At 62.6% G+C, this 54822-nt stretch carries 45 protein-coding genes and 1 other RNA gene (1 of these 46 running past the window's edge); 21 read left to right on the forward strand and 25 right to left on the reverse strand.

Features of this window, described 5'->3' with window-relative positions:
- From ACH2CW_RS15810 to glp, 8 genes are all read left to right on the forward strand, one after another.
- Positions 1-176 carry the 3' portion of a peroxiredoxin gene (locus ACH2CW_RS15810; protein ID WP_395059935.1) on the forward strand. The gene continues 376 nt to the left of window position 1, outside the view, so 176 of the gene's 552 nt are visible here — the last part of the coding sequence; its start codon lies beyond the left edge, outside the window; it ends in the stop codon at positions 174-176.
- 311 nt (positions 177-487) lie between these two features.
- Positions 488-1771, forward strand: a complete 1284-nt coding sequence (locus tag ACH2CW_RS15815) for a serine hydrolase domain-containing protein (protein ID WP_395059856.1) — start codon at positions 488-490, stop codon at positions 1769-1771.
- Positions 1772-1827: 56 nt separating this feature from the next.
- Positions 1828-3261, forward strand: coding sequence for an aldehyde dehydrogenase family protein (locus ACH2CW_RS15820; RefSeq protein WP_395059858.1), 1434 nt, complete (start codon positions 1828-1830; stop codon positions 3259-3261).
- Positions 3262-3356: 95 nt separating this feature from the next.
- Positions 3357-4130: an SDR family oxidoreductase gene (locus ACH2CW_RS15825; protein ID WP_395059860.1), complete on the forward strand. Its 774-nt coding sequence runs from the start codon at positions 3357-3359 to the stop codon at positions 4128-4130.
- Positions 4131-4205: 75 nt separating this feature from the next.
- Positions 4206-4625 carry a BLUF domain-containing protein gene (locus ACH2CW_RS15830; RefSeq protein ID WP_395059862.1) on the forward strand — a complete coding sequence of 140 codons (420 nt, stop codon included), beginning with the start codon at positions 4206-4208 and terminating at the stop codon, positions 4623-4625.
- Between the two features lie 95 nt (positions 4626-4720).
- A complete protein-coding gene (gene moaA / locus ACH2CW_RS15835; protein ID WP_395059864.1) occupies positions 4721-5851 on the forward strand; it encodes a GTP 3',8-cyclase MoaA in 1131 nt (376 codons plus the stop codon).
- A 4-nt stretch (positions 5852-5855) separates the two neighbouring features.
- Positions 5856-6488, forward strand: a complete 633-nt coding sequence (gene mobA, locus ACH2CW_RS15840; RefSeq protein WP_395059866.1) for a molybdenum cofactor guanylyltransferase MobA — start codon at positions 5856-5858, stop codon at positions 6486-6488.
- An 11-nt stretch (positions 6489-6499) separates the two neighbouring features.
- Positions 6500-7834: a gephyrin-like molybdotransferase Glp gene (gene glp / locus ACH2CW_RS15845; protein WP_395059937.1), complete on the forward strand. Its 1335-nt coding sequence runs from the start codon at positions 6500-6502 to the stop codon at positions 7832-7834.
- Positions 7835-7888: 54 nt separating this feature from the next.
- Here the strand turns inward: glp and ACH2CW_RS15850 are convergent, their stop codons facing one another.
- From ACH2CW_RS15850 to ACH2CW_RS15875, 6 genes are all read right to left on the reverse strand, one after another.
- On the reverse strand, positions 7889-8836 hold the full coding sequence (locus tag ACH2CW_RS15850) for a HAMP domain-containing protein (protein WP_395059868.1): 948 nt from the start codon (positions 8834-8836) through the stop codon (positions 7889-7891).
- Positions 8837-8856: 20 nt separating this feature from the next.
- Positions 8857-9102, reverse strand: coding sequence for a hypothetical protein (locus tag ACH2CW_RS15855; protein ID WP_395059870.1), 246 nt, complete (start codon positions 9100-9102; stop codon positions 8857-8859).
- Between the two features lie 304 nt (positions 9103-9406).
- Complete coding sequence (locus tag ACH2CW_RS15860) at positions 9407-12571, reverse strand: efflux RND transporter permease subunit (protein WP_395059872.1); 3165 nt, start codon at positions 12569-12571, stop codon at positions 9407-9409.
- Between the two features lie 33 nt (positions 12572-12604).
- On the reverse strand, positions 12605-13927 hold the full coding sequence (locus ACH2CW_RS15865) for an efflux RND transporter periplasmic adaptor subunit (RefSeq protein WP_395059874.1): 1323 nt from the start codon (positions 13925-13927) through the stop codon (positions 12605-12607).
- A 206-nt stretch (positions 13928-14133) separates the two neighbouring features.
- Positions 14134-14607, reverse strand: coding sequence for a ribonuclease HI (rnhA, locus tag ACH2CW_RS15870; protein WP_395059876.1), 474 nt, complete (start codon positions 14605-14607; stop codon positions 14134-14136).
- Positions 14604-15473, reverse strand: coding sequence for a class I SAM-dependent methyltransferase (locus ACH2CW_RS15875; protein WP_395059878.1), 870 nt, complete (start codon positions 15471-15473; stop codon positions 14604-14606). The genes rnhA and ACH2CW_RS15875 overlap by 4 nt, the downstream gene beginning before the upstream one ends.
- Before the next feature lie 12 nt (positions 15474-15485).
- Here ACH2CW_RS15875 and gloB point away from each other — a divergent pair, with 12 nt between their 5' ends.
- The 3 genes from gloB (at position 15486) to ACH2CW_RS15890 (ending at position 18804) form a co-directional block, all read left to right on the forward strand.
- On the forward strand, positions 15486-16256 hold the full coding sequence (gene gloB / locus ACH2CW_RS15880) for a hydroxyacylglutathione hydrolase (protein WP_395059880.1): 771 nt from the start codon (positions 15486-15488) through the stop codon (positions 16254-16256).
- A 140-nt stretch (positions 16257-16396) separates the two neighbouring features.
- Positions 16397-17821 (forward strand): transglycosylase SLT domain-containing protein, encoded by a 1425-nt coding sequence (locus tag ACH2CW_RS15885; RefSeq protein ID WP_395059939.1) that lies wholly within the window; start codon positions 16397-16399, stop codon positions 17819-17821.
- 149 nt (positions 17822-17970) lie between these two features.
- The gene (locus ACH2CW_RS15890) at positions 17971-18804 is read left to right on the forward strand and encodes a restriction endonuclease (RefSeq protein ID WP_395059882.1); all 834 of its coding nucleotides are present in this window, start codon (positions 17971-17973) and stop codon (positions 18802-18804) included.
- 9 nt (positions 18805-18813) lie between these two features.
- Here the strand turns inward: ACH2CW_RS15890 and ACH2CW_RS15895 are convergent, their stop codons facing one another.
- The 9 genes from ACH2CW_RS15895 to dnaX form a co-directional block, all read right to left on the reverse strand.
- Entirely contained in the window at positions 18814-18966 is a 153-nt protein-coding gene (locus ACH2CW_RS15895) for a DUF3096 domain-containing protein (protein ID WP_305562387.1), read from the reverse strand.
- A 117-nt stretch (positions 18967-19083) separates the two neighbouring features.
- Positions 19084-19782 (reverse strand): glutathione S-transferase family protein, encoded by a 699-nt coding sequence (locus ACH2CW_RS15900; protein ID WP_395059884.1) that lies wholly within the window; start codon positions 19780-19782, stop codon positions 19084-19086.
- Positions 19779-20618: an ABC transporter permease gene (locus tag ACH2CW_RS15905; RefSeq protein ID WP_395059886.1), complete on the reverse strand. Its 840-nt coding sequence runs from the start codon at positions 20616-20618 to the stop codon at positions 19779-19781. The genes ACH2CW_RS15900 and ACH2CW_RS15905 overlap by 4 nt, the downstream gene beginning before the upstream one ends.
- Before the next feature lie 103 nt (positions 20619-20721).
- Positions 20722-21558, reverse strand: a complete 837-nt coding sequence (locus ACH2CW_RS15910; protein WP_395059888.1) for an ABC transporter ATP-binding protein — start codon at positions 21556-21558, stop codon at positions 20722-20724.
- 141 nt (positions 21559-21699) lie between these two features.
- Positions 21700-22749, reverse strand: a complete 1050-nt coding sequence (locus ACH2CW_RS15915; RefSeq protein ID WP_395059890.1) for an ABC transporter substrate-binding protein — start codon at positions 22747-22749, stop codon at positions 21700-21702.
- Between the two features lie 118 nt (positions 22750-22867).
- Complete coding sequence (locus ACH2CW_RS15920; RefSeq protein WP_395059891.1) at positions 22868-23281, reverse strand: MAPEG family protein; 414 nt, start codon at positions 23279-23281, stop codon at positions 22868-22870.
- Positions 23282-23355: 74 nt separating this feature from the next.
- The gene (gene recR / locus ACH2CW_RS15925; protein ID WP_395059893.1) at positions 23356-23982 is read right to left on the reverse strand and encodes a recombination mediator RecR; all 627 of its coding nucleotides are present in this window, start codon (positions 23980-23982) and stop codon (positions 23356-23358) included.
- A gap of 75 nt (positions 23983-24057) precedes the next feature.
- The gene (locus ACH2CW_RS15930; RefSeq protein ID WP_188708493.1) at positions 24058-24390 is read right to left on the reverse strand and encodes a YbaB/EbfC family nucleoid-associated protein; all 333 of its coding nucleotides are present in this window, start codon (positions 24388-24390) and stop codon (positions 24058-24060) included.
- A gap of 29 nt (positions 24391-24419) precedes the next feature.
- Entirely contained in the window at positions 24420-26294 is a 1875-nt protein-coding gene (dnaX, locus tag ACH2CW_RS15935) for a DNA polymerase III subunit gamma/tau (RefSeq protein WP_395059896.1), read from the reverse strand.
- 82 nt (positions 26295-26376) lie between these two features.
- Here dnaX and ffs point away from each other — a divergent pair.
- Both ffs and ACH2CW_RS15945 read left to right on the forward strand, forming a co-directional pair.
- Positions 26377-26473, forward strand: an RNA gene (gene ffs, locus ACH2CW_RS15940) — signal recognition particle sRNA small type.
- A gap of 170 nt (positions 26474-26643) precedes the next feature.
- A complete protein-coding gene (locus tag ACH2CW_RS15945; RefSeq protein ID WP_395059898.1) occupies positions 26644-26850 on the forward strand; it encodes a hypothetical protein in 207 nt (68 codons plus the stop codon).
- 160 nt (positions 26851-27010) lie between these two features.
- Here ACH2CW_RS15945 and ACH2CW_RS15950 read toward each other — a convergent pair whose 3' ends face one another.
- From ACH2CW_RS15950 to ACH2CW_RS15985, 8 genes are all read right to left on the reverse strand, one after another.
- Complete coding sequence (locus ACH2CW_RS15950) at positions 27011-27292, reverse strand: hypothetical protein (RefSeq protein WP_395059900.1); 282 nt, start codon at positions 27290-27292, stop codon at positions 27011-27013.
- Between the two features lie 21 nt (positions 27293-27313).
- The gene (locus ACH2CW_RS15955) at positions 27314-31834 is read right to left on the reverse strand and encodes a CHASE domain-containing protein (protein WP_395059902.1); all 4521 of its coding nucleotides are present in this window, start codon (positions 31832-31834) and stop codon (positions 27314-27316) included.
- A gap of 190 nt (positions 31835-32024) precedes the next feature.
- Positions 32025-32501, reverse strand: a complete 477-nt coding sequence (locus tag ACH2CW_RS15960) for a response regulator (protein WP_395059904.1) — start codon at positions 32499-32501, stop codon at positions 32025-32027.
- Positions 32498-34564 carry an ATP-binding protein gene (locus ACH2CW_RS15965; protein ID WP_395059941.1) on the reverse strand — a complete coding sequence of 689 codons (2067 nt, stop codon included), beginning with the start codon at positions 34562-34564 and terminating at the stop codon, positions 32498-32500. The genes ACH2CW_RS15960 and ACH2CW_RS15965 overlap by 4 nt, the downstream gene beginning before the upstream one ends.
- Before the next feature lie 238 nt (positions 34565-34802).
- Positions 34803-35990: a response regulator gene (locus tag ACH2CW_RS15970; RefSeq protein ID WP_395059906.1), complete on the reverse strand. Its 1188-nt coding sequence runs from the start codon at positions 35988-35990 to the stop codon at positions 34803-34805.
- Positions 35980-36450 (reverse strand): response regulator, encoded by a 471-nt coding sequence (locus ACH2CW_RS15975; protein WP_395059908.1) that lies wholly within the window; start codon positions 36448-36450, stop codon positions 35980-35982. The genes ACH2CW_RS15970 and ACH2CW_RS15975 overlap by 11 nt, the downstream gene beginning before the upstream one ends.
- Entirely contained in the window at positions 36440-38599 is a 2160-nt protein-coding gene (locus tag ACH2CW_RS15980; RefSeq protein ID WP_395059910.1) for an ATP-binding protein, read from the reverse strand. Before ACH2CW_RS15980 ends, ACH2CW_RS15975 begins: the two co-directional genes overlap by 11 nt.
- A 165-nt stretch (positions 38600-38764) precedes the next feature.
- Complete coding sequence (locus ACH2CW_RS15985) at positions 38765-40150, reverse strand: TIGR03862 family flavoprotein (protein WP_395059912.1); 1386 nt, start codon at positions 40148-40150, stop codon at positions 38765-38767.
- Positions 40151-40384: 234 nt separating this feature from the next.
- Between ACH2CW_RS15985 and ACH2CW_RS15990 the strand changes: the two genes are divergently transcribed.
- From ACH2CW_RS15990 to ACH2CW_RS16000, 3 genes are all read left to right on the forward strand, one after another.
- The gene (locus ACH2CW_RS15990) at positions 40385-41362 is read left to right on the forward strand and encodes a LysR substrate-binding domain-containing protein (protein WP_395059914.1); all 978 of its coding nucleotides are present in this window, start codon (positions 40385-40387) and stop codon (positions 41360-41362) included.
- Between the two features lie 127 nt (positions 41363-41489).
- Positions 41490-42473, forward strand: a complete 984-nt coding sequence (locus ACH2CW_RS15995; protein WP_395059916.1) for a Bug family tripartite tricarboxylate transporter substrate binding protein — start codon at positions 41490-41492, stop codon at positions 42471-42473.
- A 57-nt stretch (positions 42474-42530) separates the two neighbouring features.
- On the forward strand, positions 42531-43946 hold the full coding sequence (locus ACH2CW_RS16000; RefSeq protein WP_395059918.1) for an MmgE/PrpD family protein: 1416 nt from the start codon (positions 42531-42533) through the stop codon (positions 43944-43946).
- Between the two features lie 36 nt (positions 43947-43982).
- Here ACH2CW_RS16000 and ACH2CW_RS16005 read toward each other — a convergent pair whose 3' ends face one another.
- Both ACH2CW_RS16005 and ACH2CW_RS16010 read right to left on the reverse strand, forming a co-directional pair.
- Positions 43983-47246: a UvrD-helicase domain-containing protein gene (locus ACH2CW_RS16005; protein WP_395059920.1), complete on the reverse strand. Its 3264-nt coding sequence runs from the start codon at positions 47244-47246 to the stop codon at positions 43983-43985.
- The gene (locus tag ACH2CW_RS16010) at positions 47222-49675 is read right to left on the reverse strand and encodes a PD-(D/E)XK nuclease family protein (protein ID WP_395059922.1); all 2454 of its coding nucleotides are present in this window, start codon (positions 49673-49675) and stop codon (positions 47222-47224) included. Before ACH2CW_RS16010 ends, ACH2CW_RS16005 begins: the two co-directional genes overlap by 25 nt.
- A gap of 177 nt (positions 49676-49852) precedes the next feature.
- Here ACH2CW_RS16010 and trxA point away from each other — a divergent pair, with 177 nt between their 5' ends.
- The 5 genes from trxA to ACH2CW_RS16035 form a co-directional block, all read left to right on the forward strand.
- Positions 49853-50185, forward strand: coding sequence for a thioredoxin TrxA (gene trxA / locus ACH2CW_RS16015; RefSeq protein ID WP_077594529.1), 333 nt, complete (start codon positions 49853-49855; stop codon positions 50183-50185).
- Positions 50186-50412: 227 nt separating this feature from the next.
- On the forward strand, positions 50413-51675 hold the full coding sequence (gene rho / locus ACH2CW_RS16020) for a transcription termination factor Rho (protein ID WP_077594161.1): 1263 nt from the start codon (positions 50413-50415) through the stop codon (positions 51673-51675).
- Positions 51676-51940: 265 nt separating this feature from the next.
- A complete protein-coding gene (locus tag ACH2CW_RS16025) occupies positions 51941-52225 on the forward strand; it encodes a type B 50S ribosomal protein L31 (protein WP_395059925.1) in 285 nt (94 codons plus the stop codon).
- Between the two features lie 102 nt (positions 52226-52327).
- The gene (locus ACH2CW_RS16030) at positions 52328-54091 is read left to right on the forward strand and encodes a hypothetical protein (protein ID WP_395059927.1); all 1764 of its coding nucleotides are present in this window, start codon (positions 52328-52330) and stop codon (positions 54089-54091) included.
- On the forward strand, positions 54088-54822 hold a 735-nt coding region (locus ACH2CW_RS16035; RefSeq protein WP_395059929.1), incomplete at its 3' end, for an MATE family efflux transporter. The genes ACH2CW_RS16030 and ACH2CW_RS16035, both read left to right, overlap by 4 nt.

Raw genomic sequence — 54822 nt, forward strand, 5'->3', positions numbered from 1 at the left:
GCAAGTCGTTTGACGCCTTGATGCAGACCCGGCCCGACTATGCCAACCGCATTTCCTATGTGATCGCGCCCAACGGGTCAGTGGCCTACTACTACCAGAGCCTCAACCCCTTCAAACACGTCGAGAAGATGCTCGCGGCGATCAGGGATTTGCCGCAAAACCGCGACAAAAAATAGCCACCGTCAAGGAACCGTCCGGGCCCCTCGAGCGCCTTGCGTCGCAATGGCGCAATGGCGCCATTGCGCAAGGCCACTGAATGACATCAGCAACGCCCTCGCCCGAGCCAGCATCACCTTGGCCAACACGGGCTGCCCAGCTGGCGCAAGGGCGACAGTACGGCCCACAAATAGCTACACTTTTGATAGCATACTTTGCTAGCAGGTCAACGGAAATGACCCGATTGAACCCTCAATCCAACACCTTGCAGGATACATTGCAAACTGTCATGCGCGGGCTAAACTGGCCGCTCAAAAAACACGGAGACAACATGACACCTATTCGCCCAAGCCTGCGCGGTCTGGCCTTCTGCATGGCTTTGGTCCTGCCGCTGCTGGCCAGCGCCCGCGAGTTGCCGCGCAGCACCCCGGAACGGGTGGACCTGTCCTCGCAGCGGCTGGAGATGATCACAGAAACCCTCAAAGCCGACGTGGCGGCCAACAAGATTCCGGGGGCCGTGCTGCTGGTGGCGCGCCGCGACAAGGTGGCCTATTTTGAAAGTATCGGCAAGCTCGACGCCGCGACCGCTGCACCCATGAGCAAAGATGCGATCTTTCGCATCTACTCCATGAGCAAACCCATCACCACGGTAGCGGCGATGATGCTGGTCGAAGACGGCAAGCTCAAGCTGGAAGACCCGATTGCGTTGTATTTGCCCGAGTTTGCAAAAATGACAGTGGGTGTGGAAAAACCCGATGCCAGCGGTACACCGACGCTGGACGTGGTGCCCGCCCGCCGCCCCATCACCGTGCAGGACCTGATGCGCCACACTTCCGGCATCACCTATGGCTTCTTCGGGCCGGGGCTGGTCAAAAAGGCCTACAACGATGCCAACCTCAATGCGGGCGACCCGGACAACAAGGAGTTTTCCGAACGTATTGCCAAACTGCCACTGGCCTATCAGCCCGGCACCACCTGGGACTACAGCTACTCCACCGACATTCTCGGGCGCGTGGTGGAAGTGGTCTCTGGCAAGTCGCTGTTTGCCTTTGAAAAAGAGCGCCTGCTGGACCCGATGGGCATGACCGACACCAGCTTTTATGTGACCGATGCCGCCCGGCAAAAGCGTCTGGCCGAACCGCTGGCCAACGACCGTAACTTTGGTGTTGGTGCCGACATCAGTGACCCGCGTATCGTCCGAAAAATGGAGTCCGGTGGCGGCGGCATGGTGTCCACCGCGAGCGACTACGCGAATTTTCTGCAAATGCTGCTCAATGGCGGCACGCTGGACGGCAAACGCTATTTGGGGCCCCGCACCTTGCGTCTGATGACCGCCGACCACTCCAATTCCGGCTCAGGCGTGACACCGGGCCCGCTCTACCTGCCCGGCGCCGGTTATGGCTTTGGCCTGGGGTTTGCGGTGCGGCGCGCCACGGGCGAAGCCGCCTACCCCAGCGAGGCCGGCGAATACTACTGGGGTGGCGCCGGTGGCACCTACATGTGGGTCGATCCCAAGTCCGAGATGTTTGTGGTCTTCATGATGCAGTCGCCCAAACACCGTACCCATTACCGAAGCCTGATTCGCAACATGGTCTACGCCGCCGTACTGAAATAAGGGTCAAGGGCAAACGCCAGGCCAGCGCCGGTTTGCCCTTGCGCGAGAATAGGGCGATGCAACTCAATTACATCGCCAACGCCTCGGTCCGCTCTGCGTCCGGCAAAACCATTGCCGTCATTGATCCGTCCGACGGCCAGATTTTTGACGAGATCCAGCGCAGCAACGCGCAAGACATCAACCACGCGGTTCAAGCCGCCCACGACTGCCTGGACAACGTCTGGCTGAAGGTCAGTGCCGCCGAACGCGGGCGGCTGCTGATGGCACTGTCGCGCAAGATCGCCGACCATGCCGACGAACTCGCGGCCATCGAACAGCGCGACTGCGGCAAACCGACCAAACAGGCCAAAGCCGACGCCGCCGCGCTGGTGCGCTACTTTGAGTTCTACGCCGGTGCCTGCGACAAGCTCCACGGCGAGACCCTGCCCTACCTCGACGGCTACAGCGTCATGACCTGGCGCGAGCCGCACGGCGTGACCGGCCACATCATCCCGTGGAATTACCCGATGCAGATTTTCGGCCGCAGCGTCGGCGGTGCACTCGCGGCCGGCAATGTCTGTGTGGTCAAGCCGGCCGAAGACGCCTGCCTGTCGCTGATCCGCGTGGCGCAACTCGCCGCCGAAGCCGGCTTCCCCGCTGGCGCCATCAACATCGTCACCGGTTACGGCCACGAGGTCGGCGACGCCCTCGCCCGCCACCCAGGCATCCAGCACATCAGTTTTACCGGCAGCCCGACCGTGGGCACATTGATTCAACAGGTCGCGGCCGAGCGGCATTGCCCGGTCACGCTGGAGCTGGGCGGCAAAAGCCCGCAAATCGTGTTTGCCGACGCCGATCTGGACCAGGCGATTCCGGCGCTGGTCAACGCCATCGTGCAAAACGCCGGCCAGACCTGCTCGGCCGGCTCGCGCCTGCTGGTGGATGAAAAAATTTACGAGCCACTGCTGGCGCGCCTGGGCCAGGCCTTCGAGAGCCTGCGCGTCGGCCCCGCCACCCTGGACCTGGACGTCGGCCCGCTGATCCGCCAGACCCAGCAGCAACGCGTGTGGGATTTTTTGAGCGACGCACAGGTTGCGGGCATCATTATGGTCGCGCAGGGCCAGATCGTCGATGAAGCGCCCGACACCGGCTTCTACCAAGCGCCCACCCTGCTGCGCGACGTGCCTGTCATGCATCGACTGGCACAGGAAGAGGTGTTCGGCCCGGTGTTGTGCGCGATGAGTTTTCGGGACGAAGACCACGCCGTCGAACTCGCCAACGCCACGCAGTTTGGCCTGGTGGCCGGCATCTGGACACAGGACGGCGGCCGCCAGTTCCGCATGGCCAAACGTGTGCAGAGCGGCCAGGTTTTCATCAACAACTACGGCGCAGGCGGCGGCGTGGAGTTGCCGTTTGGCGGCGTCAAGTCATCGGGCTACGGACGTGAAAAAGGGTTTGAGGCGCTGTACGGCTTCACCACGCTCAAAACCGTGGCCATCAAACACGGCTGAATCCAACCGTCCATTTTTTTAAGCAAATCAGGCTGTAGCCCTTATCTGGTATGGGCTTGCAGCTATATATTCAGTAGCATTTCAGGAGACATACCATGCGCGTGAGCAATAAATCCATCATCGTCACCGGCGCCGGCGGCGGCATCGGCGAAGGCATCGCCAAACGGCTGGCGGCTGAAGGCGCCCAAGTCATCGTCAACGACATCAACAGCGCGCTTGGTGAAAAAGTCGTGGCCGAGATTGTTGCCGCAGGCGGCACCGCGTCGTTCTTCAAGGCCGACGTGACAAAAACCGCCGAGATGAAAGCGCTGGTGGACGCCGCCGTGCAGCGCCACGGCAAACTCGATGTGATGGTCAACAACGCCGGCTGGACACACCTGAACCAGCCCGCACTGGAGACCACCGAAGAAGAATTTGACCGCTGTTACGCGATCAACGTCAAAAGCATTTACCTCTCGACCATCCACGCCACGCCGGTGTTCCGCAGCCAGGGCGGCGGCAGCTTCATCAACATCGCGTCGACCGCCGGCGTGCGGCCGCGACCGGGCCTGTCCTGGTACAACGGCTCCAAGGGCGCGGTGATCACCACCTCCAAGTCGCTGGCGGCCGAACTCGGCCCCGACAACATCCGTGTCAACTGCATCAACCCGGTGTTCAACCCCGACACCGCCTTGTCCACCCAGTTTGCCGGCGGCAGCGTCACCGGCCCCGAGGGCGAAGCGCGCCGTGCCAAATTCCTGGCCAGCATTCCACTCGGGCGTTTTTCGACCGCGCTGGACGTGGCCAATGCCGCGCTTTACCTCGCCAGCGACGAGGCCGCCTTCATCAGTGGCGTGTGTATCGAGGTGGACGGCGGGCGCTGCGTCTGACGCCGGGGAAACAGGCAGTGAGCCGTAGGGGATTTCAGTTTGTGACAGACTGAAACAATTTTTCGGAGACCCACGATGCTTGTACAACTCACCTATGCCAGCCGCACTGCAGGCATTGTCGGTGCCAGCGATGTCAAGGAGATTCTCGCCGCCTCAACGCGGAACAACGCACGGGTCGGGGTGACCGGCGCCCTGTGTCTGTGCAATGGCATTTTCCTGCAGCAGTTGGAGGGTGACAAAACGGAGGTGAATGCGCTGTATCACCGCTTGCTGCGGGACGAGCGCCATCGTGATCCGGCCATCCTTGATTTCTGCGAGATCACCCAGCGCCGCTTCGGAAGCTGGTCCATGGGCCTGTTGTCCACGCTCGAAGAAAACCGCCAGCTTTTCCAGAAGTATTCAAGCAGCCGTGACTTTGACCCTTATGCGATGAGCATCCCTTCGCTGCGCGCCTTTTTCAGCGAAGTGGTGGACAACGTGCGCTGGCTCGGCTGATTGTCCTCCCCGCCCCTCCAGGTGATGACGGTCGGGGACCGGGCTATAGTCGTATCGGGGCCAACAACGTCAATTGCTCTTTTGGCCTTTCGAACATGACTGAAAAAATCATTCCCATCGCAGACCTGCGTTACGCCGCGCGCGTACCGCATGTGCCTGCCCAACTGCAGGCACCGACCGGGCTGCTGGCCGACACGCTGGCCCGGCCGCTGCACGATCTGCGCATCAGCGTGACCGACCGCTGCAACTTCCGCTGCAGCTACTGCATGCCCAGCGAGGTGTTTACCAAGGACTATGCGTTTTTGCCGCAGACCTCCTTGCTGAGTTTTGAGGAAATCACGCGCCTGACAAAAATTTTCGTGGCACACGGGGTCGAGAAAATCAGGCTGACTGGCGGCGAGCCGCTGCTGCGCAAACATCTTGAGGTCCTGATAGAGATGCTGGCGAAGATTCAGACGCCGGGTGGCAAGCCGCTGGACATCACCCTGACCACGAATGCCTCGCTGCTGGCCAAAAAAGCCCAGGCATTGAAAGACGCCGGGCTGCAGCGTGTCACCGTGAGCCTGGACGGGCTCGACGACGCCGTGTTCCGCCGCATGAACGATGTGGACTTTCCGGTGGCCGACGTGCTGCGCGGCATCGAGGTCGCGCACAAGGTCGGCCTGGCGCCGATCAAGGTCAACATGGTGGTCAAGCGCGGCACGAACGACGCCGAGATCCTGCCCATGGCCAGGCACTTCCGTAACTCGGGCGTGGTGCTGCGTTTCATCGAATACATGGACGTGGGCGCCACCAACGGCTGGCGCATGGACGAGGTCTTGCCTTCGGCCCAGGTGATAAACCTCCTGCAGTCCGAATTTCCACTGCAAGCCATCGACGCGAACTACCTTGGCGAAACGGCTGAGCGCTGGCGTTACCTCGACGGCGCTGGCGAGGTCGGTGTGATCAGCAGCGTCACCAATGCGTTCTGTGGCGACTGCAACCGGGCCAGACTCTCGACCGAAGGCAAACTTTTTCTTTGCCTGTTTGCCAGCCAGGGCCATGACCTGCGTGCGCTGCTGCGCAGCGGCAACTATTCCGACGAACAGATTTCTTCGGCCGTGGCCCACATCTGGCAGCGCCGCGATGACCGGTATTCGGAGTTGCGTGCGGCGCTGCCGCCGGACAGTTCGATGCCTGGTACCGACGGCGGCAAACGTGTCGAGATGAGTTACATAGGCGGATAGATCAATGATTGACACGATAGACGGCGCAGAAATCACCGGCGTGATCCTCGCGGGCGGGCGCGGCTCGCGCATGGGCGGCGTGGACAAGGGCATGCAGAACTTCAATGGCGTGCCTTTGGCTTTGCACACGCTGCTGCGCCTGTCGCCGCAGGTCGGTGAAGTGATGATCAACGCCAACCGCAACCTGTCGGCCTACGAATCGTTTGGTGTGCCGGTCTGGCCGGATGCGGGCGGTATGGGTGAGTTTTCGGGGCCGCTGGCAGGTTTCATCACCGGGCTGGAGCGCTGCGAGACCCCCTACATGCTGACCGTGCCCTGCGACACGCCGCTGTTCAGCGAGGACCTGGTGCCTCGCCTGGCACAAGCGCTGGTGCGCGAAAACGCCGACTTCGCCGTGGTGGCTGCCCCCGAAGAAGACGGGCAATTGCGCGCCCAACCGGTGTTTTGCCTGATGCGCGCCAGCATGTTGGAGAGTCTGGCGGTGTTCACCAGCGGTGGCGGGCGCAAGATCGACGCCTGGACCGCGCAGCACAAGACCGTGCTGGTGCCCTTCAACCAGCCGGGCGACGACCCGCGCGCCTTTTCCAACGCGAACACGCTGGCCGAGCTTCATCAGCTCGAAGCCCTGCGGCCATGACACCAGCCTCCGTGAAATCCATAGACCAGATCGTGGCTGAACTGCAGGGTTACGACCCGCAGGCCCTGTCAGCGACCGATGTCGCGCGCTTTCTGCAACTGCTGGTCGCACCGGTTGTGGACCGGCAGGAGCTGCCGCTGTTCGACGCCCTGGGCCGGGTGCTGGCCGATGATGTGATCTCGCCTTTCGATGTGCCTCCGCACGACAACTCGGCCATGGACGGTTACGCCTTCGATGGCGCGGCCCTGGCCTCGGGGACCGAACTGCATCTGAAAATCGTCGGCACGGCGCTGGCCGGCAAAGCCTGGCAGGGCACGGTGGCCGCCGGCGAATGCCTGAAAATCATGACCGGCGCCATCATGCCGGCAGGGCTCGACACCGTCGTGCCACAGGAATTTGTCGGCGTCCAGGGCGACAGCATCAGCATTCCGCCCCGGCTGCTGCAGCCTGGCGACAACCGCCGGCTGCGCGGCGAGGACCTGAGGGAAGGTCGGGCTGCGCTATCAAAAGGTGAGCTGCTCACGCCCGCCCGACTTGGGCTGGTGGCCTCTTTGGGCATGAGAACGGTGCCGGTTCTGCGGCCGCTGCGGGTGGCCTACTTTTCCACCGGTGACGAAATCCTCTCGCTGGGCGAGCCTCCGCGCGAAGGCGCGGTCTACGACAGCAACCGCTACACCGTCTTCGGCATGCTCAGACGGCTGGGCTGCGACGTCATTGACATGGGTGTGGTGCGCGACGAGCCAGCGCTGCTGGAAGCTGCCTTCAGGGGCGCTGCCGAACAGGCCGACGCCATCATCACCTCGGGCGGTGTCAGTGTCGGCGAGGCCGATCACACCAAGACCATGATGAAAAAACTCGGTGACGTAGCTTTCTGGCGCGTCGCCATGCGCCCCGGGCGGCCCATGGCTGTTGGCCGGATTCTTCAAGCAAAAACAGGCTCCAGCCCTTTATCAACAGGCGCAAGCAGCTCTCAAAACAATAGCAGTCCGAACGGGGCTATCCTTTTTGGCTTGCCTGGCAACCCGGTCGCGGTGATGGTGACTTTTCTGGCGTTTGTGCGCCCTGCCCTGCTGCAGATGATGGGGTGCACCGCAAGCGCTCCCCCGCTGCTCAGGGCGTGCAGCCAGGAGGCGATGCGCAAGAAACCTGGCCGCACCGAGTACCAGCGCGGGACCGTCAGCACGGCAGCCGACGGTTCATTGCAGGTCAGGACCACTGGCAATCAGGGTTCAGGCGTGCTTTCGTCCATGGCCGAGGCCAACGGACTGATTGTGCTGCACCACGCCCAGGGCAATGTGGCCGTGGGCGACGAGGTGGACGTGCTGATGTTTGACGGCGCGATCTAGGCGCCGCACAAAAGCGAAGGCCCGAGCCCTGCAAAAGGTCGGGCGAACAATACATCAGCCCGAACGGGCGCGCATCCGGTTGACCAGCGTTTCCTGCGCCACGCGCATGCGCTCCACCGCTTTGGCCAGTCCGTGAAACTCCAGCACCCCGAGTTCGGGCACCCGAACATGGGTCTGGCCAACGCTGATTTTCTCAACAGCGGCGGTCAGGGCCTCCACCGGTTTGAGGATGGCGCCGGGCAAGGTAAACGCCAGCGCCAGCGCAATCACGCTACCCAAGGCAGCGCTGATCGCAATACCCACCAGCAGCGTGTTGAATCCATCACGCGCGACATCAGCCAGTGCCAGAGTTTCCTTCGTTTTCTCGGCCTGTAGCGTTGCCACACCCTTGATGAGGTCGTTGGAGAAACGGTCCTTGCCGGCCTTGATCATCTCGTTGACCTCGCCCGACGAAAACATGACAGGCTTGGGTGCGGGCGCTTCGTCCACCTTGCTGGCCGCCACATTTTTGCCTTTTTCCGGCGGGGGCGCGGGTACGGGTGCGGCAGCGGCGCGCTCAGCCAGCGCGACGCGGCTGGCCTGACCAGTCACCGCGTCGAAGACCTTGCGCATCTCAGCCGCATAAAAATCACCCGCCGCCCACCACACGGTGATTTGCGCGCTGTCCGAAGAGCCAAAAGCGCCGCCCGCATTGGCTCTCATCTTGGCCAGCGAGGCCGATATTTTTCCGGCGGTGACCGACCACTCTTTTTCATAAGCTGTCCGCCGCTCCACATCACCGACGTAGACAAAGTACTCCTTCTCATAGCGCCGGATTTGCTGGGCCAGTATGGCCAGCTCATTGAGTTGTGATGTTGCCTGGGTGTTTTTACGCACCGTGTCGACCACGCCTTGTTTGATGCGCTCTTCGACAACCCAGGTCAGAGTGGCCTGGGCAATGAAGAAAAACACGATGAGCATGAGGCCCAGTGTGAGGCGTTTTTTGAAGGATGTTATTTTCATTTTTTGCTCGCGGAGTTAAGTTAGCGGGGCCCACCGTAGTTTTTAAGAATCTGCTGGCGGATGTTGTCCGCCGACAGTGTTTTATCGACCAGACCGGCGAGCCCGATAAAGAAGACGCGCAGGCGCGCTTCATCCGGCAGCTTGTCGTAGGCCTTCGCAGATGTGAGTTGCTCGACCGCATCCTCGGCCACAAATTCAGCCGCCACGCCCATGTGCGGCAGCAATACGTCTGCAGTGGCCTTTCGAAGACGCGCTTCATCGATCATTTGTCATTCCCCTGAATCCGGTACGAACAGGGCAACCACAATGCGCGGCCTTGACGCAAGCTCCATCTGCCTGTTGGAATCTGGACTGTAGGGCCCAACTGTTACCAAATGTGTCGGATTTTTGACATTGAGGGTTCCCCGGCAGGAAAATCCCGCGTCACCCCTGCGCGTATGCAGATATCCAACAGGTGCCCGCCGAGGTACTTGCCTCCGGTCGAGGGAAAAGGAGACAGTTCAGATTGAAGGCCGCTCTCGCTGAGGCAGCCTGGCCGCCAGCGCAGAACATGTGGCGGCAGGCGCAGCTCTATTTGGCGATGATTTCGGCCTCATGCGGGACACCGGGCAATTCCCTGGCCTCGGCCTTGTTGGCGCCCGGAATTTTCTTGCGGGCAAACAGGGCGTACATGGTGGGCACCACAAAAATGGTCAGCAAGGTGCCCAGCGACATGCCACCCACAATCACCCAGCCGATCTGGATACGGCTTTCAGCACCGGCGCCACTGGCCAGCGCCAGCGGCATGGCCCCCAGCACCATCGCACCCGTTGTCATCAAGATCGGGCGCAGGCGTTGCGACGAGGCCTTGATCAGCGCCTCCAGCATATCCATGCCCTGCCCGCGCAACTGGTTGGTGAATTCAACAATCAAAATTCCGTGTTTGGTGATCAAGCCCACCAGCGTGATCAACCCGATCTGCGAATACACGTTGAGCGACCCCCCCGACAGCTTGAGAGCGATCAAGGCCCCAATCATCGACAGCGGCACCGACAGCATGATGACCAGGGGATCGACAAAACTCTCGAACTGCGCCGCCAGCACCAGGAAAATAAAAACCAGTGCAAGGACGAACACGATGACCAGTGCGCCTTGCGAACTTTTGAACTCGCGCGAGGTGCCGTTCAGGTCCGTGCTGTAGCCCGGCTTGAGCACCTTGGCCGCGGTCTGGTTCATGAAGGTCAGCGCCTGACCGAGGGAATAGTCTGGTGACAGATTGGCTGTGATGGTGGCGGCCCGGCGCTGGCCAAAGTGATTGAGCTCGCGCGGGGACACGGCTTCACGCACCGTGACCAGACTTGACAGCGGAATCATGGCATCGCTGCGGCCACGCACATAAATGCCTTCGATGTCTTCCGGCGTGCTTCGGCCGCTGGCCTGGGTTTGCACGATCACGTCGTACTGCTCGGCATCGCGCTTGTAACGGGTCACATTGCGTCCGCCCAGCATGGTTTCAATCGCCTTGGCCACCACCTCAACACTGACGCCCAGATCAGCGGCCTTCTCCCGGTTCACGTCGATACGCAACTCGGGTTTGTTCAGCCGCAAATCTGAAATCGGGGACTGAATGCCCGGATTTTTGGCGATCTCGGCCAGCATTTGTTCAACCACGCGGTTGAGGTTTTCGTAGCTGTCCGAGGTCTGGATCACAAAATTCAGAGGTCGCTCACGAAAGCCCTGCCCCAAGGACGGCGGTGTGATCGGGAAGGCCGTCACACCGGGCAGGCTGGCAAACTTGGGCTGCAGCTCACGCGCCATGTCCAGCGTGCTGCGGGTCCGGTTCTCCCAATCGACCGTGCGATAGATCACGCTGGCTTGCGACACCGTCGGGTTGCCGACACTGGCGAAAATCCGGTCAAATTCCGGGTAGGGCTGGCCCATTTTTTCAAGGGCCTGGGCATAGCGGTTGGTGTAGTCCAGCGTGGCGCCGTCGGGCGCATTGACGGTCGCCAAAATCGTGCCGCGGTCTTCCAGTGGCGACAGTTCCTGCTTCATGGTCGGGAAAATCAGCAGGATCGCCAGCGCACTGGCCAGCATGACGCCCACCACAATCCAGCGCGCCTGCAACAGCAGACCGCCGAGCCGGCTTCCCCGGCCGGTACCGCCGGCGCTGCCCGCCCCAAAACGCGCCGTGAGTAGCCAGCGCAGCAAGCGACCATAACGGTCAGACACCGCATTGAGGAAGCGCTCCATGCCGCGGTCAAATGCGTTCGGTTTGGGATTGTGTTTGAGCAGCTTGGCACACATCATGGGCGTCAGCGTCAGCGCGACAAAACCCGACACCACCACCGCACCGGCCAGCGCCAGCGCAAACTCGACAAACAGCCGGCCGGTACGCCCCGGCGTGAAGGCCAGTGGTGCATACACCGCCACCAGCGTCGCCGTCATGGTGATCACCGCAAACCCGATTTCACGTGCGCCCTTGATGGCTGCCGAGAAAGGGTCCAGCCCCTCCTCGATGTGGCGAAAAATATTCTCCAGCATCACGATGGCATCGTCCACCACCAGGCCGATGGCCAGCACCAGCGCCAGCAAGGTGAGCGTATTGATGGTGAAGCCCGCCAGCGCCATCAGCGCAAAAGTGCCGACCAGGCTGACCGGAATGGTGATGATGGGGATGATGGACGCGCGGAAGGTTCTCAGGAAGACAAAAATCACCAGCGCCACCAGCGCCACCGCCTCGGCGATGGTGGTGTAGACGTTCTTGACAGAGCGGTCGATGAAAACCGAGTTGTCGTTGGCAATATCGACGTTGACGCCCGGCGGCAAATCAGCCTTGAGTTGGGGAATCATGTCGCGCACACCCTTGGACAGGTCCAGGGGGTTGGCCGTGGCCTGCCGGATCACGCCCGCCCCAATCGCGGAGCGCCCGTTCAGCCGGACGCCGCTGCGCTCATCAGCGGCGCCCTCCTCGATGCGGGCCACGTCGCGCACCTTGACCGGGAAGCCATTGACACTTCTGATGACCACCTCGCCAAACTGCTCGGGACGCACCAGACCGGTTTCCGAGGTCACACTGAACTCCCGCTGCTGCGATTCAATGCGCCCTGCCGGCACCTCCAGGTTGCTGCGGCGTATCGCATCTTCCACATCCTGCGTGGTCAGGCGGTAGGCTGCCATTTTTTCGGTATCGAGCCAGACACGCATCGCGTATTTGCGCTCGCCAAAAATGCGCACATCGGCGACCCCCGTGACGGTTTGCAGGCGCGGCTTGACGATGCGGTTGACCAGGTCGTTGATCTGCAGGCGGCTCAGGCTGTCGCTGGTAAAGGCCAGCCAGATCACAGGAAAGGCGTCGGCCTCGACCTTGGCAATCACCGGCTCTTCAATCGCCTGCGGCAGTCTGTTGCGCACGCGCGAGGTCCGGTCGCGCACCTCGGCGGCGGCCGCATCGGCGTCTTTTTCGAGCCGGAAACGCACCGAGATCTGGCTTTGGTCGGCCCGGCTGATCGAGGTCAACACATCAACGGCGTCGATCCCGGCAATCGAATCTTCCAGCGGCTTGGTAACTTGTGACTCGATCACCTCGGCCGACGCACCGGGGTAACGCACGCTCACGGTCACCACCGGTTCGTCGATTTTGGGGTACTCGCGCACCGTCAGGCGCTGGAAGCTGACAGCGCCTATCAGCACAATCAGCAGGGACAGCACGGTGGCAAATACCGGCCGGCGAATCGAGACTTCAGCCAATTGCATCAAGGTCTCTCCTGTGGTCGCACCACATCAAATTCAGGCCGGGTTGCGCGGGGCCGGCCGCGCCACAGACTCCTGCGGGCCAGCCGCCGGCGCGGGCGCGGCGCTGCGGCGACTTGCTGCCGGTGGAACGCCCATATCGCGCATGCCGACTAGGCAGGGATTGGCGCCTGCGGCAACCTGGGGCGCCAGCGCCTCAACCGGTGCGGGGGCCGGCGCCGGTGATTTTGCCGATGGCGCAGCGGTCGCGTTCAGGACCACCACGCTGACCTTCATCCCGTCCCGCTGAACCCGCTGCTGGCCGGTGGTGACCACGGTATCACCAGCCTGCAGGCCGCCAATGATTTCAACTTTACCCGGCCGGCGAATACCCACTTGCACGGGGATACGCTGCGTGGTCCAGGTCTGGGCCTCCGCGCCCGGTGTCAGCTTGATGACGAACTGGCTGTCTCCCTGGGGCAGCAAGGCCTCCTCCGGAATCACCGTGGCGTTGTCACGCTGGCCAAACACCGTGTTGACGCGCGCAAACATGCCAGGACGCAGTCGCAATTGCCGGTTGTCGATGCAGGCCCGCACCGCGACCGAGCGCCCATTGGCGTCAATCAGCGGATCGATGGCTTGCACCACTGCGGTGTATTTCTGGCCGGGCAAGGCGTCCAGGTCCACACGCGCGATCTGGCCGCGCCGCACCTTGCTCTGAAAGCGCTCTGGCAGGCGAAAATCAACAAACAAGGCATCGATATCTTCAATGTTGACAATGTCGGCGCCATCCTTGAGGTAGTCGCCGGGATTGACAAGACGGATGCCGGCAATGCCGTCAAACGGCGCAACAATTTTCAGGCGCGCTGCCGTTGCTTTGGCCAGCGACAGCTTGGCCTGAGCCACCTGCAAGTTGGCAGCGCTTTCGTCGAGCGAACGCTGGCTGACAAAATTCTGCGCGACCAGTTCCTGGTTGCGTTTCTGGTTGGCCTGGGCAATCGACAGTTCGGCCTGGCTTTGCTGGACCTGCGCCAGCGGAAGCTGGTCGTCGAACTGCACCAGCACCTGCCCCTTGCGCACGCGCTGGCCATCGGTGAAGTTGAGTTGCGTGATGCGCCCGCTGACTTCAGGACGCAAGACCACGCTGCGACGCGAGCGCAGGCTGCCCACCGCCTGCGCATCATCGACCAGCCGGACGACTTCGACTTTCGCGGCCTCGACCGTTACCGGCTTGCCCGCGCCACCCGCAGCAACCGGCCCCGTCGCCGCCGATGGCCCATTTGCGCTGGCAGCCTTGGGCTTTTGGTACCACCAGGCAGCACCCGAAGCCAGCGCTATACCGGCCACAGCGACAGTCGCGTAAATTACTTTTGATGCCATGGGGACGAGACTTGTCATTGAAAAGATACAACTGCCGAATGTAGCAGGACACCCCCCGCCTTGCATCTTTTCAATCAAGGGTGAGAGGACTTGCGCGCCAGCTTTACAAGGCCTTTACGAAAACGGAATTGGCGCTCTCCGCAGATACTAAGCACACTTACGGTGCACCTTGCCGGTGCCTCACAGCGCACAGCCCGTCAGCGCTGTCAGCGCCTGGACAAGGCCACCTCGACACCCTTGTTGGCCAGCACATCGGCCCGTTCGTTGCCAGGATCGCCATCGTGGCCGCGCACCCACACCCATTCGATGTTGTGACCACTGCCACTGACCAGCGCATCGAGCTTTTGCCAGAGATCGACGTTTTTGACGGGCTCTTTGGCCGCAGTGCGCCAGCCTCGGGCTTTCCAGCCCTTGATCCATTCGGTCATGCCCTTGAGTACATACTGGCTGTCCACGTAAAGCGTCACGCGGCATGGGCGTTTGAGAGCAGAAAGCGCCTCAATCACCGCCGTCATCTCCATGCGGTTGTTGGTCGTCGACAGCTCGCCGCCAAACAGTTCCTTGACACTGTCACCGGTGGTCATCATGGCGCCCCAGCCGCCGGGGCCGGGATTGCCCTTGCAGGCCCCATCGGTATAAATCACCACATGTTGGGCTGCGGTTTGCGAAGGGTCAGTCATGTATCGGGGTCCAGGTTGCGAGTCTCAGATGAAATGGAAAATACACCAGATCGCCTGACCTGGTTGGCAATCGCCACCGGGGCGCTCGCCTTCGCTTTTTGCGTCTTCCAGGCCGGCTCCAGCAGGCGCATTCCACGCACCCGCTTGACCGCCACCAGAAAATACAGCGCACCGAAGATGGGCCAGGAGCGCGCCCCGATCTTGTCCATCCAGGCAAAGCGCTCCAGCGAGACACGGCTGCTCACAGCCGGCCGGTAGCAACCAAACTGGCCCGATTCAACCTCGAAGCTGAGCAGGCGCAGCCAGTCGCGCAGCCGCCAGTAACCGATGAACTCGCCGGCCTCTGGCAAAAACAGCTCGCCGTAACCCAGACGCCGGTAAAAATGCGCGCGGCGCTGGCGCAGGCCCCACAGGCTGGCTGGATTCAGTCCGCTGATGACCACGCGGCCTTCGGGTACCAGCACCCGCTCGACTTCGCGCAGCGTGGTGTGCGGGTCGCTGCTGAGCTCCAGCGTGTGTGGCAGCAGCACCAGGTCCAGGCTGTTTTCAGGAAACGGCAACGCTGCCGGTTCCGTCAGCAATGCCACGCGCGGGGAACTTGCAGCGTCACCGACAGTCGCAACCGAGCTGTCGCCGGGCGGCGGTGCAGCCGCGATGGACGCGCCGTCGGCGCCTTGCAGGGCGAGCCATTTGTGGGGCATGCGGTTGGCGCGCAGCGCGTCGAGTTCGGGCAGCCCCAGTTGCAGCGCGTGGTAGCCGAACATGTCAGCCACTGCCTGGTCGAATCGCTCACGCTCCCACGCCAGCAAATACTCGCCGGGCGGGGTCCTGAACCAGTCGGTGAAACCTATAATTTGTGAGTCCATCAAAAACGACGCATGTACCTGATTCCCATCCCCGCCTTTAACGACAACTACCTCTGGCTGTTGCACGATGGCCGGAGCGCCCTTGTCGTCGACCCCGGCGACGCCGCGCCCGTGCAGCATGCGCTGCGTCAAAACGGCTTGCAACTGGCCTCAATTCTAGTCACGCACCACCATCCCGACCACACCGGTGGCGTCGCCGAACTGCACGCGTCCACCGGCGCGCCAGTGTATGGCCCAGCCCGGGAAAACATTCCCGAGCCCTTCAGGCGACTCAAGGATGGTGACACCGTGCAGGCGCTGGGCCTGGATTTTGAGGTGATGGATGTGCCTGGCCATACTGCCGGGCACATTGCTTTTTACACACCGGACATGGACGGACGGCCGCTGCTGTTCTGCGGTGACACGCTGTTTTCCGGCGGTTGCGGGCGGCTCTTTGAAGGCACGCCAACACAAATGCTGGCCTCGCTGGACCGCCTGGCCGCCCTGCCCGGCAACACCCGCGTCTGCTGCACACATGAATACACCCTGAGCAACCTGCGCTTTGCTCTGGCGGTAGAACCTGACAACACCGAGCTGATTGGTTACCATGCACGCTGTACCACCTTGAGAGCCGATGGCAAGCCGACCTTGCCGACCTCGATGGACCAGGAGTTGCTGATCAACCCATTCTTGCGTACCCGACAAGCCACTGTCATGGCCGCGGCCCGGCGCTTCGATCCGACCGCCCATGACGACAACAGCGTATTTGCCGCCATCAGGCAGTGGAAGAACCAATACAAATGACCGACCCGCAGCGACCGTTTTTCATCTCCTCTTTCCTCCCCGGCGGGCGCTTCCCCCGTCAGGCTTTGGGCCTCAAAACCTTTCTTGTCGGACTCACTGTCGCCGTCCTCGCGGGCTGCGCCAGCACCAGCCCGCCCGGCATGCCCGGCGACCCGGTGCTGACCACGTCCGCGCCCCCTGCAGCGGCCAGCCCGTCGGTATATCCGAATGGCCCGCTGTCGCCCATCAACCGGGCCCAGACCGCGTCCGGCACGGTGGCTCAGTTGCAGCCGCCGTCAGACCTGTGGGAGCGTATCCGCGCAGGCTTTGCCATGCCTGACTTGCAGGGCGAGCTGGTCACCGACCGCGAGCAGTGGTACGCCAGCCGGCCCGATTACATCCAGCGCATGACCGAGCGCTCCAGCAAATACCTGTTTCACATCGTCGAGGAGCTGGAGCGCCGCAACATGCCGACCGAACTGGCGCTGCTGCCCTACATCGAAAGCGCCTTCAACCCGCAGGCGGTTTCCAGCGCCAAGGCCGCTGGCATGTGGCAATTCATGCCGGCCACCGGCAAGTATTTCGACCTGAAGCAAAACGCCTTCCGTGACGACCGCCGCGATGTGCTGGCCTCGACCCGCGCCGCACTTGACTACCTGGAAAAACTTCATCGCATGTTTGGTGACTGGCACCTGGCGCTGGCGGCCTACAACTGGGGCGAAGGCAGCGTCGGCCGCGCCATCGCGAGGAACAAAAAGGACGGCCTGGGTACCGGCTACCAGGACCTGCGCATGCCCGACGAAACGCGGCTCTATGTGCCCAAGCTGCAGGCGGTCAAGAACATCGTCGCCAATCCGCAGGCCTTTCGCGCCGAGCTGCCACTGATTGAAAACCATCCCTACTTCCAGCAGGTGCTGATCACGCGCGACATCGACGTGGCGCTGGCCGCGAAACTTGCCGATGTTGCCCTCGCCGACTTCAAGGCGCTCAACCCGTCGGCCCAGCGGCCCGTGATCATTGCATCGGGCACACCCCAAATTCTGCTGCCCTGGGACAACGCAAAAGTATTCCAGCGCAACTTCGAAGCCTACACACAGGGCCAATACGCAAGCTGGACGGCCTGGACCGCGCCGGCCACCCTCAGCGTCAGTGATGCGGCCAAACGCATCGGCATGAGCGAAGCCGACCTGCGTGGCGTCAACAATATCCCGCCGCGCATGTTGATCAAGGCCGGCTCCACCTTGCTGGTGCCCCGCACTGAAAAAACCAACAATGATGTGGCCGGCCACATTGCCGATACCGCGCAAGTGGCCTTCGCCCCGGAGGTCGTCACCCGCCGCAGCACTGTCAAGGCGCGCAAGGGCGAAACCGTGGCGAGCATCGCCAAGCGTTACGGCCAAAGCGCAGCCAGCGTGGCCGAGTGGAACGACGTGAGCGCCAATGCTGCCTTCAAACTGGGGCAGCAGGTGGTGATGTTCCTGCCGGTCCGTGCCAGCACTGCGCGCAAGGCAGCACCTGCACGCAGCAACGTCAAGGCCGTCCAGCGCAGTCCGGGTAAAACCGTGATCAAGAGCAAGAAGCGCTAGTCGGGTCAAGGCTTCAAACAATTGCGGCCCATATCCAGTCTGTGTAATCAGCTATCAAAATAATAGCAGATCAGATTGCATCTCCCATGGCCGCCAACCCCTCCGCCCACGCTCCCAGGACCTCATCACCCTTTCGCTTTGTTTTTCTGATGGGGCTCCTGGTTCTGGCCGTCGGCATCGGGCTGCTGATCCTGTCGTTTCAACAACGGGAGTTCCGGCTTGCCGGCGCGGTCTGCCTGCTGCTCGGTGTTGTTCTGACGGGCGGGTACCTGACGAGCAGACTTTTTTCCGGCATGTTCGCCGACCCCCTGGCCTACGAGCCGCCCTGGGCCAAACTCGGCAGGGGCGAGGGTCCGCCCCGGCTTCCCGCGCCGGGCAAGTCGGCTGCGCCTCAAAGCACGCCGGTTCCCATCGAAAAACTGATCGACTTTCCAGAGCCCGCGCCACCCCGCCGACCGCCCACACCAGCTCCACCACCCATACCACCTGCGCCCCCCCAGGCGGCCCCCTCGACGGTCAACGCTGCGGCGGGCCCCGCGCAGATCACAACATGGTCGGCAGAAATTTTTGATCGAATGACACCGCAGCAGTTCGACATGGTCTGTCACACCGTGTTTGTCCAAAGTGGTCTGGAAACCCGTGTCCAGTCGCATGGTGCGGCGGGCGGCGTGACCATCTGGCTTCATTCACGCCATGCACAAGAGGGTCGGGACAGCCCGGTCGCGGTCGCGGTATGCCGGTTATGGCCGGACCAGCCGATACTGACCGTTCGCTACATCCATCCTTTGCTGGCCCTGATGACAGCGCGCCAGCTCAAGCGCGCAACCTATGCGACCGCGTCGACTTTCACGGCCAATGCCCGCAAGTTTTGCAAAGACAATGGCATCAATGCGCTGGATCGGTCAGGGCTTCTGGCGCTGATCGCCACGCGCACACCGGTCCAGCAACAGGCCCTGCTGGCCGTCGCGCTCGGCAAACGCTGAAACCAACCGCTAAAGGCGCAGCGAGCCTGTACCGAACAGGCCGATCAGGCCGATGACAATCAGGTAGATCGCCACGATGTAATTGAGCAGACGCGGCATGATCAGGATCAGGATGCCGGCAATCAGTGAAACAATGGGGCCGATGGAGACGGAAAGATTCATGGCGAAGTCCTTGCAGTGGGCTGTAGGCAGCGGCAGGTGGCCGCTGGGCTGCACCCAATGTAACGACAGCCCCGGCTGGCGTCTGTAGGACGGTACAAACAACTGCAAATTGCAGAGTCAGTGTGCGTCCTGTTTCACCAGTACCGCCAGAAATTCCGGCAATACCCGGTCCTGCGACAGCAGGTAACGCCCCATGGCGCCAGCGACCTGCCGCGACGCCGGCCGCGCCGACATGCGCTCGCGCCAGGCCAGCAGGCGCGGGGTGCCCTGCCCCATGGGGGCACCCATGCGGGCTCCAAACAACTGCGCCATGTACAACGCAATGTCCGCAAAGGAATAGCTGCCGGCCAGCCAGTCCCGGCCTTCCAGCAAGACGTCCATGCTGCGGTAATAGGCAGCACAGGCCTCGCATGCAGCGACTGCTGGCGCCGCCTGCAACTGGTCCTGCAAACCCATCAGGCGGATGACTGGGGGGAAGTAAACCTCGTCAGCACTGTGCTCGAGCAGGCGTGCTCTGGCCTTGTCGGCCAGATCCGCCGGCCACAGCGCAGGTCTGGCTTGCAGGTCTTCGAGGTACTCGAAAATCTGCGTCGAATCAAACAGTTCCAGGTCGCCATGCACCAGTACCGGCACCTGCTGCTTGGGGTTGATGCGAAGCACCTCGGGATGTTTGGGGTGGTACAGCAGCGTCATATCGAAGGGCACCATCACCAGCTCAAAGTCCAGGCCTTTTTCGAGCATGGCGATCTGCACCTTGGCGCCGAACATGCTCAGCGGCCCGGAATACAGCACCAGGGAAGCCGCATCGCCCCTCACAGCTTCTCCGTATCGCCGATGCGCGGCTGCCACTTCATGAGCCGCTTCTCGACACGACCGACAATGCCATCGAGCACCAGCGCAAAAGCCGTCAGCACCGCAATGCCCGCAAACACCGTATTCACGTCAAAGGTGCCCTCAGCCTGCAGGATCAGGTAGCCGACCCCCCGCGCCGACCCCAGGTATTCGCCGACCACCGCGCCCACAAAAGCCAGGCCGACCGAGGTGTGCAGGCTGGAGAAAACCCAGCTTGTCGCACTGGGCAGGTAGACGGTGCGCAGCAGTTGCCGCTGGTTCGCGCCCAACATCCGCGCATTCGCCAGCACCACCGGGCTGACCTCCTTGACGCCCTGGTAGACATTAAAAAAGACGATGAAAAACACCAGCGTGACCGCCAGCGCCACCTTGCTCCAGATGCCCAGGCCGAACCACATCGCAAAAATCGGCGCGAGGATCACACGCGGCATGGAATTGAGCGCCTTGATGTAGGGGTCCATGATGGCGCTGGCCATCGGCGCCAGCGCCAGCCACAAACCGAAAGCCAGGCCCAGCACCGTGCCTATGCCAAAGGCCAGCACCGTCTCCAGCAGCGTGGTGCCCAAGTGCAAATAGATGTCGGCATTGCCCGGCAGGCCATCGGGAAACAGCAGGCTGGGGCCAAAGCCGAAAGGCAAAAACCAGGACCAGACCCGGCCAGCCACCTTGATCGGTTCACCCAGGAAAAACGCCAGTTGCTGGTCGCGCGAGGCCAATTGCCAGAGCCCGAAAAAAGCCAACAACAGGCCGACTTGCCAGTAGCGCAGGTTTTTGTCAGAGGGTTTGAGATAGCGCCACATGATCAACCCACCGTCATCCCGGGCTTGACCCGGGATCCATGCATCGAACACCAGAGCAAGCCACCCATGGATTGCGGGTCAAGCCCGCAATGACAGATTCTCTTCATGCGGTCTTCCTGAGTTGTTGCGCATAACCCTTGAGCACCTCGTCCCGCAACACGTCCCAGATCTGGGTATGCAGCTCAATAAAACGCGGCTGGGTGCGCACCTCGGCCACGTTGCGCGGTCGCGGCAGGTCAATCTCGAACTCGCCCATCGGGCGCGTCGCCGGTCCGGCCGACAGTACCACCACGCGGTCGCTCATGGCGATCGCCTCATCGAGATCATGCGTGATGAACAGAACCGCCTTCTTTTTTGCCGCCCACAAATCGAGCACCTCGTTTTCCATGAGCTGGCGGGTCTGGATGTCGAGCGCTGAAAACGGCTCGTCCATCAGGATGATGTCCGGATCCAGGGCCAGCACCTGGGCCAGCGCCGTGCGTTTTCGCATGCCGCCCGAGAGCTGATGCGGGTAGCGGTCACCAAACCCGCTCAAGCCCACCCGCTCCAGCCAGGCTTGCGCCTGCGCGCGCGCTTCGGTATCGGGCACGCCGTGGTATTGCAGCCCGACCATGACGTTGTCGATGGCGCTGCGCCAGGGCATCAGCGCCTCGGTCTGGAACATGTAGCCAGCGCGGGTGTTGATGCCCTGCAAGGCCTGGCCGAATACCTTGACGATGCCCGAGGTCGGCGGCAACAGGCCCGCACCTATGTTGAGCAGCGTGGACTTGCCGCAGCCGGTCGGGCCGACGACAGAAACAAATTCACCGGCACGGATGCGCAGCGTGGTTTGACCGACAGCGGTGTAGGCCTGACCAGCGTCGTCTCGCGACCGGAAGGTGCAGGTGACGTCCAGCAACTCAAGCGCGTATTCAGAGGCAGGGGAAAGGGACACAGACATAAGGCATTGTCGCGCGGATTTTTACCAGCCGGGGCCGCGGGTCCGGCTTTCCCGACCCGCAGGCGCAGCGCCCCCTCGGGGGGAATCCTTCGACAAGCTCAGGACGAACGAAAGATCAGCGCGCGAACGTGGGGACCATTTTCAGGCTTTGAATTTGTCTTTCGCGCGCCGGGCAAACTCGTTGGTGTAGGTCTTGCCGAGGTCAATCTTGTCGGCCTTGATGCTGGGGTCAAAGCTGGCCAGAGCCCTCAGCGCCGTCTTTGCGCCCTCCTCGGGAAGCATGCCATCGAGCGCAATCGCGTCGCGCACCTTGTTGAAAGACGCGAGGTAGAGGCCGCGGTCACCGAGCAGGTAATTCTCGGGAACCGTCTTGATGATGTCGCCCGGCCCCGCCGTCTGTAGCCACTTCAGGCCATGCACGATGGCATTGGCAAGCGCCTGACAGGTGTTGGGATTTTTCTGGATAAAGTCCATGGGCGCATACAGGCAGGCTGCCGGCATGGGGCCGCCGAAGACATCCACCGTGCCCTTAAGCGTGCGCGTGTCAGAGATGATCTTCACATCCCCCTTTTGCTCCAGCATGGTCATGACCGGGTCGGTGTTGCTCATCGCGTCAATCTGGCCCGAACGCAGGGCGGCCAGCGCGCCTGCCGAGGTGCCGACACCGATAAAACTCACGTCGCTTGCCTTGAGGCCGGCGCGCGACAGCACCAGGTTGGCCATCATGTTGGTGGACGAACCGGGCGCGGAGACACCGATTTTTTTACCCCGGAGGTCGGCCACCGACTTGTAGTTGGGCATGTTTTTGGTGGATACACCAAAAGCGATTTGCGGCGCCCTGCCCTGCAGCACAAAGGCCTGGAACATCTGGTTCTTCGACTGCAGGTTGATCGTGTGTTCGTAAGCGCCCGAGACCACATCGGCCGAGCCGCCCACGACCGCCTGCAACGCGCGCGCGCCCCCGGCAAAGTCACTGATCTCGACCTCCAGACCCTCGGCCTTGAAGTAACCGAGCTGCTCGGTGATGGTCAAGGGCAGGTAATAAAACGCGGCTTTTCCACCGACCGCCAGGGCAATTTTGGTTTTTTCCAACTTGCCCTGGGCACGCAGTGCAGGCAAAGCCAGGGTTGCCGCACCCAAAGCGGTGGCGCTGGCAAAGGTTCTGCGTGAGATGGGAAAAGAAGAATTCATGCTGGCCTCTCTGTGTTTTTATGGGTTGGCAACAGCATAAGCAAGGCTCAAAAAACCGGCATCGGTATCATCCCGTGCGGGTTTGTACGGAACCGGCATGCGCGCCGGTTACCAGACGTTACCGGTAGCCCAGAAAAAGAATGCCGACGTTGACCAGCAAGGCAAAGAACCAGACCACACTGCGGCTTTTCGCCATGTCTGCCACGTACATCATCACGTAAGCGATGCGCAAGACCACAAACACAAAAGCAAACACGTCCAGGCGGACCTGCGAAGCCTGCAACTGATGCGCAATGATCACGGCGGCAAAGAAAAAGGGCAGCGCTTCAAAGGTGTTGGCCTGCGCCGCGTTGGCGCGGGCACGCCAGTCGGTTTGCCGCGCCAGCCAGGCACGCGGGTTGTTGTTGTCGTACCCTCCCTTGTTCGGCGGGGTGGTCATCTTGCCCCATTTGGCCAGCGCGGCGCAGGCAATCGGCAGCAGCGCCACCGCCAGCAAGCACCAGTAGGCAACCGTGAAACGTGCGTATGTCATGTAAAGCCTTTCTGGGGTCGGATCGAGAGGAGGTTGAAGATTGACGATTGCCGTGCGAATGTGCACTCAAAAAACTAGCGCCGGTCGACCAGCGCATGGGCGATGGTGCCAAGATCCACATATTCGAGCTCGCTGCCCACCGGCACGCCGCGCGCCAGCCGCGTGACCTGCACACTGCGGCTTCTGAGCGCCTGCGAAATGACATGGGCCGTGGCCTCGCCTTCGCCGGTGAAATTGGTCGCGAGAATCACCTCCTGCACCTCGCGCGCGTCCACGGCAACGGGCTCGCCGCGCGCGTCCCGTGGCACCACCCGGTCAAACAGTTTTTGCAGGCCAATGTCGTGCGGCCCGATGCCGTCGAGCGGGCTGAGTTTGCCCATCAGCACAAAGTACAGGCCGCGGTAGGCCAGCGTACGCTCCAGCGCCGCCTGGTCGGCAGGGGTTTCGACCACGCAGAGTTTGCTGCGGTCGCGCTCGGGATTCGCGCAGGTGCTGCAGATGTCGCGTTCGGTCAGGGTGTTGCACAGGGTGCAGTGTTTGACGCTGTGCACCGCATGCTCAAGTGCGCGCGCGATCTGCAGCGCGCCCTGCGTGTCATGCTGCAGCAAATGAAACGCCATGCGCGCCGCTGACTTGGCCCCCACGCCCGGCAGGCGCCGCAGCGCCTGGGTCAGGCCTTCAAGCGCATTGGAGTCAGCCATGGTGGATGTATTTCACCGTTCGGGCTGAGCTTGTCGAAGCCTGCATTTCGACAAGCTCAATGCGAACGGAAATTATCAAAACGGGAGCTTCATGCCGCCGGGCAGGCCCGGCATGCCCGCCGTGAGTTTGCCCATTTTTTCCTGGCTCAGGTCTTCGGCCTTGCGCACTGCTGCATTGAAGGCCGCAGCCACCAGGTCTTCGAGCATGTCCTTGTCCTCGCCCAGCAGGCTGGGGTCGATCTCGACACGTTTGACATCGTGTTTGCAGGTCATGGTGACCTTGACCATGCCGTTGCCGGATTCCGCTGTGACTTCGATGAAGGCCAGCTCGTCCTGGGCTTTTTTCAGGTTGTCCTGCATGGCCTGCGCCTGCTTCATCAGGCCGGCGAGTTGTCCTTTGTTGAACATGGATTTTTTCCTTTAAAACTTGTCGTCAATCATATCGGCTTGGCGGCAGCGGGCGAGCGCGGCTTGACGCTGCCGGGGACAATTTTGGCGCCCCAGTCGCGCATCATGTCCTGCACAAACGGGTCGTTCTGTATGGTCTCCTCGGCCTGGCGCTGGCGCTCCAGCGCAGCGGCGGCATTGCGCCGCGCCGGCGAGTCACCGACCGGGCCGAGTTCGACCGTGAGCCGGGGTGTCTGACCGCTGTCCAGCAGCGCAGCCTGCAGCGCTGCCTGCAGCTTGTCGCGCGCGGCAGCCTGGTTCAGCGACTCGCGCTCCACACGCAGGGTCCAGACGCCGTTCGCCTGCGCGCGCAACTCGGACTGCAGCGCCAGTTCACGCGCCAGCGCCGCAATCATCTCGGCAGCCACCATGCGGTTGACCAGCGCCGTCCATTCGTCGCCCAAGGGGCTGTCCGGCGGCGGTGTCGCCGGGGCAGGTGCGGCCGCCGCTAGGGGCTCCCGTGAGGGCGCTGCCTCGGCTGCAGGTGCCGGCGTTGCCAGCAATTCGTCTTCCCAGGGCGGCGTCTGCCGCACTCCCGCCGCTACAAAATCAGGAGCTGTTGGCGCTTGCTGGATAGGGGCTGGAGGCCGATTTGATTCAAAATTCTGACGGGCAGCCGGTGCGTCCACGGCCGACACCGGAGCCGGTGCAGCGGCCGGCCGCAGGGGCGGGGCGGCCGCAACCGTGGCCCGGATCGGCTCAGGCTGCGGCTTTTTTGGGGGCTCGACGGCGCTCCCCGAGGTGGTGGACGCAGCACCGGCAGGTTTGAAGGCCAGCAGGCGCAGCAGCACCATGGTCAGCGCCGCATAGTCATCGGGCGCCAGGCCCAGCTCGGCCCGGCCATGCAGGCACAGGCTGTAGAGCAACTGCGTCTCGTCGGCAGGCATGGCCTGCGCCAGCCGCGCCGTCGCCGCGATGTCGGGGTCGGAGGCATCGTCGCCCGCGTCCATGCCCGGAACCGCCTGCAGCACTGCCATGCGTTGCAGCACCGTCGCCATTTCTTCCAGTGTCGATGCGGCACTCAGGCCATTGAGACGCAACACCTCGGAGGTCTCGACCACGCTTTTGCCGTCACCGCGCGCCAGCGCATCGAGCAGCTGAAACACATAACTGCGGTCCACACTGCCCAGCATCTGCCGTACGCTGGCCTCTTGCAGTTGGCCGGAGCCAAAGGCAATCGCCTGGTCAGTCAGCGACAACGCATCACGCATGGAGCCGCGCGCCGCACGTGCCAGCAAACGCAGGGCTTGCGGTTCCGATGCGACATTCTCCGTCTGCAGCACCTGGCCCAGGTGTTCGAGAATGGTCTCAGGCGCCATTGGCCGCAAATTGAACTGCAGACAGCGCGACAGCACGGTGGCCGGCACCTTCTGCGGGTCGGTCGTGGCCAGCACAAACTTCAGGTACTCGGGCGGCTCCTCCAGCGTCTTGAGCATGGCGTTGAAGGCCGTGTTGGTCAGCATGTGGACCTCGTCGATCATGAAGACCTTGAAGCGCCCGATCACCGGTTTGTAAACCGCCTGCTCCAGCAACTGTGCGATCTCGTCAACGCCGCGATTCGAGGCTGCGTCGAGTTCGGTGTAATCAACAAAACGCCCGCTGTCAATATCGTTACAGGCCTGGCAGACGCCGCAGGGCGTGGCGGTGATGCCGCCCTGCCCGTCCGGACCGACACAGTTCAGCGACTTGGCCAGGATGCGCGAGATGGTGGTCTTGCCGACGCCTCGCGTGCCGGTGAACAGGTAGGCATGATGCAGGCGCTGCGTCGTCAGCGCATTGCCCAGCGCCTGCACCACATGTGACTGCCCGACCATCTCAGAAAAATTCCGGGGCCGGTATTTGCGGGCAAGCACGAGGTAAGACATGCGATCGATTCTAAAGCGCGCGGCGCAGGGCTTTTTCCGACGCCCCCTTTAAGTCCCGGCCCCTGCCCTTACAATACAAAGCGACGGGCCTTCCCGCATGGTGAAGCGGCCAACCGGGTCAGATGGGGAACCAAGCAGCCCTAACTGTCGAGCCAGTGCCGGGGTCAAGGTCCGTCACCTTCTTCAAACAGCGCATTTCGCATGCGCTGTTTTTATTTGTGCGGCCTCTTGGGGCGTCGCCAAAAAGTTCACATTTTTCGAGTACCTGGACAATTTCCTACAAACGCAGGTGGCGCCAGCCTGCGTTTTTGGCTTTCTCCCTATTAGGGTTTTGCCTAGAATTTTCCCTATGAAAACATCCGAAAAACCAACCCACGAGGAACTGGCCCGCTACCTGAAAGCACTGGGCCAGCTGATCAAGGCGGAGTCTCAGCGACTGGAGGCGATCTACGAGTTGTCCAATGTCGCACAAGGCGACTTTCTGCGGCTGCACGTCGAGTCGGCACGTCTGCAGGTGTGGAGTGATTACTTCGAACAGCGTCGAGGGGAGATCTAGCACCACACGTTTCCCTGGTGCGTTTTCCGGGCGCCCGCCCGTGCCGGCCCCATCGCCGGCGTTGCCTCTCTTGTTGATGGTGCTCCTTGTTGATGGTGTCCTGTTCGGGCATCGACGTCATCCAGGCATCTGGCGCCCTGAGCCCAGGGTCGCAGCGGAGTTAGCTCAGCACCTCTTCGATCGCCGCTGTGGTTTGCAAGGCATGTTCGGCGATCTGCGCCGACATCAGGGCGAGTGAGGCCAGCGCATAGGTACCGCTGACAATGCCCCGGTAGGCCACCTCTGCAGCCACCGCGTCCTGACCCAGGCCTTCGGTGGCGGCGACGATACATTGCTCCACGCTGTGCAGGCCGGCATCGCCGAACAGTTCTTCACCTTCATAACTCACGCGGTATTCGAGCCTGCCATGCTCGCCAGGGTCGATGTGAAAACGAACAATCATGAGCCCGCTCCGGCCCGTGTTTCAGGCAGGATGCGCCGCGACGGCGATTTGAAATTCATGAAAGTCTTTCTCCAGTTGAGCAAACAAGCGGTCAAGCGGTTCTGCATGGTTGTCGTGGCCGTGTTTCTCCAGCGCCCCGGCAGTGGCACGCATGGCCCGCGCCCCCACGGTTGCGGCCGAACCGCCCACCGCATGCGCATACAGATACACGTCCTGAAAATTGCCTTGACGAACGGCGTTCTCCAGCTTGACGATCAACCCAGGGGTGTGCTCAAAAAATGACGCCATCACCAAGGGCAGCAAGGCCTCGTCGCCCTTGAATCTTTGCGCCACCTCGGTCTGATCGTACACAACACGCACCGAGGGTTTGGGACTCGGTGCGGATGATTCAAGGGCCGAGTTGGAGGCATCAGCGGGGTCTGCGGGGAAATGGCGCAGCCAGACGTCAAGGGCCGCAGCCAGGGCAGATTTTTCAACCGGTTTGGTCAGGTAATCGTTCATCCCCGCCGCAAGGCATTTCTCACGGTCGCCTTTCATGGCATTGGCTGTCATGGCGATGACCGGCACGCTGCAGCCGCTCGCACGCAGTAAGTGGGTCGTCTGGTAGCCGTCTACCTCGGGCATGTGGCAATCCATCAAAATCGCGTCGAAGGGGCGGCTCAGAGCCATATCCACCGCTTCCCGCCCATTGAAAGCGACCGACACCTCGGTATAACCCAGCCGGCGCAGCACGCCCAGCGCCACGACCTGGTTGGTGGGGTTGTCTTCAACCAGCAGAATGCGCGCGCGCATGTTGCCGGCGACCACGGAGGAGGCAACGGTCTCCCGCGTCCTGGCCTCAGCCAGGGCCACCGGAAGATGGACAAGAAAAGTCGAGCCCTGCTGGGGCACGCTTTGCAACTCCACCTGCCCACCCAACAGCTCACTCAGTTGCCTGACAATGGCCAAGCCCAGCCCGGTACCACCATATTGCCGGGAGGTCGAACTGTCGGCTTGGCTGAACCGGGTAAAAAGTTTTTCCTGCACCTCCTTGGAGATGCCTATTCCCGTGTCCGCGACAGCGATCCGCAGCAACAGGCCGTCCGCGCCGGCGGGGCTGGCACTCACCGCCAGGGCGATCTGCCCCTGGGCGGTGAATTTCAGCGCGTTGCCCAACAGGTTGTTGATGATCTGCCGGATGCGTGTCGGGTCGCTGCGCACCCAGGCGGGAACACTGGCGTCGATGTCCAGTTTGAAGTCCAGGTTTTTTTCAGCCGCGCGAAGGGCGTAAAGACGGGATACCTCACCCAACAGGCCGAGCAGGTCAAAAGCCACGTTCTCCAGAGCCAGTTCACCCGCCTCGATTTTCGAGAAATCCAGAAAATCATTGATCAGTATCAACAGCGACTGCGCGCTGCCATCGATCAGTTCGGCATATTGCCGCTGAATCGCACTCAGTTTCTCTTCCAGCAGAAATCGGGTCAGCCCGATCACACCATTGAGCGGCGTCCGTATCTCATGGCTCATGTTGGCCAGAAAATCTGTCTTGGCCCGATTGGCGGCATCGGCAGCGTCTTTGGCCTGCTTGAGCTCGGCTTCGGCCGCTCTGCGGGCGGTCACGTCACGAAAACTCCACACGCGGCCATAGGTCTGCGAGCCCAACATATGCGGTTTGGAATATCGCTCAAAAATGCGTCCGTCCGTAAATTCCAGGACATCACTACTCTCCGCAGAATGCGTGCGGTACAGCTCTTCAACTTTTGCCAAAAATCCGGCAGGGTCTTTGAGCTGCTTCATGGCAAAAAGCGTCATCTCCCTGTTGCCGCGCTTAACCACTTCTTCTGGGAAGCGCCACAGGTCCAGAAACTGTTGATTGAAAAGCACCATTTCCCGCTGCGCGTTGATCACGAGGATGCCGTCTTCGGTCGCATCCAGCGTAGCGCTGGTGATTGCGGCGGCTTTTTGCTGCTCGATCTGTGCGTGTTTACGTGCGCTGACATCCTGGTTGGTACCGCTGGCGCGCAGCGCCCGTCCGCTGGCATCACGCCGGGTGACCTGCCCGACGCTGAGCACCCATGCGTTCGTTCCGTCGGCCTTGCGAATACGGTGCTCCACCGAATAACTCTCCTGAGCACCCTTGAGTACCGGCACAAAGGCATCCCGAATCGCAAGCTGATCCTCCGGTGGAACCAACGCCACCAGTGCCTGCAAGGTGGTCACGGTGGTGCCGCCAGCCCCCCCCACCAGATCGGCCCAATTGTCCGAGAGATAAACCTGACCGGTTTCAAGATCAAAGTCCCAAAGCACCACCCCAGAAGCGACAAACGCACGGTGTTGTCTCTCCTCGCTCAGGCGCAGGGCTTCCTCGGCATCTTTCGCGGCGCTCACGTCCACGTAGGTGGTGACAAAACCCCCGCCCGGCATGGGGGACCCGCGCACATCCAGGGTGATACCGCTGGGAAGCGTGCGCAGGAGCTGATGCTCGGTCGGTACGCTGCGCCGCGCACCGATATCGGAAATGATACGCTCCACCGGCCCGTCGCCATAGTCACCACGCAGCGCGTTGTGCCGGACGATGTGTTCGAAGCCCAGGTTCGGCGTGTTGAACAGGCTGTCCGGTAAACTCAGCAGCCGGCGGTACTCCGCGTTGTGGGCAATGAGCCGCATCTGGCCGTCATAAACACTCAGTCCGCAGGGCAGGTTATCGAGCACGGCTTGCAGCAGTTTGTTGGCAGTGCGCAATTGCTCTTCAATCGCTCGTTTCGCCGTGATGTCCTGCAAGGCGCCGACCAGACGCACCGCTTGCTCACCCTCGTACTCCACCTGACCCACGGACCGGGTCCAGATCTGCCGACCATCGGCTGTTGCCATGGGAAGCTCCAGGTCCCACGGCTTGCGGCTACGGATGGCCTGCTGGACGGTTTGCTCGATGATGCGCCGGCTCTCCATGTCAAAGTATTTCAAATGTTCGCCAAATGCAGGCTGAAAACCAGGAACCAGTCCGTAGATGCGGCAGTTTTGATCCGTCCACTGCACCGTGCGCTGGCGCAAATCGACCGCCCAGCCCCCTACCCCGGCGATACGCTCGGCGCGGTCCAGAAATGCCTTGCTGGACCGCAAATGCTCCTCTGCCTGCTTGCGCAGCGAAATATCCAGCCCGACCTCCATGAAACCGCTGAGTTTGCCTGTCGCGTCATAGGTCGGCAGCACCTCCAGGTCGATCCAGCACTCCCGCCCATCTTTTTTACGATTGATGATTTGAACCCGGCACCCTTGGCCGTTTCTGAGGGCGGCCGTCAAAACTTGCATGGTCCTGGGGTCCGTCTTACCGCTACCCAGCAGTTCGCCAGGACGAAGGCCGGAAGCCTCTTCGAATGTGTAGCCATAGGTCCGGCTGAAACCGTCGTTCACCCAGGTGATTCTCTGGTCCCGATTGGTGATGTACACCGCGTTTGATGTGTGTTGCACCACCTTGGCCAATCGATCCAGGTCACTGGTCATGCTTTTTGCCAAGGCCTCGGCGCGCAAGCGCCCGGTGGCCAGCAACCAGACCGTCATGGACAACAACACGCTCAGAAGTATGCCGCCCAGTGCGAAAAGCCATGGCGTGTGATCTTGCCCCTGGGCATCAAACTGGGGAGAACTGCAGACACGCAAGGTCAGCGGCCGGCCCCCTATCACCATGGGACGCAAGGTCTCGAAACGCGAAACGGTGGCCCCAGTTTCACCCGCTTTTTTTGCGGTCAGACTTGTTTGCCCCACAGAGTTGAAAACGAGGTTGCCGGGCTCAGCCGTTTCACCGTCAAACAGTTCAAAGTCAATCTGGCCACCACTGATATCGGGCGTGCCAGCCAGTACCTCGGCCACCACAATCGGCGAATAAACCACGCCACGCAGGGCAAGCTGCCGAGCCTCTGGCGTGGAGGGATAGGTTCCGGGAAAATAAATAGGCAGCAGATACAGAAAGCCGGGTCCTTGCTTGCCGTCTTGAACCAGCGTGATACGGCTGCTGAGCACCGGCTCACCGGACCGAACTGCTTTTTCCATGGCTTGCCTGCGGACGGACTCGGCGCCCAGATCAAAACCCCAAGCCGCGCGATTGTTGGCGATCGGTTCGATGAACTTGATGACATACAGATCAGACGCCTGACCCGAAGTGCGGACCGAAAAATCGGGTGCATCGTCGAGCCGCTCGGCAGCTTCAAAGCGGGCCAACTCCTCGCGCATGACCCGCTGGACAAAGCCAAAACCCCGCACACCCGGAAACTCCCGGGGCAAATCCCTCGAAGCCACATAAGCGCGGAAATCCGCTCGCCCTACCCGCTTGCTGGCCGCATACACACCCGCCGCGCCGCGCAAGCCATACACCGTCTGGTCGATGCGTCTGCGGATGTCCGACTCGATAAGCTCCACCTGTCGCTCAAAACGCAAATTGGTGTCTTCATGGAGGGCCCGTTGCAGACCAAAGCCCAAGGCCAGACTCAACACCAGGCCCGCAAAAAAAATGGCAGCGGCGAGGGCATGCGCCATGCGCCGCTCGTTTTTGAAAAAGTTAATCAGCATGGGGGAGCATGAATCCATCGGCTCGAATCAGTGGCGAAAGAGGACACTGGGGGGCCAGGCAACAAGAAAGTGCCTGGCCCGGGGCTGGCGCCAGCATCTGCCCAGTTCAAAAAATAATCAGGCGTTGTGCCCCCGCCTCTACGCTGTGTTGGCGCTACAAAAATCAGTTGGCAACTCCATCGGCCCAACTTCACATCGAAGTGGTAGAAATTCCAGGCTCTGGCACCACCACCACCACCGTCAACCAGTAACCCGCCAGTTCACCGATGACTTTGACAAAGTTACCGAAATCAACGGGCTTGGTGATGTAGGAGTTGCAGCGCAGGCCATACATTTTCTGGATGTCGGCAGCCTCGTAGGAGGTGGTCAGCACGACCACCGGCAGATGGCGCAGTTGTTCGTCTTTCACAATTTCCGACAGCACCTCAAAACCATTCATCACCGGCATGTGCATGTCCAGCAGGATCAGGTCCGGGCTGGGCGCTGCGGCGTAGTCCCCCTGTTTGCGCAGAAACTGCAAGCATTTGACGCCATTGTCGACATGATGCAAATGCACACGCAGACTGGCCGCATCAAAAGCTTCCCGCGTGAGGAAAACGTCGTCTTCGTTGTCTTCCACCAGCAATATCTCGGCGATTCTGCTTTCTGCGAGAGGGGTAACTTTCATGGCTGACCACTTTCCGGGGTAACAGGTAGGGTGAAGTGAAAGGTGCTTCCTTCACCAAGAACCGATGTTATCCATATTTTGCCGCCATGGCGCTCCACGACGCGGCGGCACACGGCCAGACCGATGCCGGTTCCCGGGTACTCCTGCTGGGAGTGCAAACGCGTGAACACCTCGAAGACTTTCTCATGCTGCTTGCTGTCGATGCCAATGCCGTTGTCGGCCACCGAAAGCAGCCACATTTCCTCGTCACGGGTGGCAGAAATATGCACAAGAGGTGCCCTGCCCTTGCAGTATTTCATGCCATTGCCGACCAGGTTCATCAGAAGTTGCGCCAGCTGGGTGCGGTCGCCCATGACGTCGGGGAGCTCGCCGACATTGACCTGCGCACCACTGGCCTGAATGGCGGCATCCAGCAGAAGGACAACCTCGTCGGCAACCTCTCGCAATTTGACGCGGGCAAAAGGCCGAACCTCAGAATTGACCCGCGCATAGGACAGCAGGTCTTCGGTCAGCGACTCCAGGCGCCGCGCTGCGGCGGCCGTGCGCCCGATCAGGCCACGGGCCCGTTCATCAAGTTTGTCGCCGTATTCCTTCTCAAGAATCTGCACAAACCCGCCTATGGACCGGAGCGGTGTCTTGAGATCGTGCGAGGCGATATAGGCAAATTGCTGCAGGTCAAGGTTGCTGCGTTCCAGTGCCTGTTGGTCACGCAAACGGACCGTGACATCGCGCAGGATCACTGAAAAGAGCTTGCCATCGGTGGTTTCCAATTGCGAGACCGACGCCTCCATGGGAAACTCCTGCCCACTGGCGCGCAATCCATACACGAGGGTGCCATCGCCCATGCCTCCTGAGGTGTCATCCGCAGCCGAAAAATGCGTCATGGGACTGGCGTACTGGACGCGGAACCGCTCTGGTATCAGTTTTTCCAGTCGCTCTCCCAGAACCTCCGCATGCGACCAGCCGAATATCCGCTCGGCAGCCTTGTTGTACAAAACGATGCGCTGCGCTTCGTCAACCGTGATGATGGCGTCCATGGCCGACTCGACAACGCCCCGCATACGCGCTTCGCTGCTGGTCAACGCCTCTTCGGCCGCAGCCAGTATCGTCGAAGCCTTGGAGATGGCTCGGCCAAGCTCATCGACTTCCCGGATAGGCAGCGCGGGCACATCCACCTTTTGACCGTAACCCAGTGCCTGGGCGGGGGCCCTCAAGGCCTGAATGGATCGGGCAATTCTGTCGCCCATCCACCACGCCATGCCGAGGCTGGCGGCCAGCAGCAGCACCGAAAACCCGGCCAACAGCCCAAGGGATCGGCGCAAATCAGCCGACAGACTGTCGATCGGAATACCGATGGCAACTGCCCAGCGGGAAGATGGCGATTTTGCGAACACCGTCAAGACCGGGATGCCCTCGCGCGTCACCGCCTCCAATATGTCCTCGTTCACTTCCTGGAGCCGCTTCACCAAGATTGGCGTCGCGCTTTGTCCGATAAAGCGCCGAATTTCACGCGAACGGGCCACGATGTGTCCCGATGCATCCAGAATCGCAACAACCCGGTCCGGGGAGAAATTCCGGTCAACCAGTATTTTCTGCAAGTGCTCCGGCACAACAACCCCCGCCAGAGAATGGGTGACTTTTGTACCCTGGTAAACAGGAACGGCCACATTGATCGCCAATCTCGCGGGAAGTGGCGCCAGGAAAATATCGGAAATATCAACCCCGCTACCGCCCAGCACGCGCTCAAGCTGGAACAGGTTCGTGGCTCCGGGCAGCACCTCACCATAGGGCCGGGCCGTATTAAGCCGCTGTTGTCCGGCGGCGTCAATCAGCACGATGTTGTTGATGTAATGGCCGTCCAGCACCTGCATTGCCTGGTCGTGAAGCGCGGGCAAGTCCATGCGCTTTAACGATGGCGAGGTGGACAGCGCGCGCAGAGACCTCTCGACGCCTTCAAACTCCCTGTCAACCGCCAGCATCAGTGCGCGGGCAGATGACAGGGAATCCCTGACCAATTGGTCGCGGGCTCGCTGGTAGTCGTAATACAGCAGACCGGCAGCCACCAGCGCTGTCGGTAGCAGGCATCCCGCTACCAGTTTGACAAGGCTTGACCGCAAAGAGGGAATGCGCTCGGGCTTCAAATTTCTCCCCCTGTCTTGTTATGTGTACTGTCAGAGCGCCCACAGCAGGCTCACACTAGAGAAACTTTTTCATGGTAGGTGGTCCGCGACGAAACACGCTCGTACACGCCAGAGAGTCAGGTTTTTTTCTCAAAATGAGACAAGAGCCGGTTTTTGCACCTCAGGGCGCGGAGGCCATCGCCTGAAGTTCGGTAACCTCCAACCCCTGGGGGGCCTGATCTCCGGTCAAACGGGCTTTTTTTCCCATGACCACTCCGTGCGCAATACCCGACAGCATCCCAGTCGAACAACTGACATGCCAACCTTGTGCCTGGGCGTGTTTGCCAAGATCTTTGACCGTTCTGACCGCAGACCCGGTTGCGAGGGTCAGAGGCGGGCTGCCATGTAAGGGATCTTCAAGCCGTATCAGGGCCAACGGCCCCGTGTGCAAGGCGATGGTCAGGGACGGCAGGGTGAAGAGGCCGTCTTCAGACTGGCTTTGCACCAAACCAAAGGCCACCTGCACCGACTTCTGCATTCCAAAAGCTGCGCGAAGCGCGAGCAAGCGGGTTTTCCCCGCATCGGGCTCAGCCGGCTCCGGGAAAACCGCGAGCAAATCATCACCCGCTGCCACCAGATAGCGGGCACCAAAAAGATACAGCGAGTCACTTGCCGCCTGATAGACACGCTGAGCAAGGTCGCGCAGCCTTTGGGTGGGCGCCTCTTGACGCAGGGATGTCTCAAACAGATTGACCGTCAGCACCGTGGCGCGGGCGTAACTCACCTCGCGCCCGGCCCCAGCTTGGTCTTGATCCATCCAGCGTTCATTGAGCTCCTGAGCAAGACGGGTTTCATAACGGCCGGCCAGCGTCTCTTTTTGCGCCTGCAGCGCCGCAACCAAGGCGGTCTTGCTGCCGCGCGAAAACAGTTCCCGCTGCTGCTTCCGCTTGGCCAACAGCGCTTCGACGGACGACCTCAACTCAAGCGCCCTGAACGGTTTGTGCAGGTAGTCGTCAGCACCTGCCGTCATGCCAGCCCGCATGTGCGAACGCTCGGCCAGGGCCGTCAGAAAAATCACCGGAATGGTCGAAAAGGCTTCGTCCAATTTCAGCATCTCCACCAACTGATAGCCATTCAAGCCAGGCATCATCACGTCGCAAACAATCAGATCGGGTGGCTGCCGCAAGGCCATCGCCACGCCTTCAGGGCCGTCCGCCGCTTCGGCCACCCTGTAGCCGGCGCTACGCAGCACGGCGCAGGTGAGCAGCCGCTGCGTCGGGTCGTCCTCGATCACCAGAATCTGCGGCACAGCAACCGGCAGATCAAGATCATCGCCAGTTTTGTAGGTTTTTGAAGAATCAGGATTCACGGGTGTCACCGCCTCCAGGCACCAGCACCATGGCCAGCCAGTAGTCGGCGAGTTGCGCAATCATGCTGACAAAGTTTCCAAAATCCACCGGCTTGGCGATGTAGGAGCTGCAGCGCAGTGCATACATCTTCCGGATGTCGGCGGCCTCATACGAGGTGGTCAGCACCACCACCGGAAAATGCCGGAGTTTGTCGTCCTTGACAATTTCAGCCAGCACCTCAAAACCATCCATCACCGGCATGTGCAAATCCAACAGAATCAGATCGGGCACCCGGGCGTCGGCGTACACGCCTTGCCGACGCAGGTATTGCAGGCATTTTTCCCCGTTGTTCACATGCTGCAGATTGACACGCAGCTTGCTCGCGCCGAAGGCTTCACGGGTCAGGTACACATCGTCGTCGTTGTCGTCCACCAACAGGATTTCTGCGGCGCGGGTGTTGGCAACAGGCTCAAGCTTCATGGGAGGTGTCAGGTGGTTTATCGGGAAGTGTAAAGCTGAAAACCGTTCCGGGGCCCTCGTGGGCGTGGATCCAGATGCGGCCCTCATGGCCTTCGACAACCCGCCGGCAGATTGCCAGCCCAATACCGGCGCCGGGATATTCGGTCTGGGTGTGCAAACGCTTGAACACCTCGAATACTTTTTCATGGTGGCGCGCGGCAATTCCGATGCCATTGTCCTTCACGGAAAAAACCCATTCCTGGCCATGGTGCACCGCACTGAGCTCAATCTGCGGCGCCCGATCACGGCAGTATTTGATGCCATTGCCCACCAGGTGCAACAGCAATTGCGCCAGTTGCGTTCTGTCGCCATGGACGACAGGGAGCGCGTGCACCGTGACCACTGCAGCGGCGCGCTCAATGGCGGGAGCCAACATCTGGACGACGCCCTGCGCCACAATCGCCATGTCCACCTGCTCAAACTGCCGGCCTTCGCTTTCCAGCCTGGAATAAGACAGCAGGTCCTCCGTGAGCTGCTCCATGCGCCGCACGGCGGCCGTGGTCCGGTGAATCAGCGAGAGGGCTTTGTCATCGAGCTGGTCGGCGTGGTTGCGCTCCAGCAATTGCACAAATCCGCCGATGGAACGCAAAGGCGTTTTCAGGTCGTGGGACGCGACATAGGCAAATTGCTGCAGGTCCAGATGGCTGCGCTCCAGCGCCTTGTATGCCTTCACACGGCGGGTAACGTCGCGGATGATCAGGGTATGCAGCAGATGGCCGGACTTGCGCACGCTTGAGAAAGACACTTCTGCAGGAAACTCCTCACCGCCCATTCGCAGGCAGACCGTGACCCCCGACAACCCGTCCGCAGCACCTGCCTGATCCCGCTTCTGGCGCCGTTCCTGGCGCTGGAGAACTTCGGCATTGCGCGCATGGAACCGTTTCGGGATGAACCGCATGAGAGGCATGCCAATGGCCTGGCTGGCCGGGCAGCCAAACATGGTTTCGGCTGCGGCGTTAAACATCAATATGACGTGACGGGCATCCACCGCCACAATCGCGTCCATGGCCGACTCGACGATGCTGCGCAGGCGCTCTTCATTGTCTGCCAGCGCGCTGCGTGTCGACTGCTGCAGCAAGGAGGCCCTGCTCAACTCTTCCGCCACCTCGTTGGCTTCGAGAATATCGAGGGGGAAAACCTCGACGATTTCACCCCGACCGAGCTGCCGGGCAGGCGCCTGCAACGCCCGCACGGACCGTGCGATGCGCCCACTCATCCACCAGGAGCCCCCCACGCCGAAACCGATCAGCAGCACCACGACGGCAAGCAGCATGACCATGGCCTGGCGCAGATCCTGCGTCAGTGAATCCAGCGGAATACCAATCGCCGCACCCCAGCCCGTCACCGGTGAGCGCGAGAAGGCACTGAGCACCTGAATGCCCTCCAGCGTCACCAGTTCAAACGCCCCCTCACTCACCTGTTTGAGCCGCTCGCTCAGGCCGGGCGCAACCTGTTTACCAACAAAAAGTTCCGGGGCATGGGAGCGCGCCACCACCGTGTCGGAGGGGTCAAACACCACGCTGATCCGGTCCGCTGGCAGGCCGTAGCTTTCCAGCAACTTTCCGAAGTGCCCAGGCAAAATGACGCCGGACAGGGCGTGCGTCGCGCGCTCACCCGAAAACACCGGCACGAGGACGCTGATCAGTGGCCGCTTGAGCACGGCTCCCGTGACCAGGCCCGAGATCTCGGGCTGACCGCTCTGCAGCACGCGCTGGACCTGGCTCATCACCCCGGTTTTTGGCAAGGCCTCGCCGAAAGGAATGGCGGTGTTCACGAGTTGCTGGCCTGTGGCATCAATCAGGGCGATGTTGTTGATAAACCCGCGCTTGAGCACCTCGTGTGCCTGCTGCTGAAAGGCCGCATGGTCACGCGCCTTCAACGAAGGCGAGGCGGCAAGCACATTCAAGGACACCTGCACCAGCGCCAGATCCCGGTCGATCAGCCGGGTCAGAGTCCGTACGCTGAAAATCGACTCCCGGATCAACTCATCGCGTTGCTGGCCGTAGTTGTAGCCCAGCACAAGTGCAACCATCAGGAAAGCCGGCACCATGCATACAACTGTCAGCAGGACAAGGCGTGAGCGGATCGATGAGACATTGTTGGATTTCAAGAAAAATCCAATAAAAACAAAAGTACTACAGTTTCTCCTAATTACTCATGAACCGAAGCACAATATAAACATTTACTTACATTGTGTGATTTTTTTACACACATTGCAGCAAACCCACTGCGGTGGGTCGGCCAAAGGTTGAACGCAGCAAACCAAGTCTCGGACTCAGGGGCTGCCTGCGCCCGGACGGGGCAGGCCCAAATGAGCTGACACTCCCCGGCCGGCCGCATACCCACTGGCGAAACAGGCGCTGAGCAAATAGCCTCCGGTCGGGGCTTCCCAGTCCAGCATCTCGCCGGCGCAAAACACCGGTACCCCTGCCAGGGCCGTGAGTTTCAGTTGTGCATCCACTGCGTCAAAGCGCACACCGCCCGCTGTGCTGATGGCCTCGTCGATGGGACGCGCGGCCACCAGGCGAACCGGCAGCGCCTTGATGGCACGGGCCAGTTGCACCGGGTCGTTCATCGCGCCCTTGCCGATGAGCTCATGCAGGATCGCGGCCTTGATGCCTTCGATGCTCAAGCGGCTTTTCAGGTGACTGGACAGCGAGCGCGAGCCGCGCGGATGGCGCACCTCGACCAGCACCTGTTCAAACGACTTGTCCGGCAGCAGATCCAGTGTGAAGGTGGCGCTGCCGTGGGCAGCGATTTCATCACGCAGCAAGGCAGACGCCGCATAAATCAGGCTGCCTTCAACGCCAGTGGCGGTGGCGACAAACTCGCCCTTGCGGCTAAAACTGCGGCCCTGCGAATCGGTGAAACTGATGGCGACCGACTTGAAGGGCTGGCCGGCGAAGCGGCTGGCGAAATGTGCAGTCCAGCCCGGTTGCTGCGACGGCCCCGAGCCGACCAGTTCCTTGAAAAACTCGCGCCGGGTTTCGCCCTGTTCGGCCGCCGCCAGCGCATGCGCCTGCGGACCCACATCAAAGCCGCAGTTCGAGGGTTGCAGCGGCGCCACGGCCACGCCGCGCTCCGCCAGCAGCGGCACCCAGGCGCCGTCCGAGCCCAGCCGCGCCCAACTGCCGCCACCCAAAGCCAGCACCACGGCGTCCGCCTGAAAGCGCGTCTCACCCGTTGGTGTTTCAAATCTCAAGGCGCCGTCACCGGCCCAGCCCAGCCAGCGGTGGCGCATCGCAAACTTCACGCCGGCGCTGCGCAGGCGCTGCAGCCAGGCGCGCAGCAGGGGTGCGGCTTTCATGTCTTTGGGAAACACGCGACCCGAGCTGCCAACGAAGGTTTCCACGCCCAGGCCCTGTGCCCAGGCGCGCAGCGGGTCCGGGCCGAAGGCGGCGATCAGCGGCTCAAGTTGCCCGCTGCGCTCCCCATAGCGACTCAGGAACGGCGCGGCAGCTTCGGAATGGGTCAGATTCAAGCCGCCTTTTCCCGCCAGCAGAAACTTGCGCCCCACCGAGGGCATGGCGTCGAACAGCTGCACTTCCAGCGCCGCGCCGGCGCCGGACAGCACCTCAGCCGCCATCAGGCCGGCCGGGCCGCCGCCGATGATGGCGATGCGCCTAAGTCCACCGGTAGGGGGGGAGACAAGAGAAGTCAAGGGGATTCCGTTCGTAGAAAAAACAGCTGCTGCGGTTGCAGGCTGGCGGACAGTTGGGTACTGCGCCGGGAAGGCCGTCCCCAGCGGCGCCGATGGAGACGGCCAGGTTCAGCGCATTGAATGCAGCTTCGATTTTAGGCGCTAGCGGTCGGTCCATGACATGACGTCACTGCAGAACGCCACGGATCGGCTGGGTTAGAGTGAGGCCGGCAGGATTCGACATGGTGATGCACTGTGGAACTACGGCAGCTCAAATATTTTATTGCGATCAGCGACTCGGGCAGCTTCTCGAAGGCGGCGGAGCAGGCGCATGTGGTCCAGTCTGCCCTGTCGCAGCAAATCGCCGCACTGGAGGCCGAACTGGACGTGCAATTGCTGGTGCGCAGCCCGCGCGGCATCACGCTGACAGCGGCTGGACAGTTGTTTTACCAACAGGCCCAGCACCTGCTGCGCCAGGTCGAACACGTCAAGGCGCAAGTGCGGGAAGGCGAAGGCCGTCCGGGCGGGCCGGTGTCTATCGGACTGCCCAACACCACCGCGGCGCAGCTCTCGCTGCCGCTGCTGGAGGCTTGCCTGACGCACTATCCCGGCATCGCGCTGCACATCATGGAGGGCATGAGCCGGCAGTTGCACCAGGCCGTGACCAATGCCAGCGTCGACATGGTGATCCAGTTCTCGGGACAACCCGTCCACGGGCTGAAAGTCGAACGGCTGGCGACCGAAGAGCTGTTTCTGATCAGCAGCGCACAAGGCCATGCGAAAGCAGGCGGGCTCAACGAAGTGGGTGACATCGACCTCGCCGAGCTGCGCAACATCCCGCTGCTGCTGCCCGAGCGAGGCAATGGCCTGCGCGACCTGCTGGACAAGGCCCTGCTGGAAAAAGGCCTGGGGATAACGCCGCTGGCGGAACTCGGCTCGGCAGCGCGGCTGGCGGAGGCGGCGGTCAAGGGCGTGGGGGCCACGCTGCTGCCCTGGGGTTCGTTCCACGAGGCGCAGGCCGACGGCAAGCTGCGCGTGCAACGTATCCGGGACCTGCCGATACAGCGCGACTTGCTGCTGTGCGTCTCCAGCAGCATGCCATTGACCAATGCGGCCAGCGCGGTCTGTTCGCTGGTCAGGCGCGTGGTGCAGGACGTCATCCGGACGGGGATATGGCAGGCGCCCGATGCGGCCGTTGGCCGCCCGCTGGCAGCGACCCGCTCCGGGCAATGAGTTTTCCAGATGGCCGCATCACTATTCATCATTGGCTCCCGAGCGCTCGCACTTATATAGTGGCCTGGTACTAGCACAGCCAGCGTCGCGGCCGGCTTTCCTGCCATCCAGCCACCGAGGAGACATCATGACATTCAACCGACGACAAGGGCTGCAGTCCCTGGGCGCAGCGCTGGCCTGCGCCGCCCTGCCGCAACTGGCCCGCGCCCAGGCCGATTGGCCTGCCAAACCGATCCGCTTCATTGTCCCGGTCGCCCCCGGGGGCTCCGCCGACATGCTGGCGCGAACTCTGGGCGACCGGCTGGGCAAGGCGTTGGGCCAGACCTTTGTGGTGGACAACATCAGTGGCGGCGGCGGCGTGATCGCCACGCAAACCACAGCGCGTGCCAATCCCGATGGCCACACCCTGATGCTCAGCTACTCGGCGACTCACAGCACCAACCCGGCGGTCCGCAAGCTGCCCTACGATGCAGCCAGGGACTTCACGCCGGTGGCGATGATAGGCGGCACCCCCAACGTCCTGGTCGTCAACCCGGCCATGGGTGCCAACAACGTTGTCGAGCTGGTCGCCCTGCTCAAGGCCAACCCATCCAAATACAGCTACGGCTCTGCCGGACAGGGTACCCTGACGCACCTTGCGATGGAGCAGTTCAAGGAAGCCACGCGGACCTTCATGGTTCACGTGCCCTATCGCGGCGGCAGCCCGATGATGGCGGACCTGCTGGGCGGCCAGATAGAGGCCGGCCTGCCCAGCCTTTCTACCGCCATGCCGCATATCCGCAACAAGCGTATCCGCGCACTGGCTGTCACCAGCGCCAGGCGGCACCCGGCGCTTCCAGATGTCCCAAGCCTGGCGGAGCTGGGCGTGAAGGGTTTTGACAGCGTGCAGTGGTACGGCGTGCACGGGCCGGCCAACATGCCCCCGGCGGTGGTCCAGCGCCTCAATGAAGAAATCAACCGGCAACTCTCCGCACCCGATCTCAGTGAGAAGCTTTCCCATGAAGCCATCAACCTGATGCTCATGACACCGGACCAGTTCGGCCAGTATGTCAAAACCGACTCGGCGCAGTGGGTCCAGCTGGTGAAATCCAGAAAGCTCACGATGGATTGAAGCGTCGCGCCACACGCGCCCGCTTCATGCCTACTAACCTCCTGCCATGCTGCACCCATGACACTCGCCCCTCTTACTGCCGCGCTGCCCGCGTCGCCCCCGGCTGTGACCGAGTTGCTGGCCACGTTTGTCGCCACCCACCCGTCTCGCGGCTGGAGCGATGCGATCGAGCAAGAGGCGCACCGCACTTTCCTGAACTGGCTGGGCTGCGCCATTGGTGCCTCCACACATGCCGCGGTCGATGCGGCGTTGGCCAGCGTCCGCGAATTCGAACCTTCTGCGCAGGCCACTGTGCTGGGGCGCAACGAACGCGTGGACATGGGCAGCGCCGCGCTGCTCAACGGCATTTCCTCGCACCTGTTTGATTTCGACGATACCCACTGGAAGACATTGATCCATCCCGCCGGGCCGGTGGCTTCAGCCGCCCTGGCGCTGGCTGAAAAAACCCATGCCAGCGGACGGGAACTGATCGACGCACTGGTGCTGGGCATCGACGTTGCGTGTCGCGTCGGTATCGGCTTGTACCCGGGGCACTACGACCAGGGCTGGCACATCACCGGTTCCACCGGCGCGCTGGGCGCTGCCGCCGCGTGCGCGCGCCTGCTCAAGCTCGATACCAGGCGCTGTGCGATGGCGCTGGGGCTGGCAGCCTCACAACCCATCGGCGTGCGCGAACAGTTCGGCACGATGGCCAAATCCTTTCACCCTGGCGCTGCCGCACGTGCCGGCCTGAACGCAGCGGTCATGGCACGCCATGGCTACACCGCCTCGGCCAAAGCCCTGGAGGCGCCGCGCGGCTACCTTCAGGTGCTCACCCCCACGCCGCACTGGGAGCGAATGATCGACGGCCTCGGTGCCCACTTTGAAATTTCCGCCAACACCTACAAACCTTTTGCCTGCGGTGTGGTGATCCACCCTGCCATCGACGGTTGCGTGCAGCTGTTTGAAGGGGGACTGACGCCGGACGAGATTGCGCGGGTGGAGCTCAGGGTACATCCGCTGGTTCTGGAGTTGACTGGCAAATCCGCGCCCTCCAACGGCCTGGAGGGCAAGTTCAGCATTTATCACGGGTGCGCCGTGGGCCTCGCGCTGGGCGCCGGAGGCGAAGCCGAGTTTTCCGACGACATCGTCAGGCGCGCCGATATCGTGGCCCTACGTCACAAGGTCACGGCCACCGTGGACTCCGCCGTTCACGAAGCAGCCGCCGGCATCACGGTGCACTGCAAGGACGGACGGCGCCTGGAGGTTTTCGTCGAGCATGCCATCGGCAGCCGTGAACGCCCGCTGTCCGACCAGCGCCTGGCTGCGAAGTTTCATGCGCAGGTGACTCCGATATTGGGCGCTGAGCGCAGCACCCGGCTGCTCGCAATGTGCCGCGTTATGGCCGATCAGCCATCGGTGCGGGATCTGTGCCGCGCGAGCACCTCCGCCTTGCCTGCCATGGCGAGTCGGGCCGCTTCAGTGGCGGCCTGAGCGGCGGGCGGCCTGCGCGGGCATCCGCCGCGATGCTCACGCCTGGGCATCCATCACCTCGATCAAAGCGCCGTCCGGCGTCAGAAACGCTGTGCGAACCACTTCATCCGGATACAGGGCCTGCACCGCCGCACCATAAGCCTGCATCTGTTTGCGCAGGTCCGGGACGTGATGCGGCGCAGCATGCGACTTGTAGTCCAGCACCCACCAATGGCCCTTATGCCCGGCGTCGCGGCGCTGCACCAGCCGGTCCAGCCGGAAGGTCTGGCCGTCATGAAACAGCTCGACCTCGTTGCCCTGCCAGGCCAGCACGTCCGGGTCCCAAGCCCAGGCGCCGGCACCCGCCAGGATGCTGCGCGCGCGTTCAGCCGCTTGCTGGCCCTGGGCCGGACTCAACCGGAACTCGCGCGCCACCGCCCGCAACTGCGGCGCCGCCAGCGATCCCCACTCCAGCAGCCGGTGCATGGCCTTGCCGATGCGGGCCACGTCGCTATCTGCATCTGCTACAACTTCGATAGCTGTAGAAGCAGGCTGGACAGGGGCTACAGGCAATTCCAGCAAATAATCCAAAGCGCGCGCAGTCGCGCCCTGGAGCGCCTGAGCCGGCGGAACTGGAACTTCATCGAGCAGCCGGTCCAGCCGGCGCCACCAGCTGTCAGTGGTTTCGCGGTGCGGCGTGATCGACGACAGCACCAGCGTGTGGCGCGCACGGGTCAACGCCACATACAGGGCGTTGAGCTCCTCGCGGCGGCGCGCCGCCTGCTCCTCGGCCAGGGTGTCGACCGCGCAGGCGGGGGGGCGCGTCTCGCTGACCAGGAAGACGAATTTTTTCGGCGCCACCTCCTCGCCTGGCCAGTCGACCAGCACGCCCATGCTGTCGGCGTTGCGCGCCAGCGTGTCGGTGTCGAGCAGCAGCACGGCCTCAGCCTCCAGGCCCTTGGCGCCGTGGATGGTCAGCAGGCGCACCGCCTCGTCGCTGACGGTGGCCGGCGCGAGCTGGCCGCCGGCCTTGAGCGCGCGTACAAAGGCATAAGGCGTGGCATATCGCCCGCCGTCGAGCTGCAATGCGACAGCCAGCAAGGCGCGCAGATTGGCCAGCACACTGGCGCGCTGCGCATCGGGCGCGGCGGCGGCAAATTTGGCCAACACATCGCCGTGGTAGTAAATCGCCTGCAGCGCGTCATGCGGCGGCCAGGCATCCAGCCAGCCTTTGTATTGCATCAAAGTGGCCGCCAGCCCTTGCAAACCGGGCGCAAGCAGCTCCTCTTTTTGTAGCATCTCGAACCAGGACCCACCCGTGGCGGCGCGCTGCAGCGCAATCCGTACCAGCGCATCGTCACCCAGGCCAAACAACGGCGACTTCAGCGCGCGTGCCATCGACAAGTCGTGCTGCGTTGACACCAGCACATCGAGCAGCGCAACGATGTCCTGCACCTCGCAGCAATCGATGAGCGCAGTTTTTTCGCCGACCACCGCCGGGATGTGCAGCGCACGCAGTTCGTCCTGCAGCGGCAGCAGACCTGCACGTTTGCGTGACAACACCATCACGTCTTCCGGTTTCAGGCCACTGGCGATCTGTTGCGATATCCAGGCGGCGGCCTGCCGGGCCTCCAGCGCGCGCAAAGTCTCCTCCGGAATCTCGCGCGGCGTGGTCAGGCTGTCGCGCCAGCCGCCGAGCTCGGTCGGCGCGGCTTCGTCTTCCTTGCTGCGCGGAATTGCCGGCAAGCGGGCGACCGCGCCGGCTACTGGCGACTCACTCGTGTGTTCACGGAATCCTTCGTAGCCGTCAGCGTCTCGCGCTGCCCCCATGACCGCGTTCACGGTGCGGATCACACCCTGCGCATTGCGCCGCGTGTGGTCGCAACTGAGCAGTTCGCCGCCCAGACCCTGGCGCACAAACTGCTGCGCCGCCTTGAACACCTGCGGCTCGGCGCGCCGGAAACGGTAGATGCTCTGTTTCGGGTCGCCGACGATGAACACGCTGGGCGCTGCGCCCGCGCCGCCTCCCGCGCCCCCATACGCGCTGAGCCAGGACCACAGCGCCTGCCACTGCAGCGGATTCGTGTCCTGGAACTCGTCGATCAGCAAATGCCGGATGCGCGCATCAAGCCGCTGCTGCACCCAACCCGACAGCAGCTCGTCGCCCAGCAGGGTCAACGCGGCGGTTTCGATGTCGTTCATGTCGACCCAGCCACGCTCCTGCTTGAGCGTACTGAACTCGGCGATCAGCAGCCGCGCCAGCCGCGCCATACGCTGCTGATACAGCCAGGCGTCGTGCTGCTGGCGCGCGGCCAGCACGCGCAGCACCAGCTCCTGCGCCACCCGTACCTGCTCGATGCCGATGATTTTTTCGCCAAACTTGCGGGGCGCGCCCTTCTCGGTCAGCAGCGCGGTGAACGCGGCCTGCATGTCGCCGCCGGTCAGCGCCTGCTCCAGCTCCACGCCCTTGGCCGCAAAGGTCGGTGCACTCGCGCGCGCCAGCGCCACCGCAGCGTCACGCAAGGTCTGGCGGTGGTAGCGGTTGCTGGTCAGCAGCTCTTCCGGCTCGTCAAGCCCGCCGAACTCGGTGAACTGCACCGTGAAATGTCTGACCGAGCTGTCGACCACGCCGGTGGCGTCGGCCAGCGCGAACTCGGTGCGTTTGTCGAGGGCGGCCTGCAGCGCCTTGTCGGCCTGGAAGCGACCATAGGTTTGCACCACGGCTTCGAAGTCGGCCTTGAGCTCGGGCTGGTTCACCAGTGCGGCATAAAAACGCCGCCAGACCAGCGCGCGGGCCGGCGCGTCGTCTTCCAGCAACTCGTAGTTGAGTGGCAGGCCCTGCTGTTGCAACAAGGCCAGCGGCGCGCTGCGCAACAAGGCGGCAAACCAGCTGTGGAAGGTGCGGATCTGCACGGCGCGGCCGGTGTCCAGAATACGCTGGTATAAATTTGATAGCAGCTCAGGTCCATCCGACATGGGCTGCGGGCCGTTTTTATACGCAAAACCGCGTATCGCGAGTTCCCGCATCAGGGTCGCGTCGTCGGCATGGGCAAACTGCTCCAGCCACTCATGCAGGCGCTCACGCATCTCGCCGGCCGCGCGTTTGGTGAAGGTGATGGCCAGGATCTCCTGCGGCTGCGCGCCTTCCAGCAGCGCCCGCACGATGCGCGACACCAGCATCCAGGTCTTGCCCGCGCCGGCGCAGGCCTCGACCGCGACGCTGCGGCGCGGGTCGCAGGCAATCGCATAAAAAGCCTCGGCCGATACCGGCTGGCCGTTGTGTTCGTAAGCGGCTTTCACGACCAGAAGTCTTTCCGGCACAAGCCTCTTGCGGAGCAATACTCACAAGCCTTGCCTTCCCCCAGCGCCGGCAGCGGCGTGCCGCGCGCCACCCGCGCCATGTCGGTGAGGATGCTGTCAAGCAGCTCGTCGCGCAGGGCCACGATCTCGGGCTGCTCGTAAGAGCGTGTGGCCTCCTTCTCGCCCAAGTTCACATAAGCGGCCGCCAAGGTGTCATCCTCCACCAGCCCCGCGTAAAACGCGAGTTGCGTGTCTTCCTGCGGCTGCTTGAGGCGCTCGGCCGTGATGGCGCGGTTTTCGGTCTTGTAGTCGAGCACCAGCGCGCTGCCGTCGGCCAGCCGGTCAATGCGGTCAATGGTGCCGATCAGGGTCAGGTCGCCCAGCGGGGTTTGCCTTTCGACCTCGGCCGCCTGGAACACCGCGCCGGCGGCCTCGTGTTCTGCCAGCCAGGCCAGGTAGCCCTCACGCACGCGCGGCCAGCTCGCGGCAAACGGCAGAAATTCACTCTCGCTCAGTCCCAGCGCGCGCGCTGCCTGCTCCGCAGCACCGTTGATCAGCACTTCGCGCGCGGCCAGGTCGGGCAATGGTTCCGCCCGCAGCGATTCGTGGAAAATTTTCAGCAGGGTGTGCAGCCAGTTGCCGAAGTCGCGTTTGCCGAGTTCGGTGTCCAGCTCGTCGGCCTCCTGCAGGCGCAACTGGCGCAGCGCAAAAAAGCGGTAAGGGCAGCGCCGCAAATCTTCGTACGCGCTGGCCGACAGGCGTTTGACCGGCAGGGCTTCGCCGCTCGGCAGCGGGCGTGGGGTCGGCAAGAGCGGCAGCGGGCGCAGCACGCGCGGGTCTGGGGCCGACTCGATCTGGTTTTGCAGTAGCAACTCCTGCACAAAACCGCTGGGCATCAGGCGCTCGCCGTTGTAGCTTTCACGCCAGAGCACATCGAGGTGCGCAAACTGCAAGGCATGGCGCCACGCGGCGCGTTGCGCGCCGGCCTCGTCCGCGCGCGAAGGCAGGCCCAGCAGTTCGCGCTGCGGCGGCGTCCAGTTGCCCGAGGGCTCCGGCGATACCGGCAAATGCTGCTCATCACAGCCGGCCAGCACCACGGCCTGCAGACTGCGGCCCAGCAACTGGCTCAGTGGCAGGATCACCACCTGCTCCTGGGCCGGATGCGCGGGCTTGAAGCTTTCCGCCTCCAGCGCCTGATTGACCCACGCGGTGAAGCCGGCGAGACCGATACGCGCGTCGGCATCGGCAAACTCGGCCTCTGCGCCCTCCTGCAGGCGCAACGCTTCGAGGACGGCCTGGCCAGCCACGTCACGCAGCAGCCCGTCCCACTGCCCCGACGCCTGCAGCGCCGCGCGCAGGTCGCGCAGCCACGCGGCCAGCGCGCGCGGGCGCTGCAAGCCGTCACGCAGCAGGTTCAGCCGGGCCGCCAGCACGCCGGCAACCGGCAGCGATGCGCCCACGGAGCGCCACTCACGCACTCCGTTGCGGCGCAGTTCTTTCTCGGCAACGGCAACCTCGGCCGCCTCGAACGCCGGCGCATTTTTGAGCCAGTCCAGCACGGCGTCGGTGCCGGTGTTCCAGACCGCTGCGCGCAGCAGGCCCATCAGCGTTGCGGCGGCGCGGGTGGTGGAGAGTTTCCAGCCGGTTTCGTCGCGCAGCGCGATGCCGGCCTCACCCAGCATGGCGCGCACCCGCCGCGTCAGTTCGCGGTCCTGCGCCACCAGCGCGACCGGACGGCGGCCCTGCGCCAGATGCGCCAGCACGCAGGCGGCGGCGCGCTGCGCCTCGGCCTCAAAGTCGGGCGCCGCATGGAGCGCAGGCAAATGCGGCTGCGCAGGCAGGTCCAGCGACATCGAGACCGCCCGCTCCCCAAAGTGCCCCTTCAGCGCGCCAGTGACCGGCTCGCTCTGAAAACCTTCGAGCACCACCAGCAACTCCACCCCCTCGGCCGCCTGGGAGGAGAACAACACATCTGATGGATAACTGGACGTTGCCGCCCAGACCAGCGCAAGCTGGCCCAGCGCTGCTTCGAGCTGCAGCACCGGCGCATTCAGACCCTCGATCAGCAAGGCGCCCAGGCGCGAACCCCAGGCTGGCCGTTTGTCTGGCGTTATCGCTGCCGCCAGCCGGGCCAGCGAGGCCGCCGCTTCAACCAGGCGCGGGGCCAGCACCTCCTGCTGCGTGCCGAGCCCGGCGCGCGCCAGCAGCGAGGCGGCCGTCAGGATGTCGCGCGCGGGGTCCTGGCGCAGATCGCCCGGCGCTGCCTCAAAACCGCCCAGGCGCGTGGCCCAGTTCATGGTGGTTTCAAAACGCGGCACGAAATGGGTGGTGCCTGCGCCTTCAGCCCAGGCGCGCCGTGCTTCCTGGATCAGCTGCGCGTAGGGCAACAGCACCACCGCCCGTGCGGGGTGGACACCGCGTTCACGCAGCAAACAAGACAGCTGAACCATCACGCGTGCCCAGGATGGCCCATTCGGGCAAGGCGACGCGGGCAGGATTTTTTCTATCACGTCGATAGCGGGGATGGGAGATTTGGTGCGCAACGGAGGGACTTGGTTTCTGCCACAATGCCTTCAACTTTAGCTTCTATCGACACAATTTCCTGAACCCTCCCCAAAGGACATGCCATGGCCAGCGAACTGATCAAACATACCACCGATGCCACCTTCGAGGCCGATGTGCTGCAGGCTTCCAAACCCGTGCTGGTGGACTACTGGGCGGAGTGGTGCGGTCCCTGCAAGATGATTGCCCCGATTCTTGACGAAGTGGCCACCGGTTACGACGGCCGCCTGCAGATCGCCAAGATGAACGTCGATGAAAACCGCGACATCCCCGCCAAGTTCGGGATTCGCGGCATTCCGACCCTGATGCTGTTCAAGGATGGCCAGCTCGCTGCCACCAAGGTCGGCGCCATGAGCAAGGCCCAGTTGACCGCCTTCATCGACCAGCAACTGGCCTGAGCCGCCCCTGCTGCCACCAAGCCCGGTCCTGCCGCCGGCCTTGGTGTGCGGCTATTTCTCCGCCCTTCGCGCGAACGATCTCCCCAAATTTCCTGTCATAATGACTTCATTCGCTGACCGGCCGCTGCCGGTTGGTTCGAGTTACCGGTTTGTAAGCCTTCCCTCTGAAGCGGCTTCTTTTCAAACCTCCCCCGTTTCCATCAATGAACTCCGCAAGGAGTAATTCCATGCACTTAAACGAACTCAAGGCACTGCATGTGTCTGAAGTCCTCAAGCAGGCCGAAGAACTCGAAATCGAAAACGTCGGCCGCATGCGCAAGCAGGAACTGATGTTCGCGATCATCAAGAAACGCTCCAAAACCGGCGAAACCATCGTTGCTGACGGCGTGCTGGAAGTGCTGCCGGACGGCTTCGGTTTCCTGCGGGCACCAGACTCCAGCTACACCGCGTCGACCGACGACATCTACATCAGCCCGAGCCAGATCCGCCGCTTCAACCTGCACACCGGCGACATGATCGAAGGCGAAGTGCGCACCCCCAAGGATGGCGAGCGCTACTTTGCGCTGAACAAGCTTGACAAGGTCAACGACGGCGCGCCCGAAGCGAACAAACACAAGGTGATGTTCGAGAATTTGACGCCGCTGTTCCCGCGCGAGCAGTTCAAACTCGAGCGCGACATCAAGGGCGAAGAAAACCTGACCAGCCGGATCATCGACATCATTGCCCCCATTGGCAAAGGTCAGCGCGCCCTGCTGGTAGCGCCGCCCAAGTCCGGCAAGACCGTGATGATGCAGAACATTGCCCACGCGATCACCGCCAACTACCCTGAGGTGGTCATGATGGTGCTGCTGGTCGACGAGCGCCCTGAAGAGGTGACCGAGATGCAGCGCAGCGTGCGCGGCGAAGTCATCTCGTCGACCTTTGACGAACCTGCCGCGCGCCACGTGCACGTTGCCGAAATGGTGATCGAGCGCGCCAAGCGCCTGGTCGAACTCGGCAAGGACGTCGTGATCCTGCTGGACTCGATCACCCGCCTGGCCCGTGCCTACAACAACGTGTTGCCATCGTCGGGCAAGGTGCTGACCGGTGGTGTGGATGCCAACGCGCTGCAGCGCCCCAAGCGTTTCTTCGGCGCGGCACGCAAGATTGAGGAGGGCGGCAGCCTGACCATCATCGGCACTGCGCTGGTCGATACCGGTAGCCGCATGGACGAGGTGATTTTTGAAGAGTTCAAAGGCACCGGCAACTGCGAGATCCACCTGGACCGCCGCCTCTATGAAAAACGCGTGTTCCCGGCGATTCACCTGAACCGCAGTGGCACCCGCAAGGAAGAGTTGCTGCTGGCCCCGGAAATTCTGCAAAAGTCGCGGATTCTGCGCCAGTTCATGTACAACATGGACGAAATCGAGTCCATGGAGCTGATGCTCAAGAACATGAAAGCCACCAAGAACAACCACGAGTTCTTTGACATGATGCGGCGCGGCGGCTAGAAATAGAGCCCCCCGTTCGCTCACTTCAAACCCGTTCGTCCTGAGCTTGTCGAGGGATGCCCCCCGAGGGCGCGCTGCCCTTGCAGGGCGCCGCGCTGCCAGAGGCAGCGCTTCTGGAGGCTGTCCAAGCCCGCTCAAGCGGGCTCGGAGCCGCGGCCCCGGCTGGTAAATTCGCCCCCAGTCCCGAAGCAGGCTATAATCTAGGGCTTCACGGAAAGTGCCCAGAACTGGTCTGAGTGGCTCCCGAAACGAACAAGGAAAGATCATGAAAGAAGGCATTCACCCCAATTACCGCGAAGTTTGTTTCCTGGACATGTCCAACAACTTCAAGTTTGTGACCCGCTCCTGCGCCAACACCAAAGAAATGGTGAAAATGGAAGACGGGCGCGAATTGCCGCTGTACAAGCTCGATACCTCCAGCGAGTCGCATCCCTTCTACACCGGCACGCAGAAATCCGTGGACAACATGGGCGGTCGCGTCGAGAAGTTCCGCAACCGGTTTGGCAAGACCCCTGCCAAAGACGCTGCTGCTGCACCGGCTGCCGAGTAAGCTGCCAAGCTTTACCAGCCACATAAAAAAGCAGCCTGAATCTCAGGCTGCTTTTTTTTGCCCCAAAATCGGGCATTCCTTCTCCCGACCACCTGATCTCCCTTGAACAAGCCCTCGCCAGCCATCATTGCCCAGTCTGCGGTCCGCCGGCTGCCCCGGCTTGCCCTGCTGCTGTTCTGCATCGCTTACATCCTGCCCGGCTTCCTGGGCCGTGGTCCCTGGAAAAATGCCGACATTGCGGCTTTCGGCACCATGCGCGAACTCGCAGCGGGCAACACCCCCTGGCTGAATCCGCAATTGCTGGGGCAAGCAGGCGAATTTGAAGCCCTTGCGCCCTACTGGCTGGGTGCCGTGGCGATTAAAACCTTTGCCTTTCTCGATCCGGCGTTGGCGGCCCGCATCCCTTTCGGTCTGCTGCTGGCGCTGACACTGATTTCCACCTGGTACGCCGTCTATTACCTGGCCCGCAGCCCGCAGGCACAACCGGTGGCTTTTGCCTTTGGCGGCGAAGCCAGTCCGGTGGACTACGCACGCGCAATTGCCGATGCCGGCCTGCTCGCCCTGATTGCCAGCCTGGGACTAGCCCAGCTTTCGCACGAAACCACGCCGGCCCTGGCCCAGCTCGGCTTCATGGCGCTGGTGTTTTACGCCATGGCGGCCAGCGCCTACCGAAGCGCCTACAAGATCATCGGTCCCGCGCTCGGTCTGGCCGTGGGCCTGGCCGGTCTGGCCCTGAGCGGCGCACCCACCGTGGCCGTGCTGCTGGGCGCCGGCAGCACCCTGCTTGCGCTCGGCAGCACGCAAAACGCCCGTCCCGAAAAAATCGAAACACACGCCTGGCGCTGGGTGCTGCTGACAGGCGCGCTGACCCTGGCGGTGGCCGCGTTGTCATGGGCGCTGGACCTGTGGCGCTGGCGCATTGAAATCCCCGGCCTGGACGACCCGGCCGACCGCAAGGAATGGCGCAGCCTGGCGCGTCTGCTGATCTGGTTCACCTGGCCGGCCTGGCCTCTGGCGGCCTGGACCCTCTGGCGCTGGCGCAGGCAGTTGACGAGCCGGCATGTGGCCTTGCCGCTGTGGTTCGCCGCCGTGGCCCTGGGCGCGACCGTGACCACCACGGCATCGGACCGCAGCCTGCTGCTGAGCCTGCCGCCGCTGGCAGCACTGGCCGCCTTTGCGCTGCCCACGCTCAAACGCAGCGTGGCCTCGCTGATCGACTGGTTCACCCTGCTGTTTTTCACCGGTTGCGCGGCCATCATCTGGATCATCTGGATCGCGATGCAGACCGGCATGCCCCGGCAGCCCGCCGCCAATGTCGCCAAGCTGGCGCCGGGGTTCGAACCCAGCTTTTCCTGGCTGGCCTTTCTGGCGGCGGTGATGGCCACGCTGGCCTGGGCCTGGCTGGTCAAATGGCGCGCCGGCCGGCAACGCGCCGCCATCTGGAAGTCCATGGTGTTGCCAGCCGGCGGCGCCACGCTGTGCTGGCTGCTGCTGATGACCCTGTGGCTGCCGCTGCTGGACTATGCGCGCAGTTATGCACCGCTGTCGCGGCAGGTCGCCGCCCGCGTCAACCCGCAAGCCTGCGTCGAGGTCCACGGGCTGAACAGCGCGCAGGTCGCTGCCTTTCAGTACCACGGACACCTAGAGTTGCGCCAGGCCGGTGCCAAGGCCGCCTGCCCCTACCTGGTGGTGGACGCCGACGCACAAACCACGCTCAGCGACACCGTCGACATGCCAGAGTGGGCCTACCTCGCCACCCTGCGCCGACCCACCGACAAAAACGAAAACGTGGCTTTGTACAAAAGAGTCAGCCTGACCACGGCCACCCCGTCGTCCGCGCCGGCGCCGGCCCGCCGCGGGCCGTGAGCGAACTCCGGCTCATCAGCAAACACGCGGGCACGGTGCTAGTCGGCCAGCTCGCCGTCATGGCCTTTGGCGTGGCCGATACCGTCATCGCGGGGCGCTACAGCGATCAGGCGCTGGCAGCGCTGTCGGTTGGCTCGGCCATCTACATCAGTGTTTATGTGGGGCTGATCGGCATCGTGCAGGCGCTGCTGCCGATCTGGGCCGAGCTTCACGGCGCGCGGCAGCCGGAAACTCTGGGGGCCTCTCTCAGACAAAGCCTTTACCTGTGCGTGCTGCTGACGCTCGCAGGTGTCGCCGCACTGCTTTCACCCGGCCCCTTGCTGCGCTGGGCGCAGGTGCCCGAGGCGATGCAGGACGATGTCAGACAGTATCTGGCCGTCCTGGCTGTGGCTTTGCTGCCTTCCTTGCTGTTTCGTATCTACAGCACCTTCAATCAGTCGCTGGGCCATCCGCTGCTGATCACCGGGCTGCAACTGGGCGCGCTGCTTGTCAAGATCCCGCTGTCGATCTGGCTGGTCGCCGGCGGTGCCGGTATGGACCCCATGGGCGTGGTCGGTTGCGCCTGGGCCACGCTGGTGGTCAACTTCGGACTGATGTTTTTTGCGCTGCTGATGCTGCGCACCCAAGGCCTGTACCGCCCCTATCTTCTGTGGGCAACCATGGAGAAACCCGACTGGCGGCAAATTGGCGGCTTCGCGCGCCTCGGCATTCCGGGCGGCATGGCTTACCTG

The organism is Polaromonas sp. (assembly GCF_043778355.1).
GTDB lineage: Bacteria > Pseudomonadota > Gammaproteobacteria > Burkholderiales > Burkholderiaceae_C > Polaromonas.

Bases quoted from the DNA above. Each gene is read 5' to 3' on its own strand.
- ACH2CW_RS15915 (WP_395059890.1), bottom strand. From the start codon at position 22,749: ATGAATTCTTCTTTTCCCATCTCACGCAGAACCTTTGCCAGCGCCACC.
- ACH2CW_RS15875 (WP_395059878.1), bottom strand. From the start codon at position 15,473: ATGGACTCACAAATTATAGGTTTCACCGACTGGTTCAGGACCCCGCCC.
- mobA (WP_395059866.1), top strand. From the start codon at position 5,856: ATGATTGACACGATAGACGGCGCAGAAATCACCGGCGTGATCCTCGCG.
- recR (WP_395059893.1), bottom strand. From the start codon at position 23,982: ATGGCTGACTCCAATGCGCTTGAAGGCCTGACCCAGGCGCTGCGGCGC.
- ACH2CW_RS16000 (WP_395059918.1), top strand. From the start codon at position 42,531: ATGACACTCGCCCCTCTTACTGCCGCGCTGCCCGCGTCGCCCCCGGCT.
- ACH2CW_RS15975 (WP_395059908.1), bottom strand. From the start codon at position 36,450: ATGAAGCTTGAGCCTGTTGCCAACACCCGCGCCGCAGAAATCCTGTTG.
- ACH2CW_RS15830 (WP_395059862.1), top strand. From the start codon at position 4,206: ATGCTTGTACAACTCACCTATGCCAGCCGCACTGCAGGCATTGTCGGT.
- ACH2CW_RS15920 (WP_395059891.1), bottom strand. From the start codon at position 23,281: ATGACATACGCACGTTTCACGGTTGCCTACTGGTGCTTGCTGGCGGTG.
- rnhA (WP_395059876.1), bottom strand. From the start codon at position 14,607: ATGACTGACCCTTCGCAAACCGCAGCCCAACATGTGGTGATTTATACC.
- ACH2CW_RS15945 (WP_395059898.1), top strand. From the start codon at position 26,644: ATGAAAACATCCGAAAAACCAACCCACGAGGAACTGGCCCGCTACCTG.
- moaA (WP_395059864.1), top strand. From the start codon at position 4,721: ATGACTGAAAAAATCATTCCCATCGCAGACCTGCGTTACGCCGCGCGC.
- dnaX (WP_395059896.1), bottom strand. From the start codon at position 26,294: ATGTCTTACCTCGTGCTTGCCCGCAAATACCGGCCCCGGAATTTTTCT.
- trxA (WP_077594529.1), top strand. From the start codon at position 49,853: ATGGCCAGCGAACTGATCAAACATACCACCGATGCCACCTTCGAGGCC.
- ACH2CW_RS15905 (WP_395059886.1), bottom strand. From the start codon at position 20,618: ATGTGGCGCTATCTCAAACCCTCTGACAAAAACCTGCGCTACTGGCAA.
- ACH2CW_RS15885 (WP_395059939.1), top strand. From the start codon at position 16,397: ATGCCCGGCGACCCGGTGCTGACCACGTCCGCGCCCCCTGCAGCGGCC.
- ACH2CW_RS15955 (WP_395059902.1), bottom strand. From the start codon at position 31,834: ATGCTGATTAACTTTTTCAAAAACGAGCGGCGCATGGCGCATGCCCTC.
- ACH2CW_RS15820 (WP_395059858.1), top strand. From the start codon at position 1,828: ATGCAACTCAATTACATCGCCAACGCCTCGGTCCGCTCTGCGTCCGGC.
- rho (WP_077594161.1), top strand. From the start codon at position 50,413: ATGCACTTAAACGAACTCAAGGCACTGCATGTGTCTGAAGTCCTCAAG.
- ACH2CW_RS15825 (WP_395059860.1), top strand. From the start codon at position 3,357: ATGCGCGTGAGCAATAAATCCATCATCGTCACCGGCGCCGGCGGCGGC.
- ACH2CW_RS16025 (WP_395059925.1), top strand. From the start codon at position 51,941: ATGAAAGAAGGCATTCACCCCAATTACCGCGAAGTTTGTTTCCTGGAC.
- ACH2CW_RS16010 (WP_395059922.1), bottom strand. From the start codon at position 49,675: ATGGTTCAGCTGTCTTGTTTGCTGCGTGAACGCGGTGTCCACCCCGCA.
- ACH2CW_RS15860 (WP_395059872.1), bottom strand. From the start codon at position 12,571: ATGCAATTGGCTGAAGTCTCGATTCGCCGGCCGGTATTTGCCACCGTG.
- ACH2CW_RS15850 (WP_395059868.1), bottom strand. From the start codon at position 8,836: ATGAAAATAACATCCTTCAAAAAACGCCTCACACTGGGCCTCATGCTC.
- ACH2CW_RS15895 (WP_305562387.1), bottom strand. From the start codon at position 18,966: ATGAATCTTTCCGTCTCCATCGGCCCCATTGTTTCACTGATTGCCGGC.
- ACH2CW_RS15910 (WP_395059888.1), bottom strand. From the start codon at position 21,558: ATGTCTGTGTCCCTTTCCCCTGCCTCTGAATACGCGCTTGAGTTGCTG.
- ACH2CW_RS15815 (WP_395059856.1), top strand. From the start codon at position 488: ATGACACCTATTCGCCCAAGCCTGCGCGGTCTGGCCTTCTGCATGGCT.
- ACH2CW_RS15890 (WP_395059882.1), top strand. From the start codon at position 17,971: ATGGGGCTCCTGGTTCTGGCCGTCGGCATCGGGCTGCTGATCCTGTCG.
- ACH2CW_RS15855 (WP_395059870.1), bottom strand. From the start codon at position 9,102: ATGATCGATGAAGCGCGTCTTCGAAAGGCCACTGCAGACGTATTGCTG.
- ACH2CW_RS15995 (WP_395059916.1), top strand. From the start codon at position 41,490: ATGACATTCAACCGACGACAAGGGCTGCAGTCCCTGGGCGCAGCGCTG.
- gloB (WP_395059880.1), top strand. From the start codon at position 15,486: ATGTACCTGATTCCCATCCCCGCCTTTAACGACAACTACCTCTGGCTG.
- ACH2CW_RS15865 (WP_395059874.1), bottom strand. From the start codon at position 13,927: ATGGCATCAAAAGTAATTTACGCGACTGTCGCTGTGGCCGGTATAGCG.
- ACH2CW_RS15930 (WP_188708493.1), bottom strand. From the start codon at position 24,390: ATGTTCAACAAAGGACAACTCGCCGGCCTGATGAAGCAGGCGCAGGCC.
- ACH2CW_RS15950 (WP_395059900.1), bottom strand. From the start codon at position 27,292: ATGATTGTTCGTTTTCACATCGACCCTGGCGAGCATGGCAGGCTCGAA.
- ACH2CW_RS15960 (WP_395059904.1), bottom strand. From the start codon at position 32,501: ATGAAAGTTACCCCTCTCGCAGAAAGCAGAATCGCCGAGATATTGCTG.